The following is a 57,671-nucleotide window of genomic DNA, read 5'->3' as shown; positions in this document are numbered from 1 at the left end:
CCTGACGGTCGCTACTGGATTACTTTTAATGGAGAAATCTATAACTTTCGACAATTGCGACGTGAATTAGAGACAAAAGGAGAGCAATTTAATTCACAAACAGATACTGAAGTGATCCTGAAACTTTATCAGCATCAAGGAGCCGAATGTGTAAAACATTTGCGCGGCATGTTTGCTTTTGCTATTTGGGATAATCAAGAACAAACTTGTTTTATTGCTCGCGATCCTTTAGGAATTAAACCACTATACTATTGGCAATCTGGCTCAACTTTAGTATTTGCCTCAGAACTGCGAGCAATTCTGGCTTCTAAATTACCTAAAATTGCCTTAAATCCACAAGGTTTATATGGCTATTTATTGAGCGGATCAGTACCAGAACCTTACACATTAATTGAAGATATTCACTGTTTACCCGCTGGTCATTGGTTACATTGGCATTCTGATAAACTTATCCAACAGCAGTATTGGCAAATTGACTTTACTCCTGAAAAAATTTCTCTCACAGAAGCTCAAGAGAAAGTCCGTAAGGCTCTGATTGATTCTACTGAACATCATTTTATCAGCGATGTTCCAGTAGGAATATTTCTCAGTGGTGGTATTGATTCTACTTCAGTTGTCGCCTTAGCACGTCAAACTCAAAAAGGGAATTTACGCACTTACTCAATTGCTTTTGCAGAAAATGAGTGGAATGAAGGAGAACTGGCTCAAAAAATTGCTCAAGAATTTGGTACTGACCATACAGAATATAAAGTTTCGGCATCCTTAGGGCGAGAACTCTTACCTCAATTTTTAGCAAGTATTGACCAACCCAGTATTGATGGTTTCAATACTTTTTGTGTCTCTCAAGTTGCCCACAAAGATGGCACGAAAGTAGTATTATCTGGACTTGGGGGAGATGAGTTTTTTGGTGGTTATAAGACATTTCAACAAGTACCAAAGATGCTGCGCTGGGGACAGCAACTCAGCAAAATTCAACCCATCAGTACTAGTCTGGGTAGAGGATTAGCACTTTTGGGGAAATCACCAAGAATGCAGCGTTTAGGAGACTTTTTACAACAAAAACCAACAACAGCAGCAGCCTACGGCAGTTTCAGGGGTATTTTCTCCCACACTGAAGCCAGGAAAATTCTTCACTATTACTTCAAAGATTCCCCGACTCAACTGCCTTTTTCCATTTGGGAGAGGGGTATTTTTCAGGATATTAGCCTAGCCAAAAATCTCCCAACTTTAGAAGATGAAGTAAGCTTATTAGAACTCAGCTGTTATATGCGTAATCAATTATTACGAGACAGCGATGTTATGAGTATGGCGTGGGGGTTAGAATTGCGAGTCCCCTTAGTTGATAAGACTTTACTAGAAGCGATCGCTTCTATTCCTAGCACAATGCGGCTAGCACCAGGTAAACAATTATTAATTCAGGCAATTCCTGAGCTACCAAATTGGTTACTTAATCGTCCCAAACGAGGATTCTTTTTTCCTTTTCAGCAATGGATAGAGAACGAGTGGAGCGATTATTTCCCAGCCCATGAACTGGGCAAAGATATTAACCTCAAATTATGGTATCGTCGCTGGAGTCTCGCAATTCTTCAGTATTGGTGGCAGCAAGTTAATGCATGATCCATCTAATAACATTCAAAAAGAATCATCAAAAACTGAAATTTTGGAGCTAAGCCAACAATTTCTATGAAGTAGATTTGGGGGCTATTATGTGGTTATAACCAAGATTTGTTTTATTTATCTCTCCAGAATGATAAAACAAAGATAATGACCTTGGTAAGCTATTTTTTCAAAACGCCAAAGTTTTGGATACACATGAAAGTCCTACACATTATTCCTTCAGTTGCGTCAGTACGAGGTGGCCCTAGTCAAGCAGTTCTAGAAACAGTTAAAGCCTTACGAAAGACAGGTATTGCAAGTGAAATTGCCACTACTAATGATAATGGCAATGATTTACTCGATGTACCTCTTGGCAAATGTATAGAATATCAGCAAGTTCCAATTCGGTTTTTTTCGCGTTTTTCTCCCCAAGTTCACTCTATCAGAGAATTTGCTTTTTCTAGTCAGCTAACTGCTTGGTTGTGGCAACATGTTTCCAATTATGACTTACTACATATCCACGCTATTTTTTCCTATGCTTCAACAGCGGCAATGGCGATCGCTCGTCTTCAAAGTATTCCCTACATTATTCGACCATTGGGACAACTTTGCGAATGGTCACTTCAGCAAAGTGCTTACAAAAAACAAATTTATCTCAACTTGATCGAACGGGCTAACCTCAAGTCTAGTCGGGCGCTTCACCTGACTTCTTTTCAAGAACAGCAAGAAGTTTCTCGTTTAGCGCTGGATGTTCCTAGTTTTGTCCTACCCCACGGACTCTCTATTCCTTCTCCTATCCCTAATGCTCGCGATCAACTCCGGCAACATCTTAAGATTCCAGCAGATGAACCTGTAATTTTATTTTTATCCCGTCTGCATCCCAAAAAAGGACTAGACTATCTGATTCGCGCTTTAGGTAAACTTACAGATTACCGTTTCACCTTTGTAGTAGCAGGCAGTGGTACTAAGGAATACGAAGCGGAAATTGAGTCTCTTGCAGTTTCAAGTGGCATTCGCGATCGCACTCATTTTGTGGGATTTGTGGCTGGAGAAACCAAAAACCTGTTTATGCAAGGCTCAGATTTATTTGCTTTGACATCCTACGCTGAAAACTTTGGCATTGCAGTTCTAGAGGCTTTGGCTGTGGGGGTTCCCGTCGTTGTGACTCCTGGTGTGGCTTTAGCTGCCGTTGTTCGGGAAAACCAACTAGGTTACGTTCCCGAACTCGATGTGGTAGCGATCGCCCAAGCCATTGAACAGCATCTCACTCATCCTCAACAAGCTCAAGATATGGGCGATCGCGCTCGTCAAATAATTTTAGAACAATATACTTGGGACAAAATAGCAGCCAAAATGGTTGACATTTATCAAACTATTCTTTTGAAATCCTAATTATTTCCAATTTGAAAACCTATTTCATAGTGCAGCAAGCAGTACATCATAAAATGTATAAAATAGATACATAATAACTTGCTATTAAGCATATATTGCAGTGTTCATATCCAATAAATACTAGCTAGATATCAAGCACAAATTATGGTAATGTAGTGTATGTCTAGTAACTTGATTTCATGATTATGTAATCAAATTGCTAGATATATATTTCAGTATTTTTTAATTTTTGCCAAAAAATTTCTAGCAATGGAAACGAAAATAGCCAGATACGTCCGATTAATCAAACAAGCTTTGACTGATTACAAATGGACTTTATACTATTTTCAAATGCTAATTTTGAATCCCAAATATCGGAAATTGGTAGGAAGTTTCTTCTCCTACATACTTCCCAAAACTACAAATCGTAAAATAAATAATGAAATCCAAAAAGATCTTCAATCTTTGAAACAAAATGGGTTGCTAGTCTTGGAAAACTTTGTGACAAAAACTCAAATTCAAGATATCAAGTTATACTTGTCCACAAAGTTATGCACAGATCGTCAAAGACCAGGAAGAGAGACATTTATCGCCCCAGGATTCGCTCCTAAATCCTGTATTCATGCCTATTATAAACTTGAAGACACAATTAACATTCCCCATGTATTAGAACTGGCTAATAATCAAAGAATTTTAACCATAATTGAGGAGATATTTGGAGCAAAGCCCACAATTTCTATGATACACATCTGGTGGTTATTGTCTGGCTTTGATGCTCACGCAAATTCAAATGAACGATATTTTACACATCCCGGAGAATTTCATAGAGACGTGGATGATTGGTCAGAAATTAAGTTGTTTATCTATTTAACTGATGTCGATGAAGATTCTGGCCCCCATGCATATATTAAAAAATCCCACACATGGTTACTGCCACCTAAAACCAGAGATTTAGACATTAATAATCCTGATTTCCCTATCAAAGATAACTTAATAAAACTTACTGGTGAGGCAGGCTTTGCTTGGCTTGAGAATAGCTACGTACTCCACCGTTCTCTGGTTCCTAAAAATAAGCATCGGTTGATTGTAGCAGTGACTTACACCTTGTTTCCATTACCATTTGGGCCTAAAGTTCCCTTAAGATCATATTCAGATGGCAATCAATTCGATTCCTACGTCAATAGAATCTATTTAAAATTTCGGTAATTGAGTAGGGTTAGTTTGAGATCTATTTACCCTAACATCCTACACCAAAAACTTTGGTCTATTGCTGCCAGAGGCACTAGATGTAAGTATTCTCGTTCTTTTCACTCCTGGTGTGGCTGTAGCTGCTGTTGTCCAATAGCATCTAATACAGTTCGCTTAAGAAAGCTATTTCTTGAGGCAACCAGGGAAGAGTTATTGTATAAGTTATTTCCTCTGTGCTCATCTCTCAAAAACTTATCCGAACCGTATTGCAATAACATCAAGTTGCTTCCTTAAACTCACACCATTATCTTGATTTGTCAAGATTTATATAAAATAAATTTTAATATTATTTAACTATAAAACATCTTATGTTACCGTCAGACATAACTCCATTGATTCTTACTTACAACGAAGCTCCAAATATTCGTCGCACCCTGGAGAGTCTCACCTGGGCAAAGTCAATTGTAGTAATTGACAGCTTCAGCACCGATGAAACTTTAGAGATTTTACACTCCTATTCACAAATACAAGTTTTTCAAAGAAAATTTGATTCTTTTGCATCACAGTGTAATTATGGTTTAGGAAAAATTGCATCTGAATGGGTGCTTTCTCTAGATGCTGATTATGTCTTAACTGATGAGCTAATTAATGAAATAAAAACACTGCCAACAGAGTCTGATGTAGACAGTTACAGTGTCAGATTCAAGTATTGTATCTTTGGTAAACCTTTGCGTGGAACTCTACTTCCCCCCCGAAAGGTACTCTATAAAAAACAAAAAGCGATTTACAAAGATGATGGACATGCCCATAGGGTTTGCGTAGAGGGTAAATCGAGTACGCTATCTGCTTATATTCATCATGACGATCGCAAACCCCTAAGCCGGTGGTTGTGGGCACAGGATCGCTACATGGTGATTGAAGCTAAAAAGATAATAGAAACACCAGAAAGTGAACTTAGTTTTAGCGATCGCATTCGTAAACAAAAAATCCTCGCTCCCTTGATCATCTTAATTTATTGCCTGATTCTCAAAGGCGGTATTCTTGATGGTTGGCATGGTTGGTACTATGCACTTCAGCGGGTTTTAGCAGAAATTCTGTTGGCAATCAGGCTATTTGAGTATGAGAAAATTCAAAAGATAGATATGTGAAAATACAAAAATCAGATTGGTTCAAATAGTAAAAATGCATTAATTAAACGGTTAATAACCTATGAATTTGCAAGAACAACAAGAAATCGAATTGCAGCGACGCTACTACGCTGAAACAGCCGATGAATACAATCAAGTACACGTCAGCTCGAAGGATGAACATTTTTTGGCATTAGGTTTTATGGTGGCAGCCTTGGATTATCTGGAGATTCAGTCTATTCTGGATGTTGGCTCAGGAACAGGACGAGCATTAAGTTACATTAAGAACAAACGACCTAATATTCAGATAATTGGTATAGAACCAGTCAAAGAATTAAGAGAAATAGGATATTCTAATGGTTTATCTGATGACGAACTAACTAGTGGTGATGCTACCCAGATTGAGTTCGATGACGGGCAGTTTGATCTGGTGTGTGAATTTGGAGTATTACACCATATCAGAAGGTCAGAAACAGCAGTATCCGAAATGTTGCGGGTTGCTAAAAAAGCAATATTTATATCAGATTCTAATAACTTTGGACAAGGTTCACCATCGTCCAGGTTGATCAAACAGCTAATAAATGCTTTCGGTTTATGGGGCTTTGCCGACTTCATTAAAACTAAAGGTAAGGGGTACACTATCTTAGAAGGCGATGGACTAACCTACTCTTATTCAGTTTTCAATCATTACAAGCAAATTAAACGTTGTTGCAAGAGTGTCCATCTCTTAAATACCAGCAATGGAGGAATAAATCCCTACAGAACGGCAGGCCATGTCGCTTTACTTGGAGTCAAATAATTATATAGAGGGTGATGCTGAATCCAAATAAAACCATGCTATAACTGCTAGGTTGCGGGCGCTGCTCACCCTCACCAATATTCCCCACCCTTAATTATCAGAGCAATTTAAATATTTCAGGTTACTAAACTCAGTCTTAATCATATGAATATTCTCGGAATCAATGCTTACCACGGTGACGCCTCTGCTAGCTTGATCCAAAACGGTCAGCTGGTTGCCGCAGTTGAAGAAGAACGGTTTAATAGAGTCAAACATTGGGCTGGATTTCCCGCAGAATCTATCCGCTATTGCCTGAAAGTTGGTGGTATTAGTGCCGCAGACTTGGATCACGTAGCTGTATCCTTTAACCCCAAAGCTAACCTGAATCGTAAACTCCTGTTCACCCTGCAACAACGTCCCTCGCTATCGTCGCTTCTAGATAGATTTAACAAACAAAGTAAATCCGCCAGCCTCCAGCAGCAGTTAGCAGAAGCCTGCTACTGTCAAGTGCAAGATATCAAAGCCACCATCCATTCACTGGAACACCACACCACTCACCTAGCCAGTGCCTTCTTTGTTTCCCCTTTTGAAAAAGCGGCGATCTTATCCGTGGATGGCATGGGAGACTTTGTGAGTACCCTTGCTGCTGCTGGTGAAGGCAACCATCTAGAGTATTTCTCTCGCACTCACTATCCTCACTCCATCGGTTATCTTTACAATGCCATTACTCTTTATTTGGGTTTTCCTGCCTATGGAGATGAATATAAAGTCATGGGATTGGCACCTTATGGAGAACCAGAATATTTAGAAGCCTTCCGCAAAATTATTTATCCCAAGGGTGATAGTTTTGAGTTGAACCTTGATTACTTCACTCACCACGAACAAGGCATTGCCATGAAGTGGGATAATGGAGCGCCCATTGTTGAACCTTTCCACAGCCCAGAATTAGAAAAATTATTGGGGCCAGCACGACAACCCTACTCAGAAGTTACCCCCAAGCATCAGAACATTGCTAGTTCTGTGCAAGCGGTGACAGAAGAAATTATTTTTCATCTACTTAACCGGCTAAGCGATCGCGTTCAAAGTGAAAATCTCTGCTTGGCGGGTGGTGTGGCAATGAATTCCGTTGCTAATGGTAAGATTACTCAAAATACTCCCTTCAAAAATATCTATATCCCGGTGGGGGCAGCTGACAATGGTACATCAATTGGGGCAGCTTTCTTTGTTTGGAATCATGTCCTCAAGCAACCACGTCAGTTTGTTTTGAACCATGCATACTGGGGTTCAGAGTTTTCTGATGAAGAATGCTTGCTATCATTGCAATCCCACGATTTGCAACCGAAACATCTAGACCGAGAAGCACTATTACACCAAGTTGTTGATGCCCTTTGTGAAGGTAAAGTAGTTGGTTGGTTTCAAGGCAGAATGGAATTTGCTGCTAGAGCTTTAGGCAACAGATCCCTGATTGCCGATCCGCGCCGTGTTGATATGCGCGATATTATCAACCTCAAAATTAAATTTAGGGAAAAGTTCCGTCCCTTCGCTCCCAGCATTCTCGAAGAACACGTAGGTGAATACTTTGAGATTGATGCACCAACACCATTCATGGAAAAGGTGTTTAAAATTCGCCCAGAAAAAAGAGAACAAATTCCTGCTGTCACCCATGTTGATGGTACTGGCCGCTTACAAACTGTCAGTCGTCAAACTAATCCTCTCTATTGGGACTTGATTAATACTTTTGCCCAACGTACTGGTGTTCCCATTATCTTGAATACCTCCCTCAATGAAAATGAACCCATCGTCAGAACGCCAAAAGAAGCCATTCAGTGCTTTTTGAGAACACACATGGATGCTTTGGTGTTGGGTTCTTATTATGTAGAACGCAAGGATATTAAAACCTCATCTTCTACCAATTCGTAATTTTTGAATTTGTAGCTTGCTTTTTTCACTCTTAGTATTAGTCATCAGGAAAGAGCGATCGCGCACGGCAAAATAGAGTCAGAAATCAAGAACTAGCAAATCAGTGAGTCTGTTGATGAAAGTATTTCATCTTGTGAGACAGTATTGGATTTTTGCTCTAGCAGGTTTTATGCTGATCCTGCTGTTATTCATACCCATTCGATTAGCGATCGCTTCCTACCAAGCCCCACAACCCCAAGCTATTGTCACCCTCGGTGGTAGCCCATATCGAGAAAAATTCACTGCCCAATTTGCTCAAATACATCCCTCGTTGGATATTTGGATTTCCAGTGGTAACCCTCCAGAGGAAATCCAAGCCATTTTCAAAACTGCGGGTACTCCAAGCGATCGCCTTCACCTTGACTACCGTGCTACTGACACCGTTACTAACTTTACAACCCTCGTTTCAGATTTTAAACAACGTCAGATTCAGCACCTGTACCTGATTACCTCTGATTTCCACATGCCCAGAGCCAAAGCAATAGCCACTATCGTTCTAGGTAGTCATGGTATTACTTTTACTCCTGTTCCCATCTCCTCTTCCTACCCCAGAGAATCCATGATTCGTATCTTTCGTGATTTTGGACGCTCTGTAGTATGGATTTTTACAGGGCGTACCGGAGCCAGCTTGAGGGCTAGTCTGTCTCGTCCACTATTTTCTTAGTCTATACTCCTCCGCGCAATTATTTAGACCGCAATCATAATATGTATTTTAAAATACATATTATGAACTTTATAGATCCTAAAATTTATGGAACCTTGATTGTTAATTAGGACTTACGCGCATTGTCATATTTTTCTCGTGTGGGTTGTACTAGGTCAAAAGGAGCCAGTCGTGTGGTGAGGCAACGCGGTCTTGGGGGTTCCCCCCATGAGCGATTGCCGAAAGGGTTGACCGACTTGAACGAACTGGCGTTCAACAGTCCAAAAATCAAGGTTTTTTGACCCTTGACTCTTGACTATTGACTGCCATCGCAGAAAATATGTGTGCCAGTTGCGTAAGTCCTGTTAATTTTGATCTGCTTTCACCGGAAATTCCTTATACAAGTGCGTATAAATATCAAACTCAAGTTACAAAAGCAATAAAAACTGAGATGGTAAAAAACTGGGCGTTGGCGATTGGTATTAATCAGTACGACTTCCTACAACCGCTAAAGTATGCCAAGCGGGATGCAAAGTTAATCCAAGAGTTTTTTCGCAACGAAGCAGGTTTTGATCGGGTTTTCTGGTTTTCTGATGAATCACCGGATCTTGGTAGCGAACCCACTCGTCCTTACCGTGCTAACTTGCTGCGACTGTTACAGCAGTTATTTGCAAAACCCTTTATGGAGGCCGGAGATAACTTTTGGTTTTTCTTTAGCGGTTATGGGATGGTAGACGCTAACCAAGATTACCTCATGCCTTCTGATGGAGATCCAGAGGACATAGAAAACACAGCTATTTCCATTAGTGATCTCACCGAATGCCTCAACCGTTGTGGAGCTGATAATATCGTCCTGATTTTAGATGCTTGTCGCCGGCAGCACAAGAACAGTGGAGAAGGAATTGGGCGACACACACAAACAATAGCACGTCAAACTGGAGTTATCAGTATCCTATCCTGTAGTCCAGATGAATATTCCTATGAAATTGACGCATTACAAAAAGGTGTCTTTACCCATGCGCTACTAGAAGGCTTAGGTACTCAGGGACAATGTGCCACTGTTGAGCGGCTGAATCAGTATCTCGGTTTTCGAGTACCGCAACTTGCATACCACTATCAGAAGGCTCGACAAACACCTCATATCATAGCTGAGCCGATCAAGTCCCGCTTGATTCTCGCACCTAAACATGCAACTAAGCATGATATCAGCAAGCTACAAATAGATGCTGTGCAAGCTGAAGTTAGTCAGAATCTAGAATTAGCAGAGCAATTATGGATTCGGGTAAATGCTGCGGCTTCTAGTTCAGATATAGATGCAGTCAAAGAAATTGAAAGAATCGCTCAGTTGCGGGTGGAAGCTTGTGCAACTCAAAAACAGCTAACACCTCAAATACCTTCTTTGAATGGTTCACCTCTGCATGAAAACAGGAAGTATGCCCTACACTCGAATCTTGACGGGCGCAGCTGCAACCAGAGTTTGGGGCTAGGGCGTATACCAACTGCCAAACATCAACAAAAATCAACCTTAGCAAGACCAGACATTGCAATCAATGACCTCAATTCAGAACGGGGAATTGACTACAAGCCTTTGCACGATTTGCTAGCAGCTGGTGAGTGGAAACAAGCAGATCGAGAAACTCTCGCTGTGATGTTGAAGATTGCTGGTCGAGAAAAACAAGGCTGGCTGAATATTGAAGCTATTAACCAGTTTCCAGAAACCGACCTTTATACCATTGACCAACTTTGGCTAAAGTTCAGTAATGGACGCTTTGGTTTTAGTGTCCAAAAGCAAATTTGGGAAAGTGTCGGCGGTCAAACTGATGCTGATTATGAAACATGGTGCAAGTTTTGCGATCGCGTCGGCTGGCGTGTGAATCAAAATTGGCTATTCTACTCGGATCTCAGCTTCGACACTGATGCACCCAAAGGACATTTTCCCGCAGCAGCAACGGTGAATCTTTTGACAGTTTGGCGGGGTTGGGTAGTAGGTTTATTCTCTTGTCTTGTCGGATTCTCTGCTTTGGCGTTGAGGCTGGGAAAATCTCATTGATGAAGTGTGGGCGATCGCTGTTTTATACCTTGAGTGCTTTCCTTCTCCTTAACTTACTTGACTGCATATGTAAGTTATATTGTGTATGAGAAACCATTCTTAAACTTAAAACGCTACTTTAAGTATATTTAAAAAATATAGACCAAAAATATAGACCTTGTAAGGGTGAGGAAACCCCTACTGCCTATATGCCAACTGCGGCTTTCACCGATTTGTTAGACTGATGACACCAGGATTTTTCAGGCAAATCTCTGATAACGCCAGCAGACGAGGCTATTCATGCTTACAAGTACGCTACTTCTCTCAAACCAACTCCCCACCCTGCAATATTCATCTACAACGGAGCAATTCGATGAAACTTGGGAAGCCCCCCTGGCTACCCTCTTAGGACTAGGACGCGCAGCGGGTGCAGACTTCATCGAATTTTTCTTAGAACGTCGCAATTACATTAATTGTGGTGCAGAAGATGACGAAATCACCAGTATTACACCAAGTCTAGGCACAGGTGCGGGAGTTAGGGTATTTCGCGGCAAAGCCGATTGCTATGTCAGTACCAATGACCTTTCATTCTCAGGTTTGAAAGCTGCCTTAGAAAAAGGTCTTTCCATCCTGGGATTAAATCTACCAGCACCTAATGCTTTTATACCAGAAATTAATCTGGAATTATTCAGGGACTACGCTACAAAACGCGGCAAAGATGGATGGCTACCTTTGTGTAGCTCAATTCGGGAAATGGGAGAAGTCCTCCTAGATGGTACTGCCAAGCTCAAGCAAAAAGCTCGCCACATCCAATCGCGCCGCGCTACTTATTTCCGGGATTGGCAAGAAGTGTTAGTCGCCGCTAGCGATGGCACTTTTGCTCGTGACATTCGCCTCACCCAGTCAGTAGGATTTAACCTTTTGTGTGCTGATGGTGCAAATCGTGCCTCCATTGGTGAACGTGCTGGTAATACCAGTGATGCCAACTTCTTGAGAACCTGGGATTACCAACAAGCCGCCGAGCATATAGCAGAATCCGCTGGTAAAATGCTGTATGCAGATTACGTAGAATCAGGCACTTATCCCATCATCATGGCAAATCATTTTGGTGGCGTTATTTTCCACGAAGCCTGTGGGCATCTGCTGGAAACTACTCAAATTGAACGCAATACCACTCCCTTTGCTGATAAAAAAGGCGAAAAAATTGCCCATGAAAGTTTGACAGCTTGGGATGAAGGGCGGAGTGAAAATGCCTTCGGTACAATTGATATGGATGACGAAGGTATGCCTGCTCAAAGAACCCTATTAATTGAAAAAGGCGTTCTCAAAAACTTCTTAGCAGATAGAACAGGTTCTTCGCGCACCGGACACCCCAGAACTGGAAGCGGCCGGCGTCAGAATTATGTCTATGCTGCTGCTAGTAGGATGCGTAATACTTATATTGCTCCTGGCGAATATACAACTGAAGATTTATTTGCCTCTGTTGATAAAGGTATTTACTGTAAAAAGATGGGTGGTGGTAGCGTTGGTGCTACAGGCCAATTTAACTTTAGTGTCGATGAAGCTTATTTAATTGAAAATGGCAAAATTACCAAACCACTAAAGGGAGCCATCCTCATCGGTGAAGCCAAGGAAATTATGAATAAAATTTCCATGTGTTCCCAAGATTTGGAACTTGCCCCTGGTTTTTGTGGTTCTGTGAGTGGCAGTATCTACACCACAGTAGGACAACCCCACATCAAGGTTGATTCGATAACCGTAGGTGGACGATAAGTATTTTGGATTTGAAATTTTGGATTTTGGATTGTGAATGAGCAACAGTATTGGTTAGGCATGATTGTTCAAGATTATAGCTATGGCTTTTTCTCAACCATAACCATACAAGAAAATTACACGCAATAATATCCAAAATCCAAAATCTAATCCCAAAATGACTTGATTTAAATCCAAAATCTAAAATCCAAAATCCAAAATTGATTATGGCGAGTATTAATGAAATTGCAAATTATGCCAAGGATAATGCAGACAAGCTTGGCATTAATAAGTTCGATATTTATGGCTCAACAGTAGATGAAACTACCGTGCAAGTAGATCAAGGTGAGCCAAAACAAGTCAAAGCTTCAAATCGCTCTGTTGTTACTGTTCGCGTCTGGAATGAAGACAATACAATGGGTGTCACCAGTACGACAGATGTAGATCCCAAAGGACTAGAATTAGCTTTAAAAACAGCTTATGAAGCTAGTTTTTTTGGTGTTAAAGAAAATGTCCCTGATTTTAGTCCAGAGGCTACTATTCCTATTGCCAATACACTTCATGATAAAGCTACACAAGCACCTGTTTCTGTTCTCATAGAAAGATTACTTCTTGCCGAAAAGGAAATACTAGCGGCTCATCCGGCAATTCAAGGAGTGCCTTATAATGGCTTGGCACAAAGAGATATTGACAGGTTTTACCTCAATAGCGATGGTGCAGTGCGAACAGAATCTCACTCCTTAGCATCAGTTTATCTCTACAGCAAAACCGAGGAAGAAGGGAAAAAACCCCGCAGTGCAGGTGCTTTAAGAATCAACCGCAGTTTAGAGAATCTAGACATTGATGGTTGCATCAAAGAAACTGCCGATAAAACTATCAGCCACTTGAATTATGAGAAAATCAAGACTGGTAAATATCGAGTTGTTTTCTCACCAGAGGCTTTTTTAAGTTTGTTGGGTGCTTTTTCTAATTTGTTCAATGCTCAAAATATTTTGGACAAACAAAGCCTATCTAATCCTGATGATTTAGGTAAGCAAATTGCTTCTCCTTTACTTTCAGTTTATGATGATGCCCTGCACCCAGAAAATGTTGCGGCAGAAAGTTTTGATGGAGAAGGAACTCCTACTCGTCAGGTGTCGCTGATTGAAAATGGCGTTTTAACCGGCTTTCTCCATAGTGCTGGGACTGCTAAAAGAATGAATGCCAAGCCAACAGGTAATGCTAGTATTGGTGCAAAAGTCAGTGTCAGTCCTAATTTTTTCCACGTTTTTGCAGCAGCAAGCCCTGAGCAAGAATTGAGTTTAGAAACTGCTGAAAATGTGATTTTTATCGATAATTTACGCGCTCTTCATGCCGGGGTGAAATCTTTACAAGGCTCTTTTTCTCTGCCTTTCGATGGTTGGATAATCAACAAAGGTGTCAGGACGAGTATTGAGTCAGCAACAGTTGCTGGCGATTTCTTGGAACTGTTGAAGTCAATTATTTATGTAGAAAAAGAGGTCGAGTTAACACCAGGCGGAGTAGCTCCCAATGTCTGGGTTGATGAGCTATCAATCACTGGTGAATAAAGTTTAATAAGTAGGAGTTGGGAGTTGTAAGGGCGGGTTTTGTAAGAAACTCAATTAGTCAGAAGATAGGCTTGCTAAACCCGCCCCTACAGGAGTTTTTAGTTTTTAACTCATAACTCATAACTCTCATTCTCCGCCTCCGATACCGAGATTGATATCAAATCCATCAGCACCATTTAAATTAGTTCCAATCATCACGGCACCATCTACTTGAGCATCATGTAAATTGGCTTCGCTTAAATCCGCATTCGTCAGGTTAGCATTATTAAAGCTAGTCCCACTGGCAAAGGCTTCTGTTAAATTAGCACCTTCTAAATTAGCACCTGTTAAATCTGCACCTTCTAAATTAGCACCTTCTAAATTAGCACCTTTTAAATTTGCATTCCTCAAATCAACACCTATTAGGTGAGTGCCTTTGAGGTTTACGCCTGTTAAATTACATCCAATACATTCTCTAGTTTCTAGCAAGCGCCTGACAGGAGTTAAGTTTTCAGCTTTTACAGAATTAGGAACAGCTAGAGAGAGGCTACTGAGTAAAGCTGCTGTGGTCATAAATATTGGTTTCATAGTTTCTTTACCTCTGTTATTTTCAGAAGTTATGAACTACTAAATTTCTACAATACCATTGTCTCAAATTCCAGAATTCTGTCCTCATGCGAGCGGGAGAATTGATTTTTGATGAGAAGTTGAAGTATTCTTCCCTGAGCTATAGTAAGAACATTAAAACAATCTGCCTATCAGAATAAATCTGAGGCTGATTAAGTAAATTTCAATTTTAAACAGGACTTACGCAACTGGTACATATCTCCTTGATAAGAGTCAAGTGTCAAAAGTCAAAAGTCCAAAAACCTTGACTTTTGACTTTTAACTTTGGCCAGTTTTTGCAAACAAATCTGACAATTGCGTAATATAGCTGGGGACTGGGGACTGGTGACTGGGGACTGGGTGAAAAGTCTTTTTGTGTCTAGGTTTTATCATTTGTTGATGTCCTAACACTACTGGCGACAGCTATATTATGTCCGGCAAATTACTTATAATAAGTCATTACGAGCGCAACGAAGTAGACGAAGCAATCACAAGGTCTCTGCCATTGCTTCACTTCGTTTGCAATGACAAGTATTCAACCGCATATGATATAAGTCCTGTCAAATTTAATTCGTTATAACTTTCAGCAACACATAACTGTAGTAGGATATTTTTTGATTTGCTAATTCTTTAGAGGCTCCTGTTTGATTTTGAATTTTTAATTTTGAATTGCTGAAGTCTTGCCGCTACCCAATAAATACAACAATGCCATGCGAACGGCGACGCCACTGGTAACTTGTGATTGAATGAGACTAAATTCGGGATCATCCATCAACTCAGAGCTAATTTCAACACCACGGTTAACTGGGCCTGGATGCAAAACTTTGACGTTAGGCTTGCACAGTTGCAGCTTTGTGCGTGTAATACCAAACATGTGATGATATTCTCGCAAACTGGGCAGCAAATGAGCAGTCATACGTTCTTTTTGCAGACGCAAAGTCATGACGAAATCAGCATCTTGCAAGGCTGGTTCTAGATGCCAATGCAGAAATAGTTGGCGATTTTGCGAGTGGGAAGTGGGAGATGAGGGGGATGAGGGGGATGAGGGGGATGAGGAGATAATAAACTCTTGATTGGTGTTTTCTGACTTTTGTACCTTTGTAAGGTCTTGCGCCCCTTCTGACTCCTCAAAGATATACTGGGCAAATAACTTGGGTAAAAGGGTAGGTGGTGCGGCCAGATGCACTTGGGCACCGCTGGCTGTTAAACTCCAAATATTTGATCGCGCTACACGAGAATGCAAAATATCCCCAACAATGGCAATTTTTTTACCTTTTAACAGTTCCAGTCGGGGATGGGCTGGGTCGATGAGCGTACAGATGGTAAATAAATCCAGGAGTGCTTGGGAAGGATGTTCATGTTGACCATCGCCAGCATTGAGGACGCTAACTCTTACACCTAAACGATCCATTTCAGCTGCGATCGCATTTGGTACTCCGGCTTCTTTATGGCGAATGACCATGATATCAGTTCCCATGGCCAAATAAGTTTTCGCCGTGTCAAGAATTGTTTCTCCTTTAGTCATAGAAGAAGTGGCTGCGGCGAAATTCAATATATCTGCACTCAAGCGTTTCGCAGCAAGTTCAAAACTGCTGCGAGTGCGGGTAGATGGTTCAAAAAATAAATTCGCCACCACATGTCCCTGCAAGGTTGGTACTTTCTTTGTCCGCCGTGATAGCACTTCCTGAAAACTGGCAGCTGTTTGCAAAACAGTATCGTATTCAGCAGCAGTAAAGTCAGCTAGCGAGAGAACGTGATGACGATTCCAGGTGGTAGTAGGCATAAATAGCTATTAGTTGTCTAGGTAGAGGTATGAGTAAGTTTCCCAGGGCTAACACTTCTCTACAGCTTTTTAATGTAATTCGTAATTCGTAATTCGTAATTCGTAATTCGTAATTCGTAATTCGTAATTCGTAATTCGTAATTCGTAATTGTAGAGACGATTCGGCGAATCGTCTGTACTCAGATTTAATCTCACGTGAGTTCGATAGATTCTGATGAATTCGCTTTTATTGTTCTCCCCGTTTTGGGGAGAGGCTTAAAAACCCTATTCTTGCCTACCAAATTATAGATTTCTTGCCCCTTCCGCCTATTAACTGGGTAAATGCAAAATTTTCAAAGCTACAGAAATTAGGCTAAGGAACGTTAAGAACCCAATTGTATCTAGCATGGTTGTTACTAGGGGGCCGCTAACTAAAGCCGGATCTAGCTTCAGCCGCTTTAAACCCATTGGCAGCAAAGTACCAAGAGTTACAGCTACAATCGTGTTAGTTGCCATTACCATTCCTGCAACTAAAGCTACCCATCGCTCTTGAGGACGCGCCCAAATCAAGGAAAGTGCAATCATTGTCACTGCTAAAGCTAAGGCTGTACCCAAGCCTGCACACAGTTCTTTGCGGAGAATTTTCATTGTATCTTTGGGTGTCACTTCACCTACACCCAAGCCTCGGATTGTCACCGTCAAGGCTTGAATTCCCACTGTACCACCAGTGTTAGAAAAAATTGGCATAATGACTGCCAGAACGGGCACAGCGGCTATTACCGATTGGAAAGGGGCGATCGCACTGGCTGCACCAATATACAAACCCATGATTGCTAACAACCAGGGTAAGCGCTTGCGAATGGTAACTTGGGGAGGCGACAAAGCATCTTCATCACCACTGACACCGGCTAATTTTTGAATGTCTTCTGTGGCTTCTTCTTGCAAAATATCCATGACATCATCAATAGTGATAATGCCGACCAATCGGTCTTCGCGGTCAACCACAGGTATAGCGATTAAGTCATAGCGCTGCATGATTTGGGCGACTTCTTCTTGAGAAGTTTCGGTTCGCACTTTGATCACGCGATCGCTAGCAATATCTCTGATTAAGACATCGGGAAAGGTAAAAAGCAACTGACGCAGTGAAACAACTCTTACCAGTGTACGATTGTCATCTGTCACGTAGGCATAGTATATACTCTCCTTATCTTCGTCCTGACGGCGGATTTTACTGAGTGCTTCTCCTACAGTTAAGCCTTCGCGTAACCGTACATATTCTGTTGTCATTACCCGCCCAGCGGTACCTTCTGGATAGCCGAGAATAGTGGCTGTTGCTTGCCTTTGTTCTGAACTCAGTTGTTGTAAAAGTCGTTTGACGACTCCTGCGGGTAACTCATCAAATAATTCTGCCCGTTCGTCAGGACTCATTGCCTCTACAAGTTGTACTACTTGCACATCATGCAGAGAATTGATCAGTTCTTCCTGTACATCTGTTGGTAGATATTCAAAGACATCAATTGCCTGACCTTTGTTGAGTAGGCGAAATGCGATCGCCCGCTGTTGTTCAGGCAATTGTGTAATGTATTCTCCTACATCTACAGGTTGTAAATGGTTTAAATCCCATTTGAGCCGATTTAGATCGGTAGCTTCAATGAGCGAGTTGCGAATATCCTGTGTAAGCATGATACCTCCTAAAGTCTCCCCCGCGCTGGGAGACTGCCTCGCCAGCTTAGAGGAGGATAATACTGCCATCTTGTGGACTTTTGTCCATAAAATCTCAACGCAACAACTTAGTATTAGTAAGCAATCAAGCCATTTCCAAGTCAGAAAGCTGACTCGGAATGTCGTCATCTAATTATAGATGCTGACTAATAGTATGCATAATTTGTGGTGTCATTCACAAGCACACTATTGATAATCTTGATTGTATTTGAAGTTAGTGTAAATTTTACTACTGTTGCCAGCTATGTCAAGCTTATCTCAGGATTTCCTGGCAAACTTTACAGAGATAAAATATTTACAGGCTAATCGGTATACCTGGTTTGAAGAGGAAAGGGTAGTGCGATCGCTCAACGGTCTATCAAGTCAAAATCGCCCCACCCATTAACCGCTCATACCGATACTTCAATTCTGCTTTCATCAAAAACCAACGCTCTAGGGTTGCATCCATTTCTATCACTTTCTCTGCTGCTTGCCGCGCCAACAGCAAAACTTCTTCATCTTCCACCAAACTTGCCAAGGTAAAATCTGGCACTCCTGATTGACGAGTCCCTAGCACTTCTCCAGGGCCGCGAAACCGCATATCCATTTCCGAGATAAAAAAGCCATCTTGGGACTGTTCCAACACCTTTAGCCGTTGTTGAGCATCAGGACTTCTGGAACTGCTCATTAATAAACAATAAGACTGAGCCGCACCACGACCAACACGCCCCCGCAATTGATGCAGCTGCGATAAGCCGAATCTCTCTGCATTTTCAATGAGCATTACCGTTGCATTGGGCACATCAACTCCAACTTCCACAACAGTGGTAGAAACTAGAATTTTCGTTTCATTATCTCTAAATTTGGTAATTGCTTCGTCTTTCTCAGCCGAACTCATGCGACCATGCAACAGCCCCACTTGAAAGTCGGGAAAAACACTTTCCTGTAACTTTTGATGCTCCTCCACAGCCGATCGCAAATCCAGTTTCTCTGATTCTTCCACCAACGGCAACACCACATAAACTTGTCTTCCTTGGACAATTTCCCGGCGCATCAAATCGTAAGCATGGGTGCGTTGCTGTCCTGTCAACACAGTGGTTTGAATCTTTTGCCGTCCTGGTGGTAACTCATCTATTTGGCTGACATCCAAATCCCCATGTATCGTTAGTGCTAATGTCCGAGGAATCGGTGTAGCTGTCATAGTTAATACATGGGGTTGTTCACCTTTTTGTTGTAACAGCGCCCGCTGTTTCACCCCAAAACGATGCTGTTCATCAATCACCGCCAACCCCAATTTTCGGAAGTTTACAGGGTCTTGAATCAAGGCGTGAGTTCCCACCAACAAAGGTAATTCACCAGTTTCTAGCTGAGAATGGATTTGTCGCCTTTTAGCAACTTTTGTAGAACCCGTCAATAATTCCACTGGTAAATACAGCAGATTAAACCAGCCAACTAACTTGCGGTAATGCTGTTCTGCCAAGACTTCCGTGGGAGCCATCAGTGCAGCTTGGTAGCCAGATTGAATTGCTGCGAGGATAGCAATGACAGCAACCACAGTTTTACCAGAACCAACATCGCCCTGCACCAGACGATTCATCGGTGCAGGTTTTTGCAAGTCGTTGAGGATGTCGTTGAGGACTCGTTGCTGCGCCCCAGTGAGTTGAAAAGGCAGCAAGTCGTAGAATTTTTCAATTAACTGACCTTTGGGGGCAAGAATGGCACTGGTTTGGATAGCCCTTGCTTGCTGCTGACGTTGCAGTAAACCGAGTTGCAGGTAGAAAAATTCATCAAATACCAGGCGGCGACGGGCAACTTGTAAAGTGGCGCTGTCGGTGGGAAAGTGGATGTTAGCGATCGCATCCTTCAATTCCATCAAACCATACTTCTCTCGCAAACCAAGGGGCAAAGGGTCTTTCAGATGAGCCGCAGATGGCAAAGCGGCAATTACGGCTTGTCGTACCATACTTGCCATTACTCCCTCAGTCAGGGCATAAATTGGCACTACCCGCCCGATAGTTAGCGACTCAATGGTATCTCCTGGATTTGCCAAAACTTCCAATTCTGGGTTATCCAGCGTCAAGCCATATTTACTACCTTTCACCAATCCGCACGCAGCCACAACACTACCCACTGGGTAGCGACGTTTTAAACTTTCTTGCCAAGCACGACTGGTAAAACGTGTCCCAGCAGAAAAGCGATTAATTTTAATTTGACCTGTATTATCTTTTACTATTAGTTCTAAAATCGATAATTTCTTATTCTTGGGGCTAGTAAAGCAATTGCAACGCTTCACCGTCGCCACAATTGTCACAGTCTCACCCGCTTGTAACTCGCGGATATTCACCTGACGCGCATAGTCAATATGGTCACGAGGATAGTAAAAAAGCAGGTCACGCACAGTATACAGACCCAAAGCCGCCAATTTGTCAGCTTTTCTCATACCTATTTCAGGTAACTCGCTGAGTTTTTGGTCTGTTTTCGGAGCCAGTCTGCGACTAACTTCAGCCACAATTGAAGACTTAGGATTTTGGTAAACTTTGGATTGATAAGCTCTCCCCTGCACCTCTGCACCTCTGCTCCCCTGCACCCCTGCACCTCTGCTCCCCTGATCCTTTGGCTCCTCCTGCTCTTTTTGCAATTGGAACAGATACCTGCGAGTTTCTGCTACTAAATGTTGTCTGTCTTCCATCCCCAGATTGGGATAACTAGCAAATTTAACTGCTAATTCTTGCCAGTGGCGGCGTTCAATAGAGGGCAAAACTGTGGGGAACTTGCCAAAAGTCAGGCTCAGAAATTCACTGAAGCGGTATTGTTTACCAACCAAATCTGTAAAGCCATTTTCCGCCTCTATTGCCAAGGCTTTGTGCAATCGTATCCAATCTGGTGTGTCATTAGTCATTGGTCAGTAGAGTTAAAAGTTAGGAGTCAGGAGTTAGGAGTTATAAGTTTTGAATTAATAACTCATAATTCATAACTCATAACTTTATTCATACCAACTAGCACGCCATACAGCTTCCGCTTCCGCAACTGCGCGTTCCCGTTGCTTTTTTTGATACTCTCGTCCTAGCTTGTTTAGTTTAGCTAAGATACTACGAATTTGCTTGCGACCAGATGAAAGTGCCGCATCGGCAAATTCTATTTCTCCCAGTCGCAGATTAATAGTCATAATCTGTGTCAGTCCACTGTTTTCTGCATCCTGCTCGTTTTCAATTTCAATTACCAAGTTTAAAAGGTTAGGTGGCCCTGGCATCACCTCGGCAGATGCTTCTGATGCAGCCGCAGCAGCTTCTAAAATTGGTTCTGGTAATTTTTTCGGTAAAATACCAGCTTTTTGTAATACAACATTAGCCTCATGGGAGACTTTTTTTAGCGTCTGTTGTGTGAGATATTCCAGGCTTTGTTGCCATTTTGCCAATTCTATGGGGTTAGATGGGTCAGGAGAAGTCAGGTAGGGTAGAGGTATGGTGTAAATTCCTGGAGTGCGGCTTTCTGTAGGTTTGGGGAGATTGGGTAAATTTGATTCTAAACTCTCTTCTTCCAAGCTGCTTATTTGCTGCTCAGGAAGTTGCTCTTCTACTTGCTCTACTTTCTCTACCTCTTTTACTTCCTCTGCTTCCTTTACTTGCTCAGTTTTAATATAAGTGAGCAATTGCTCAGCTGCCTGTTGACCCAATTTGCGGATAGTTTGTTGCAATTGTTGCCGTTGATTCAATGACAAACTCAAAAAGTTTTCAGGATACCCTTGAGTACATAGGTGGTAAGTGGCCAGAATCAACTGCTTTTGTAAAGCTTGCCCGGCATGAGTTAGATAACTAGCATAAGCGCTATGGAGTTCTGTGGCGATCGCGCCTATCGCTTCTTGCAGTGCTGCAATATCCCGCTCAATTTGCTCAATTGCTCTTGCCATATCTTTTCTTGATTGACCACCTGAACCTAGTTATGGTACAAATGTACGTATTTATTCTAAAATAATCATCGTCAGAATTTGAGATTTTAAACTTTATATTAATAACTCAAGACCATTCATCACCAAGCATCTCCTGAAAATAAATAAAATACAGGTCAGTTTAAACTATACTGACCTGTTTTTAAAAGGGGCTTCAGTCTTTTGTCATCAGTCTTTTGTCAGTAGTTAGTAGTCAGTTGTTGTTTGCTATTGACCATTGACTAATGACTCATGACTAAATTTATTTGCTACCCATTTGTGCGGCAACTTCGTCAGCAAAGTTACTTTCTTGCTTTTCAATGCCTTCACCCAGCACATAGCGAATAAAGCGCCGCACTTGGATGTCTTCACCGACTTTACCCTTGACTTGTTTTACCAAGTCTTCTACGGAAATGCTTTGATCGCGAATGTAAGGCTGATCCAGCAAGGTCAATTCTTTCAAACGTTTTTCAATTCGCCCTTGAACTATCTTTTCTTTGATGTTCTGTGGCTTGTTCCCCAAATCATCCCGGCCCATTTCAATGTCTTTTTCTTTTTGGACAACTTCGTCAGGGATTTGGTCTACGCTGACATATTCGACATTGGGACAAGCTGCAACTTGCATGGCGGCATTTCGAGCCAAGTTTTGAAACTCTTCATTAGCAGCCGCAGACTCGGTTTGAGAGTTTGCCTCGACTAACACACCAACTCGACCGCCAGTGTGAATGTAGCTGTCTACTACACCTGGTGTGCCTTCTGCTAGGGCAAAATTCACAAAGCGACGTAGCTGGATATTTTCACCCAAATTGACGATGCTTTGTTTGATGAACTCTTCTACGGTCAAGCTTTCATCTTCAATGTAGGGTTGAGCTAACAAAGACTCAACACTATCAGCAGTCGCCGCTTGTTTAGCGAGATTCTTAACTAAAGCTTTAAATGCTTCGTTACGGGCAACAAAATCGGTTTGGCAGTTAACTTCTATGAGTACACCTACTCTACCATCGGGCTGAATGTAGGTGTCTACTAGACCTTCTGCCGCAATGCGATCGCTTTTTTTACCCGCTGAAACCAAGTTCTTTTTGCGTAGCCAGTCTATGGCTTGTTCGATGTCGCCATCAGTTTCTTTCAGCGCTTTTTTGCAGTCCAGTATGCCCGCACCAGTTTTTTGGCGTAGGTCTTGGACGAGTTTTGCAGATATTTCCGCCATGTTGCCTTAATTCCTAACTTGACCTCGAGTTGTAATTACTCACGGGTGTTGAGTATTTCTATCTTACTCAGAAGGATGATATGTGAAGTATGAAGTAAGAAGGATGAAATTTCAGCCTTCAGTCTTCAAAAGCTCAAGCACATCTCGGTTGCATAATTACTCCTAAAGGTCGATGACAGATGACTGATAACTGTCATCTGTCATCAGTTGTCAGCCATCAAAATTATGCAATCTTGACGTGTAACAGCTTACTTCATCAACCTTATTCTTCGTCTTCGTCGTCGGGAATCAGCGAGTCGCTATAATCGCTTTCATCGTAGTCGTAATCTTCCTCAGCACCCTCGTAATCTTCGTAATCTTCTTCCACATCCAGTTGACCGTGGCGACCTTCGTAAATAGCGTCCGCCAACTTGCCTACTATCAGCTTGATCGACCTAATGGCGTCGTCATTGGCTGGTATGGGAATATCTACTACATCTGGGTCACAGTTTGTATCCAGCATGGACACAATGGGAATTCCCAGTTTTTGACATTCTTGAACTGCGTTGTACTCCCGCCGTTGGTCTACAATCACTACGACATCGGGTACTTTCCGCATTGTTTTAATGCCACCAAGGTATTTCTGAAGCTTCGCCATTTCCCGACGCAGCATGGAAGCTTCTTTTTTCGGCAATAAATCGAGAGCGCCACTTTCTTCACGGCGTTCTAAATCTTTGAGGCGGTCTGCTCTGGTTTTGATAGTAGCCCAGTTGGTGAGCATTCCACCCAACCAACGCTGGTTGATGTAGTGAGAACCACAACGAGCTGCTTCTTGAGCGATAATCCCGGCTGCTTGGCGCTTTGTACCGACGAAGAGGAATTTCTTCCCTTGCTCCGCTTGGGTTCTCATGTAGGTATAAGCATCTTCCATCAATTGGGCAGTCTGCACCAAGTCGATGATATGTACACCATTGCGAGCAGTGTAAATGTAAGGAGACATTTTTGGGTTCCAACGGCGGGTTTGATGCCCAAAATGAACCCCTGACTCCATCATTTGAGCCAATGAAACGACTGGCATATATTTTTTAACTCCTATTCGGGTTAAACCTCCACCCAGGTGTATTTCCCAAAGCAGGAAACACCCGAATTCCTGGATGTGCGGAATTTAGTCAACTTTTCTAGGATAGCACATTCATCCTTGGTAATGGGGAGTAGTGACTAGGGAGTAGTGAGTGGTGAGAAAATTCCCCATTCCCCATTCCCCATTGCCCCTTATCCCCAGAGGGGGCCCCGAGTTCCCCATTCCCTATTCCCCATTCCCTATTCCCCTTGTAATTGAGCGTAGGCCTCATATACACCTTTGACGTTGTACCAATTGAGGAAAATTCTGGCAATTTCTAAAGCTAACTGTGGTCTACCTGAATTAATTAGCCATTGCAACAATGGCGCCATTGTCTTTTCGTTAAGTGTGCCATTGAGTGAGAGAATTCCCCAAAGTAAGCGATGTAGCCAAGTCATTTGAATCATCATCCGCACTTCCCATCTAGGATGCTTTTGATAAAACAAAACTCCCATGCGTCCGCGTTGAATTTCTTTTTCTATCAAGCTGGGGATTTGCTCTAATCTAAATGCTGGATGCCAGTGATATCCTACTGCGGCTGGGCATTTAATCAGTTTTAAACCTAGCTTTTTGAGCCTGACGCCTAATTCTAAATCTTCCCAGCCGTAGAGTTGAAAGCTAGTGTCAAACAGTCCAGCTTTTTCTAACCAATGTTTGGGTATTGCTACATTTCCTGTGGCGAAAAAAGCTGCGGAAAAATCTGTCAGCTTATAGGGTTCTTCTGTGGGATTATCGAAATTACAAGTATTAATAACTGCACCATAGGTAAAAAAGCGATCGCTACCCAATTGCTCTTTTCCTTGCAAGAGCGCATCTGCATGAGCTTGCAAGAAATTTTTCAGCACTACTAAATCGCTATCAATAAAAATAATGATGTCTCCTATTGCCTGGTTGACACCCAAATTACGCGCCGCAGATGGGCCAGCATGATCTTGCTGAAAAGCTAGCACATGCGGAAACTCATCTTTGTGTGCTGCTAACCACTCCAATGTGCCATCAGTAGAACCATCGTCTACCAAGACAATCTCATAACCAGTAATTACACTAGATGCACTTAATTCCTGCACTTCCAAGGCTCGGAGGCACTTCTCTAAAATTGGCTGGCGATTATAAGTCGGTATCACAACGCTGAAAAACACAGTCTCACCCACAACAGTATTACTTATCTCCAGGATAGGACAGGCGGGCGCTAGACACTGTTCCTCATAGAATCATTGCTGAATAAGTGTTTTCAATATGTTCAACTGTTTCAGCTATAGATACTACCTAATTACTTGTAGTCAAACTGACTCTATTTTTGGCTAATTTGAAGAGTAAGTTGTGCGATCGCGCTACTCATTTGCCATTCATACTTCAATGGAAAGTTAAACTGTTGCAAAAACAAGCAAATTATGCATTAGGTATAGTTGATTTTTTAAGTTAGAAATAGAGTTGATCTGTTCATGCTGATTACTAAGATTTATTTATTGCAATTATGCACACATTAAATATACATTTTATAGGTTGAGTAAGCAATATTTTTATGTAAAAACACTTAAAAAAATTAATTAATTATACCTTGAATAATTGATTTTTACTTTTCCTACTTTTCCTACTTTTCCTAACTTTTACAAATCATTATTAAAAAGGTAATCAATACTGTAGGATTTACGCGTTTAAAAAACATGACATAGATGTATAATTAACAGCACTGTTTTCAATAATGTTAGTAATCATGCTAAAAATAGCAGTCAATTGACAAAAATTATTTTGTCAATTGACTTTCGGAATTTTTGATACCAGACAGAAAACTCATCTCAGGCTTATTCCCTGATATTTGCTAAAGGCTGTTTGTAGTGGAATTTCCTCAGCCAGGAAATAGTACAGATAAATAGTACAATTGAATTTTTGGATTTAGAGTTCTTTGTTTGCTTCCAAATCAGCAAATTATTCTGGATTTGGTTGTTTTACTCAACTATTTTTTATAAACTTTTTGTTTCGTTTGCAAATTAGCATCGTAGAATTGTTAAATTTTGGGCAACTGTATTGATAATATGTAGTTACTTGACGTTATTTCAGTAATCCTACTCATGATACTTAAGTAACAGATGCGGTAAAAGAATTGTAATCTCATTTACTAAAAACTTCAAACCCAAAATAGTAGATTGAAAATCAACTTATTCAGACGAGATAGAGACGATGCGAATACGGCGAAGCGTCAATTGCTCCTGGCACTCCGTCGGCGTGATCGAGTTGCTATTAATACTCTAATTATACACTGGCAAAAAATTCTGGGGGGAGAAAAGTTAACAGATGTGATAGTTAAAGAGGTTATGTCTGAATGCGATTCTGATAGCTACCGTTGGTTTTTTGAAACTTTTTTTGGGGAATTAAAGTATCAAGAAATACAGGAGCAATCACAAAATAATGTCTTTCGCATTCTAGTAAATTCTGGTTTAGAACCAGGTAAAGATTTCAGCTTTGGCATAGATGGCAACATGATTATCAGTGATCGCGCCAAGGAAACTTTACTTAACCAACTGCCGCTGAAAAATCAGAAATTGTTGGAAGCACAGTTACAATCTCTTCCGGTAAAAGATCCAATTATCGCCATCGAAAAACAGTTAGGATGTGCATTTTTCACCAATTTAACCAAGATTGCATCCCAAAAAGTACAGTTACTGAGTAATTCTCAAGCAGCCGCTTATCTGGGAGTACTGCTGGCTGGTTTGGTAAAGCGTCATCCTGCACTTCAAGATGTAGACTTTCCTACACGATTTATTTTTAATGTTCTCCAAGGTTTGCCACAAGAACGAGCAATGGCAATTATGAATGATGAACAGACAGATCCTAAGTTCGATGAAAGTATCATCTACCAGGATTTAATAGCATCACTGGCAGAACACAAATCCCATAGCTTTGCTGAAGGAAAAAATCTAATCAATCCAGACCATCTCACAAAACTGGATTTAGTTTGGTGTGGTGAGCGTCGGATTTCAGAAATAGTAGCGATGATTGAAGACTGGCATCAAAATAACAGATAGGGAGATGGGGGGATTGGAGATGGGAAGATGAGGAGATGGGGAGATGGGGAGATGGGGAGAAAAATCAATTTCAAATTCGCTCATAGTACTTGCGTAAGAAATAAGCGAAACCCTGATTTTCATGTAGGGGCAATTTATGAATTGCCTAAAGTAGGGTGTAGGTTTGCGTAAGTCTTAACTAATAGGACTTACGCACTTTTGTTTTTTGAAAGTTATAGCAGTCGAAGCATAGTTGAGGACAGTGCTGATTGCTACTAGCCTTGAAATAACTTGCTTTCTACTCAGCAACGCGCTTGTGCTACCCTGCGGGTTCCGCTTTAGCGGTACAAGTCGGCAGAGCGCGATAGCGCACTGGCTCCACGATAGCGGGTTCGCCGTTAGGCGTTCTCGTACCTCTACGCTTAAGCAAGCTAGCAAGAGCGTCTTTGAAGGAGAAGAGTAGCCGCACCAAGCGTTTACAGCACTCAGCACTCAGCACTTTGCTAGAAACTACGCTGGAACTACAAATTTCTCGCTACCAGCAAGCCCAAAGGCAGTATGAATGACTTGCAAAGCCTTAACACCTTGCTCTTGTCCAACAACACAGCTGATTTTAATTTCTGAGGTAGCAATCATTTGGATATTGATTTGGTGTTGAGCTAGCGCTTCAAACATTTTTGCGGCAACACCTGGTTGTCCTACCATACCTGCACCAACAATACTTACTTTAGCGATCGCACAGTCTAATACAACTTCACCCCATCCTAACTCTGCTGCCACTTGGGTGAGGATTTTTTGTGTATTTTCCCCATCGATTCGGCTAACGGTAAAGGCAATATCCCGTCTGGGAACATTATCAATTACCCGACAGCGCTGAGATTGGATAATCATATCAACGCTGATGTTGTGTTGTGCCAATAGTCCAAACAGCTGCGCCGCCATCCCCGGCCGATCTGGTACTTGGCGGATAGCAAGACGTGCTTGGTTCATATCTAGGGCAACGCCGCGGACTAGGGGAGATGAGGGAGATGAGGGGGATGAGGGGGATGAGGGGGATAAAAGAATTAATTTTTCTCCCCCTGCTTCCCCTGCTCCCCTGCTCCTCTGCTCCCCTGTGCCCCTGCTCCCCTGCTCCCCTGCTTCAATCTCAAAGGCAGTGCGAAGTGCTGCCACAGCGCGATCGCAGTCTACTGCATCTACTACGCAACTGACTTTGACTTCGCTGGTGGAAATCATCTCGATGTTCACTTTTGCTTCTGCTAGGGTGGCAAACATCTTGGCTGCAACGCCAGGACGCCCAATCATGCCTGCACCAACAATGCTGACTTTGGCAATATTTCGTTCTACCATCACCTCCGCTTCTTCAGATTTGGGGTTGGATTGACTTCTCAGTGCTGGGGCGATCGCTGCTGCCACTGCTTCTGCTCGCTTTAATATTGGTGTTGTCACGGTAAAGGCAATGTCATTACTATTACCTTCATGAATTGACTGAATAATTAAATCTACGTCTACATTTTGCCGGGAAATTTCGCCAAATAACTTGGCTGCAACACCTGGTTTATCTGGTACACGTAATAAAGCGACCTTCGCTTGGTCTGTGTCAAATTCTACATGGTCTACTGGACGGGCAATTTCTAAATTAATCAGCGATCGCTCTTGGACTTTGGCTGATGTCACCCAGGTACCTGGGTCATCTGTCCAGCTAGACCTGACTACTAGGGGTACACCATAGTTACGAGCAATTTCCACAGCACGGGGATGCAGTACTTTCGCCCCCAAGCTTGCTAGTTCCAGCATTTCATCGCAGGTAATTGCATCCATTAACTGGGCTTCAGGAACTAGACGGGGGTCTGTAGTTAAAATCCCTGGCACATCTGTATAAATTTCACAAAAATTTGCTTTTAAAGCTGCTGCCAAAGCTACTGCTGAGGTATCGGAACCACCACGACCCAAAGTAGTAATTTCCATTTCTCCAACGCTGGAGATGCCTTGAAAACCCGCAACTACAACTACTTTACCATCCTTGATATGGCGACTGAGGCGATTGGTTTTAATATCTAAAATTCGAGCGCGGGTGTGTTCTGCTTCGGTAACAATTCCAACTTGAGCGCCAGTCATAGAAATTGCTGGTTGTCCGAGTTCTTGTAATGCCATGCTGAGTAAAGCAATGGTGACTTGTTCACCAGTGGAAAGCAGCATATCCATTTCTCGGCGGTTAGGATTTGGAGAAATTTCCGTAGCGAGTTTGACGAGTCCATCGGTGGTTTTGCCCATTGCTGAAACCACTACAACAAGTGAGTTTCCAGCTTGAACAGTTTTATAAACACGCTGTGCGACAGCTTGAATGCGTTCGACTGAACCGACAGATGTACCACCGAATTTCTGAACTATGAGCGCCATAACTTTTATTTAATCAATGTGCTTGCTTTTATCAACACCCGCGCCGGATTAGGAAACTGTAAAAGGGACTGGGGATTAAGGATTAGGGATTGGGTTAGTAAAAATTATAGGATTTGCTTTGAACCTTCCCAAATTTTAGAATGTTTTCCCAGTCCCCAGTACCTAGTGCCCAGTCCCAAAGCGGTGTACCTAGAGCCAGAGTCCCTTCGGTATAGTGGGGGAATCCTCGCCGCGACCAGTTAAAAGTATTAATAGATATTTAGTTTACTAATTTATCAGAATCAGTTGACACAAAAATTCTGAAATTTACCTTTCAACAGTGTTTTTTTGCGTACTGTATCTCAACGAAATAGCAAGATTGAGAGTTAGCCTACTATAGGCTGAGTCAGTTGAGGATATTTTGCTAATTATACTCACGCCATGAGAAAGCGATCGCTGCTCAGTCTACATTTTAAATCGAGCGATCGCCTTGACAACACCAGTATTCAAGGTGTGAGTTCAAATAACGTTGAACATCAGCGTTCTATGGGACTAGTTAAGGCAGTGCGTCAACGACATCGACGCAACACCCCAAGGTCGCTTGACATCTGAGCATCTGCTTTCACTTGACACCAATGGTGGGGACACCCATCCCACTATTGAGGAAAGTTTATTTTTTGGAAATCCCTCACTCATTTCATAAACATAGAAAAACTGGATGTAATTCTAATAAGAGCAGTAAACATAAAAAAGCTGTATCTGAGCAAAACCTTATTATCACTGGTTTTCTCAATTTTGAATTTTGAATTTTGAATTGCCCAGGTGTGCTGTATGAAAAAATTTGTGTACTGGTTAATGGGTGAAAGAGCAGGACGAACTATAGTTGGCACTTGGAATTGGCTATGGGGAATGCCTGTGGAATCTGGTGGCAAAGTGGCTGTGGCTGTAGCTGAAGAATCGTTGCAATCAATGCAGGAATCGGTGCAAAAACTGGCTCAAGCTGTAGCTATGCAAGAGGCTTCTTATCAAACAGCCAAAAGTAAATATCAAACAAAAGTCAAAGAATTACAAACTTTAGAACAGCAAGCCAGTATTGCCCAGCGCAGTGGTAATCAAGAAGCAGCACGGATGGCGATGACTAAAGTAATTCAGACAGAGCAGATTTTGCCGAAACTGGAGGAGATGGTCAAGCAAGCTGAAACAGCTGTTAATGCTTCCAAAGACAAGCTTAACCGGGAACGGATGAAACTAGAAACCTACAAAGCTGACATGCAGAATATGAAAGATATGTCAGAAGTGAATGAAGCATTAGTGATGATTGCTAAAGTCAATAATGAATTTGATATTGGTTCAGCTAAAAGTGACTTTGAAAAGGCTAAAAATGCAGTTGAACGGCGGAATTCACAAAGCAACGCTTTAGCAGAAATGTCTGAAAATCCAGTTGAGAAAATCCAAGCTGACATAGAACTCTTAACTATAGATGATGAAATTTCTCGCCGTTTGCAAATGTTGGATTAAACTAACAAATAATTAACAGAATAAATAAACAGATATGAAAACAAAAAACAGCCCACCTCCAATTGTTTTTATTATTTTATTTCTAATTGTGTTTGGTGGTGGTTATTGGTTCTTTTTTAAGCGCCAACCAGCATCTACAGTCACAACTACTTCTACTAATACAACCTCTGTAAATCCGGCTTTCCCACTTCCAAATTCAGTGCCTAGCGGTACTACCGTAAAGATAGACGGTTCTACTAGCATGGTGACAATTAACCAAAATCTCAAAAGAGGTTTTGAGAAGCAGTTTCCTGGTACTAATGTTGTGGCTACTGCTAACGGTTCTCAAAATGGGATTGCGGATCTGATTGCTGGTAGAGTGGATATTGCAGCAGTATCTCGACCTTTAACTGCACAAGAACAAAGTCAGGGATTAGTAGCAGTTGCTTTAACTACGGATGCGATCGCTATTGTGGTTGGTAAAGCAAATCCTTTCAATCAAGGATTAACTAGCGCTCAAGTAGCAGATATTTTTCAAGGTAAAATTAACAACTGGTCAGCAGTCGGTGGTAACAGTGGAACTATCCGAGTCATTAATCGACCAGCTGTCAGTGGTACCCATCAAGCATTCCAAGAAATCGTGCTGAAAGGGACTAATTTTGGCACAGCATCAAACTTTACAACACTATCACGGGATGCCACAACTCCCCTACTCCAAGCTTTAGGAACTGATGGTATAGGCTATGCTACCTTTGCACAGGTTGCCAATCAGCAAACAGTGCGAGTTGTTGCCATTGATGGGTTAAATCCAGACGCCAGTGGTTATCCCTACCAACGACAACTTTATTATGTCTATAAAAACCCTGCAAATCCTAGTGTTCAAGCGTTCTTAGGTTATGCAACTTCGCCTCAAGGGCAGCAAGCTATGATTTTGGAGAATTAATTGATTTAGAGATAGAAGATTGTAGGGGCGTACAGCTGTACACCCCTACTCGTGTATTTAATTCAATAAGATTATATTTATACTTTTCAAAATTCAACTTTGCTCTTTCACCCATTGTCTAAATTCTCTGAGTGTTGGACTTATACCTAAAGTTCGGCTGTTCAATAAAACGGGGAATTACTTCAACAATTGGTAAGTAGCTATATCTTCACGTTTAAAGGTGGTTGAACCAAAAGAAATCCGGAAAATCACAAATCCAAAATGTAGATTTGATTGTAATCTACAATGGTAATTGATTTATGCCATCAGAACCCGCTTTTATTGATTATATCTTAGGTATTGCTACTAAAAATCTTCGTTTATTTGATAATAAAGACCCTAGAATTGATGGAAGCATTGCAGGGGAAGATTTACCTTATGATGCTGGTTTCAAATTTAAAACTTCTGTTCAGGGTGTTATCAAGGCTATTAGAGCTTGGATTCCTGCTACTGATGATATAAACCAAAGCCACAAAGCACGATTATGGGATGTAGAAACTCAGCAATTATTAGCTGAAGCAGAATTTACAAACATTGTGGGAGACTCTTGGAATGAAGTAACTCTCAGTACACCTATCACAATTGAGCCAAACAAAATTTATCTTGTCTCTACAGAGATTTTAAAAAGACTCCCAAGAACAGGTTTTTTCTTCAACAATCCTTACACCAAAGATGCAATTACTGTATTAGGTGCAAGCGAGTCGGTGAACAGTGTTTTTGCATACTACGCCCCTGGTTACAATGATCGAGCCACACAATACCCGGCTTTTCCTAGTTTTAGTTTTCAAAACAGTTACTACTATCAAGATATAGTCTTTGATGCGAGTGCTGAAACTCAAACTATTCGCGTCAGAGAACACGTAACAACTCACCCAATCTTCTTAGAAAACTTAAAACAAGGTACACAGGGATGGGACAATATTAATTATGCTCAAAATTTAGAGATAGCTGCTTTTCTTTCTTCTGAATCAATCAATAAAGGAGAATTTATTGATGTCAAAGCAAGTTTAGCAGTTGCAGGAAATATCAAAATTGAGGTATTTAGATTAGGTTACTACAATGGGGTAGGAGCTAGACTACTTTATTTAGTTGATGATATTCCTGCAATTCCCCAAAGTACAGAAATAGTTAACCCTGCAACTAAATTAGTTAGATTTAACTGGTTGACAACCTACACATTACAAACAGATGCAACTTGGGTCACTGGTTGTTACTTGGTCAAACTCACAGACAAAAGTACTGGTAAGCAATGTTTATCCTTCTTTGTGCTGCGTGATGATAACTTAGAGTCTGATATTCTTTATAAATTTGCATTTAGCACCCATTATGCATATAATAGTTTTGGCTATAATTCTTATAATCGATATTCTGCCTACTCAGGTGGAGAGCGATCGCTTCAAATTTCTCTAGACCGCCCTTGGGAAGGAAACACATACAATTCTGGTACGCCTAATAGTAACCCACTCAGGTGGGAATACCAAACAATTAGATGGTTAGAGAAAAATGCCTATCGTGTTTCTTACTGCTCTGGACAGGATATAGATAAAAATGGCTCAGGATATGTGAAAAATTATTCTGCCTTTATGATTAGTGGCCATGATGAGTACTGGAGTTTTAAAGAGTATAAAGCCATTAAAGAAGCAATAGAATCAGGTGTGAGTGTTGTTTCACTATCTGCAAACACTTGCTATTGGAATATCAAATGGAGTAGTGATTATAGAACTGCTGTTATCCACAAACGCAATGAATATTTAGCTGGCGGCGTAGTCAGCAATTATCAACTAGATACATTAAATGTGCCACCTACCTATAGATTCCGTGATCCAGAAGTATTTGGTAAAACAATTGATGGATGTACAATCACAGCGGAGCTAGGATTATTAGGTGTTGGGTACATAGGTGATACTAATGCTCTTTACGGTGGCTATTCGCTACAAATTAAAAAAGATGATCCGGTATTGAGAGGAACAGGCTTAAAACCAGGGGATCAGATTCCTTTATTAGTTGGTTATGAATGGGATCATATTGATCCAGATCCCAGCGCACAGCCACAGACAAAAACAGGCACACCCAGCTTTGTAGATTCAATTATCTTTGAGTCAACAATAACAGATCCAATACCTGACTCGTCTAACGTTTCACAGTCTTTTATTGGAGATTTAGCTTTGAGTGCAGTACAGACAGCACAGGGGGTTTACTTTACTGCCCCTAGTGGAGCTAAAGTATTCTCTGCGGGTTCATTACAAACTTCTTGGGGCTTGGATTCTTGGAAGGTTTTTCCGAGTAGAGAATCAAAACCTTACCAACGAATTATTTACAATATGCTAGAAGATATAGGAGTTTGGTCAGGTTTTGAGCCACCACAATCTTCTTGAGTAATTAGCAGTCAAGGAAGAGATGCTGTTTTGAACAGGGGGTCAGGGAAAGAACAGACAAGGGAATAAGGCCGCATTTATCACAAGTCCCGCGATCGCAACGCAAATAGATTACACCTCGATTTTATAATTGAGTTGATGCTCATCTCCAGGCAGCCCTCGAAAACCCCAATTGTGCTTCGGAGTTTCAAAAATCGTCATTTCTAAATCTTGTGGTGAAATTCCCAGTGGCTGTAACCGCTCAAACAGTAAACGAATCAACTGCTTTTTCGCCTCAATACTGCGTCCCTCGATCATACTAAATTCAATAATGGTGTAACGCTCGGTGCGCCCTTCTGGATAGAAAAAATCATCTCTTTCGAGGAGAAAGAATCGGTGTGCGCGTTTCTCAGGTGGATACTGAAGTGCATCTACTACACAAGAATGAATGACATCGGAGAGTTTCGGCCTAATCGGGTTAAGATGCTCTCTCAATCCGTAAATTTTGGTCTGTACCATATCCGTATGTATTGCTTCAATCGCCTAGCAGTCAAAACTTAATCTAACGTGAATCAGCCGTTAACAGAGCGCACATATCCCCGCCAGGAGATAATTCTTGCCAATTTCCAATTTCCACAATATCCAATAGCCGAAACCCCTGGTTTCACGTAGCGGTAATACCCTGCGGGAAGCCGCTTTGCGTCTACATGAATTGCCGCTACTGTAATTTTGCCTCAGTCTGATTTTTAATAAGCAAAGCTAATAACAGCAATTACCATAACAAAACTTACAACACTTGATTAACTTTTGTAAAGCAGTGTAAATTACTATCACAGGCAAAAACAAAAGCGCCTGATACATACAACACAAACGCACTTATAAAACCATGACAGCAACCTTACAGCAGCGCTCTAGCGCCAACGTATGGGAGCAGTTCTGCAACTGGATCACCAGCACCAACAACCGCCTATACATCGGTTGGTTCGGCGTACTAATGATCCCCACCCTGCTAGCTGCAACCACCTGCTTCATCATCGCCTTCATCGCCGCACCCCCCGTAGACATCGACGGTATCCGCGAACCAGTAGCAGGTTCCCTACTGTATGGAAACAACATCATCTCCGGAGCAGTAGTACCAAGTTCTAACGCAATTGGTTTACACTTCTACCCGATTTGGGAAGCAGCTTCTTTGGATGAATGGCTGTACAACGGTGGCCCTTACCAACTGGTAATCTTCCACTTCTTGACCGGCGTATTCTGCTACCTGGGTCGTGAATGGGAATTGTCCTACCGCTTAGGAATGCGTCCTTGGATTTGCCTAGCATTCTCCGCACCCGTAGCAGCAGCAACCGCAGTATTCTTGATTTACCCAATTGGACAAGGCTCCTTCTCTGATGGTATGCCCTTGGGTATCTCTGGAACCTTCAACTTCATGATCGTCTTCCAAGCAGAACACAACATCCTCATGCACCCCTTCCACATGTTAGGTGTGGCTGGTGTATTCGGTGGAAGCTTATTCTCTGCAATGCACGGTTCTCTAGTAACTTCTTCCTTAGTTCGTGAAACCACCGAAAACGAATCCCAAAACTACGGATACAAATTCGGTCAAGAAGAAGAAACCTACAACATCGTAGCTGCTCACGGTTACTTCGGTCGTCTAATCTTCCAATACGCTTCCTTCAACAACAGCCGTAGCTTGCACTTCTTCCTAGCAGCTTGGCCTGTAATCGGAATCTGGTTCACCGCGTTGGGTGTCAGCACAATGGCGTTCAACTTGAACGGTTTCAACTTCAACCAGTCTGTGATTGATTCTCAAGGTCGCGTCATCAACACCTGGGCTGATATCATCAACCGCGCTAACTTGGGTATGGAAGTAATGCACGAGCGCAATGCTCACAACTTCCCTCTGGACTTGGCTGCTGGTGATGTTGCTCCTGTTGCTATCAGCGCTCCTGCTATCAACGGTTAATTCTTCTAGCCACGTCAAGTAAAGCAAAAAGCGCTCTCCCATTCGGGGGGGCGCTTTTTAGTGTTAGTGGTCAGCCAAAAGATTGCTGGCTATAAATAGTTGTTGCATTGTGCTTTAGATGACTTTCTAAACTATCGCTCAAGGTGTTAAAAGAGTTGTTGTTGGATAATTGTCCTAAACAAGAGTTCGGCAATAGCTAATTTTTTTACCCCTTAATAAATTTTCATGCTGAAATACATATCTGCGATCGCAGCTGTCTTTATGTTCACTTTGGGGTTTACATCTACAACTCAAGCTGCAACTTCCCGTTCAAGTTGGGTGGTGAATGAAATTTACCAATACAACCATCCATTTGCATCACAGTTACCTCAAGAACTGGCGACGAAAATGCGAAAAATGACAGTTAGTCCTTTTGCCTTTTATCGGGGGACGGCTCACATATTTTATCGTGATATGCAAACTTTACCAGGATCAGCATTTGTCAATTCTGCCACATCAGCCATCTGGTTAGAGGGGGATATGCACATGCAAAATCTTGGAGGTATGAGAGATAGCAATGACAACAACGTTTTTGATACCACTGACTTTGATGAAGGCTATCTTGGGCCCTACGTTTGGGACTTGCGACGTATGGCAGTTTCTATTCTGTTAGCGGCTAAAGAGAATGGTTTGAGTTCTAGTGATGCTCAAGATATTGTTCGCAATTTCTTGGATACTTACCTCAACAAGATGAGTGATTTTAAGGGAACTAACGATGAACTATCTTACCGTCTCGAATCTGGCAATACAAACGGTGTGGTCAAGGATTTGATTCAAAAAGCATCAAATAACAGCCGTTCTGACTTGCTAGATAAGAACACTATCTTAGATAACAATGGTAATCGAGTTTTCCAGACAACTTCTGTACTTGAGCCTGTATCTAGTAGCACATATTCAGACATTAGTAATGCTATGAGCAGCTACATCGCCTCAATTCCCAGTAGTAAACGCTATAGCAATAGTTACTATACCTTGAAAGATATCCGTCTCAAATTAGGTTCTGGTACTGGTAGTCTTGGTAAGTATCGCTATTACTTGCTGATTGAAGGCCCAAGTTCAGCAACCAGCGATGATAGAATTTTAGAGATGAAACAAGAAGGCAGTAGCGCAGTTGCGATCGCAGTTCCAGGTTTGCTACCAACTTCAGTCTATGGAAACCATGAAGGAGAGAGGGTAACAGTTGCCACTAAAGCAATGCTCTCTAATACTGATCCCTTGGTTGGCTACACTACGGTCAATGGCATCCCATTTATGGTGCATGAAAAATCCCCTTATCAGGTAGACTTTGACTATACCTTGCTCACCACCAAATCAAAGTTCATGGATGCGATGGGGTATGCAGGTAAGGTTGTTGCTAAGAACCATGCAATCTCCGATAAAGACTACGATGCTGCAATTATTCCTGACAGCGTTGACAAAGAAGTAACTGATATTGTCAGCGGTAATAAGAGTGAATTCAAAGATGAGATTGTTAACTTTGCGTTAGACTATGCAGCTCAAGTTGAGTACGACTACGCTAGTTTTGTAAATGCCTATAATCAAGGGGTGACGCTCTACTAGGGGTAATTCGTAATTCGTACTGTATGCAGGATAAGGGCGTAAAATAACAATAAGAATGCCAAGAGTAGGTCGAGTATAAACTAATATAATTTAGTTTACAAAATTTATCTGTTGGGGTAGACGCGATATCATAACTAGTGCCATTGATAAGAAGATTCGCAATTTTGAATAGCCAAACTACTTTAGTTCAACTAGTGAACTAAAGTAGTTTGAATATTACAGTAAATTACTGTAACTATCAACCAGAACTTTACTGCCATGGGACCGCTCTGTATTAAGACTTTCACCTTAACCTCTGCAGTAACTAATGTGGAGGAAGCGACAAAAACTCCACAACATTTCTGGTCAATATGTTTACTGTTCGTGTATCTGCCGTCGCTCTCCTTCGACACACGACAATGGGTCACAGCGGAATAACACCCAGCCAGTAATTTTTTGTTACGAGTTCATCATAGCAATTTCGTCACTTCAAGTTAGTCTTTCTCAGGTAATAACTGCATTCAAACTGAGGAAATAACGATGTTATTTGCTAGTATATATCAAAGGTCTAATTGCATTTTTAGATTGTGTGAATATTTGAAGATGCATACACTGTGAGAGGCTATTGACTGAATTTAAAAAATAATAGCGCTTGTACAACTAGAGACAAGCGCTATTATTAAAATTGAATTCAGGGATGGAAAAGTTTAAAATTAATACCCCGAAATTTAGCATTAATTGGTCAGTTTTAAATTTATTAGACAGCACTACGACGAGTTAACAAGTTCCACAAGAAAACTGCGACAAGCGCACCAATAACGGCTACTAAGATACCAGGAATACTTAGAGTAGGAGCTGCTAGTGTCAAATTTCCTGTACTGAAGAAAACTCCCAAACTACCACCAATGAAAGCACCGATAATTCCTAGAATGATTGTTCCTAGAACGCCACCACCTTGATGACCAGGGTAAATAGCCTTGGCAATAGCACCAGCAATTAGACCTAAAACAATCCAAGCAAGAATGTTCATTTTGAGTTAATTTTGGTAATAGATTCTTGTGAACATTTATACAGTAACAATTCAACTTTTGGATTTTAATCTATCAACAGAAATAATTATTGTATCCTGAAGGAATACTTTAATAACTGCTACATTACAACAGTTTGCAAGTAAATGAAGTACACAACGCAAAATTCATTCATCAGATGGAAAGCTTCTAACTCCTGCCTGCCCTTCGGCTTGGTGTAGTTCCCCATCTGGCAACAAGTCCTTACGGGTACTCTTCGAGAACCCCTACCATAAGAAAGTGGGAACCCTCTCCCAAGGGAGAGGGAACGACTTCGTTGAACGGGGAACGGCAGTGGCTCCCTATGAGCAACTGCCGTCCGGCTATGCCGACACCCAAAGCACGTGGCGTGAGGCCCCAAGACCGCACTGCCGACGCTCCTACGTCGCTACCGCTACGCTAACACCAAGACGGGGACTGCTAAACCTCCTGCCTCCTGCCTCAAAGCCTGTAATTTTTGTACCTCATGCCAATGAAAAATGCTGTATTTCATCTACATCTGCTGGATACGAATAAATTACGCCTGAAGTGAATTCAAAAAAATCTTGTTAAGTAAGGGTTTTGAAAATAATCCCAAATCATCCTTTAGGAACTATCAAAAAATTACAAGAGTTTCAATAGTTAATTCACATTAAACCTAATTGATAAAAAAAAGCTCCTAGCCGGTCTAAGACTAGGAGCCTATCAATTCATTGCTTGGTAATTGTAGTATAAGCATTTTTCATTATTTCCATCCTCTACTTGAAGAATTAAACTCATGTTTCAACTAAACTTGTGCTGAAACAAATAAGATGAGAAAAATAAAAACACGTATAAATCTTCAAGCACCCGCCAAGAGGCGTGGGGAAGGAAATTGTCAATTGCGAATGGGAAAAAGCGAATTGGTTTGACAATAAAATAGGAACACGCTAATTCTCGTGTTCCTGCTTAGTGTTATATTTTAGACGTTGCTGATTGATGAGATGAATTGAGATTTTTGATTAGGACTAAAACTCTTGCAAGAGGTTTGTCGTTGAGATGCCAAGCTCTTGTATCATGTCCGGTTAAACAGAAGTCAATTGCGTTGGCGGAACGCCTTCTTGCAGGGTACGAAGTGAAGCAATCCCAAAGTCTTTGTGATTGCTACCCTTCGGGAACGCTCTTCGAGCGAACGTTCCACTCGCTGCGGACATATCGCAAGTGATTAGGCGGACATGATATTAGTAGAGGTCTTCTTCCTTGTGAGTTGCGATTTTCACATTAGAGGTTGGGTAAGCAACACAGGTTAGTACATAACCTGCTTCAATCTGATCGTCGTCTAAAAATGACTGGTCAGACTGGTCAACAGTACCCGAAATTAATTTACCAGCACAAGTTGAGCAAGCACCAGCACGGCAAGAGTAAGGTAGATCAAGACCTTGGTCTTCGGCAATGTCTAAAATATATTCATCTTCAGGAACATCAATTGTAGTTTCGGTTCCTTCTTGATCGACTAGTGTGACTTTATAAATGGTAGCCATTCAGTGATCCTCTCTTTTGTCAACGGCAGTATAAGTTATGCTAAAGCAAAGCAAACGGCTGGTTTGATATCAACCGTCGGTTTAAATTCACTTCAATTCTGATACTACGAGAAAAACTTAAGGATGTAACTGCAAATCAGCCCCGATTAGTAATGAAATTTAGTTAGTTGTAAAAGATAAGATTTTTTAATATAAATCAATGCCAAATAATGCTGTGGTAAAAAAATGATACTTTGAGAAGGCTAAGTCCAGTTTTCCAGAAATCACATCAGTAGTACTGAGTTACCAAAGTGCAGATGCCTAGGGCAAGCCCTAATATCGTGTCAGGTTAAAGACTTATCATTAAGGCTGCTAGGGAGCAGGGAATCTTGGGCCCCCGCTTCCTTCGGTCGTGGGAATTAGGGGAAAGGATAATTAGGCAGACTTGATATTACCTGCGCGCCAAAAATGCTTGAGAGCGAAAACATTCATCCGATCTTTGCGTAGCAGGGAGTAGAGATGTTGCGACCACAGCGTCTGTACGGGAGTAGTGCAAAACGAAAAAATATAGTCTTTTAAGCTTTGTTCTCACCCTGATTGTAGTTAGATTATGTTAGCAAGTAAAAATGTTGATACTTGACAAACAACCTCTGAACAAAGATATCAAGTTATAGACATATACCAATAAAGCAGGAACACGCAAAACTTAGCGTTCCTGCTTGACGTTAGATTTTAGGCTTGTTACGAAATTAGTTTGAAAAAGCACATACACACAGGGAAGTTCAAAAAATCAATTTTCAAGCTTGATGTTGCTAATTGCTGACTGTCCACAGTCAGCAATAAACAATTAAAAGGAGTATTTTTTGATTTGTCAGTCCCGAAACCGAGGTTTTTCTATGATGTGCTATTTTCGTGTTAACGACATTAGCAACTCTTGCAAGAGGTTTATCGTTGAGATGCCTAACCCTTAGTAGAGGTCTTCTTCCTTGTGAGTTGCGATTTTCACATCAGAGGTTGGGTAAGCAACACAGGTTAGTACATAACCTGCTTCAATCTGATCGTCGTCTAAAAATGACTGGTCAGACTGGTCAACAGTACCCGAAATTAATTTACCAGCACAAGTTGAGCAAGCACCAGCACGGCAAGAGTAAGGTAGATCAAGACCTTGGTCTTCGGCAATGTCTAAAATATATTCATCTTCAGGAACATCAATTGTAGTTTCGGTTCCTTCTTGATCGACTAGTGTGACTTTATAAATGGTAGCCATTCAGTGATCCTCTCTTTTGTCAACGGCAGTATAAGTTATGCTAAAGCAAAGCAAACGGCTGGTTTGATATCAACCGTCGGTTTAAATTCACTTCAATTCTGATACTACGAGAAAAACTTAAGGATGTAACTGCAAATCAGCCCCGATTAGTAATGAAATTTAGTTAGTTGTAAAAGATAAGATTTTTTAATATAAATCAATGCCAAATAATGCTGTGGTAAAAAAATGATAATTTGAGAAGGCTAAGTCCAGTTTTCTAAAAATCATATCAGTAGTGCTGAGTGATTACTCCTAAGTCTTAACTGTGCGCCTCCTAACTTAATAATTAAGCACTGTTTTGGTGAGGATGATGTACAATTCAGAGGCAGTTTGGGGAAAAGTAACAGTGCGTGTCGGCTTGGTTGGTACTGGATATGCGGCAAAATTAAGAGCAGAGGCATTAGTGAATGATGAGCGATCGCATCTAGTGGCGATTGTAGGTCACGAACCGGAAAATACAGCAGCCTTTGCAAAAGAATACGATACTGTTGCCTTGAGTTCTTGGCAGGAGTTAGTCGAGCGCGAAGATATTGATTTGGTGGTGATTTCTACAGTGAATCGAGATCATGGTGCGATCGCGAAAGCAGCCCTATCGCAAGATAAACATGTAGTTGTAGAATATCCCTTGTCAGTGGATGCGATCGAAGCTGAAGAAGTTGTTGCCCTAGCCAAAGCAAAAAACAAACTGCTGCATGTAGAACATATTGAACTCTTAGGTGGTGTGCATCAAGCTTTGAAGCAACACTTAGAGAAAATTGGCAGCGTGTTTTATGTGCGCTACAGCACCATTAATCCCCAAAATCCCGCCCCCCGCAAATGGACTTATAACCATGAGCTTTTTGGCTTTCCCTTGATTGGGGCACTTTCTCGATTACATCGTCTGACTGATTTGTTTGGTAAAGTCTTTACGGTGAACAGTCATCAGCGATACTGGGCAATAGAACCAGAATACTATCAAACCTGTTTTAGCATTACTCAGCTATGCTTTACTAGCGGACTGTTAGCACAAGTGGTCTATGGCAAAGGCGAAACCATTTGGCAACCAGAACGCAAGTTTGAAGTTCACGGCGAAAAGGGTGGTTTAATTTTTGATGGCAACACAGGATTTTTTATCCAAGTAGGGGAAACAACACCAATAGAAGTTGGTACCCGTCGGGGGTTGTTTGTCAAAGACACTACTATGGTGTTAGACCATCTGTTTAATGGTACTCCTTTGTACGTCACCCCAGAAGAGAGCTTGTACACCCTTAAGGTTGCTGACGCTGCCAAAAGAGCTGCCGAGACAGGATTAACTATATTTATGGCAGATACCCTAGACAAGAGTTTATGAGAACCGAACCAATCGTAATTTTATCTTCACGAGAAATAGAGAAAATGCGTCAAGCAGGACGCTTGGCAGCTAAACTATTACAACATTTGGAACCACTTGTCAAGCCTGGGGTTAGTACTCTGCAACTGAATGATGAAGCCGAACGTTGGACACAGGCTCATGGTGCAAAAAGCGCACCTCTGGGCTACAAAGGCTACCCCAAGTCAATTTGCACGAGTGTGAATGAGGTAGTCTGTCATGGTATTCCCAATGCTAGACAGATTCTTAAGGAAGGTGACATCATCAATATTGATGTGACGCCGATTTTAGAGGGCTACCACGGCGATACATCTAAGACATTCATTGTAGGAAATTCTTCGCCCAAGACAAAAAAGCTGGTGGAAGTGACCGAAGAGTGTCTGCGGCTGGGTATTGCTGAGGTTAAACCGGGAGGACGCATTGGAGATATTGGCGCAGCCATTCAAGAGTATGCAGAGGCGCAAGGCTTTTCTGTGGTAAGAGACTTTGTAGGACACGGCATTAGTAATATTTTTCACACTGCGCCTGATATTCCCCATTACGGTACACGCGATAAGGGTAAGCGTCTTAGACCTGGGATGGTTTTTACCATCGAACCAATGATTAACGAAGGTACTTATGAAGTGGAAGTTCTCAGCGATGGCTGGACAGCAGTGACACGCGATCGCAAGTTATCAGCTCAGTTTGAACATACCATAGTAGTAACAGAAGATGGCGTAGAAATCCTCACCTTACCTGAAGGCGAGTAAGTAGACTATGGTGCAAACTCTAGCGGCGGAGAACGTTACCCTTGAGCAATTAATCACGCTCTATGGTTTAGAGTTAGTTGATGGGGAAGAATTTTTTCGAGAATGGCAAGATGATCTACCAGAACTGACAAACACTGAAAAGCAGTTACTAGATCAAATTAAGGCAGGCTACATCAACTTACGAAACTATCCGCCGTTACTAGAAAACACAGTCAACACCATTATTTTGTCACCACTGTTATTCATTGGTAAGTTTTATTTACCACCTTTTCACATCAAATTAGAAAAATCTATCGAAATTGAAAGCCAAGACCAGCAAACTACGATCAAAGGTAGGATTGATTTTTTACTTTTGCATCAAAAATTTTGGCTGACAGTTATTGAGTCAAAACAAGTAGCGTATTCTGTAGAGGCAGGACTTGACCAACTTTTAGCTTACATGCTGGCTGCGCCCCAGTCACAAAATGAAGTATTTGGCATGATTACTTCCGGTGGCAGCTTTATGTTTATTAAACTGCTAAAAGGTAATCCTCCTCGTTATGCTACTTCAGATATTTTTGATGTGCGTAACCGGGGGAATGAATTATATGATGTCCTGCGGATTTTAAAGCGGATTAGTCAAATTACAGTAATACATGAGTAGGGGCGTACAGATGTACGCCCCTATAGCTTTTCCTGTAGCTGGGTCTTTGACTTGTCTGGAAACTCGTTCAATGGATAATTTTAAACCTTGACGATATACGTCTGATAAGCCTTTGTTCAGGATAATACCTAGTCCCTAATCACCAGTCCCCCTTCGGGTGACGCTCCTTCGTCGCTAACGCTACGCTAACGCCAGTCGCTCATGGGGGGAACCCCCAAGACCGCGCTGGCTCACCAGTCCCCTTTACTGTTATCGTCCCAGCTTATTAGGAATATCTTGACAACCACCGGGAATAGTGCCTCTAGTTTTTTCGCCACCCCAAGCACAGCAGTAGTAGCGGATAGTATCGGACATCCGTTGCACATTGCTAAAATCGGCATTTTCCACTACAGCACCAGTCTGTTCTCCAGTTTCGTAGTTTGGTGGTTCGGTGCGACTGCGGGGTGATGCTTGATCTACTGAACCATAGAATAGACGAATGCCATTTAAGTCAGCACCGCTGAGATTAGCATCATACAAAATGGTGCGGGAGAGGTTGGCTTTTACCAAGTCACAACCGCTGAGGTTCGCGCGGACTAGGTTAGCTTCGCTAAGATCAGTCCAACGCAAATCTGTGTTAGAAAGGTCAGCAGCGGCTAACATCACTCCTAAATCGATGACACGCACACCTGCAATCCGGTCTTCAGCATAACCGCCAAAGCCATTGAGGATGGCTCTACCTAAATGGCGATCGCGTTTTAGGGGTGTCAACAACTTAGAACGGGAAAGAAACCGCAGAATTTTAGCTTTACCACTACCATCTACACTACTCAAAATTGCCGCTGTTCGTCCTTCGGCGATCGCTCTTTCTTGCGGCCAGTCTTCTAATAATCCTTCTTCATCTAATACTAAGTCGGAGACGCCTTGGAAATAGGAATCAATTGTCTGCTGCTGGGTGATAATGTTTTGCTGAAATGTCAACAAATTCTGCTGAATTGTCAAGTCTTTGGAAATGACATATTGTCGCCACGCTACATAAACGGCGATGATAGCGATGAGAATTTGCCCCAAAGCGCCAAACCAGTCCGCCAAACTCCCCGCAATATCCCAATTAATCTGACTTCCCCAAAGTAGCAGGCGTTCACCTATACCAGTAAACTTTAATGAGCCGATGATGGCTACTACTAGTCCCACAAAGGCAACAAACAAAGTTCTATCTTGGGGTGAAAACCACTCAACTACTACATATTGCAACCAAGGCAATAACATGGCTAAGGATAATACCAAAGTAATTAGGGTTCCTGTGATACCAATCAGCCAGTTGTTTAGGATAAATCCCACAAAAGTGATGGCGATCGCAACTATTGTAATCAGTAATGCCCTTGGCTTAATTGTTAACTGATTGGCAATACGTTGAGGAAAGCTGGAACGGGCTTGTTGCAGCGCAGTTGTATGTTGTGGAGATTGCAAAGACCCAATTGCAGCCAAGGCTTGTTGTGCAGCCAGCCCTTCTGAGCTTAAATGATTCTCATTTGCACCACTGTCAAAGTCATCTGGTTGCAAGTCGTTTTCAGGGCCGGATTCTGGGGTTGGTGGATTGGGGGAGTTAGATTTAGTGGTCATGCTTTATATTTTGCCCCAGTACATTCAATTCCGCACCTGTTATATATTAACTGGCACTGGGTAGGGTCTGGCAAGAATCCAATTTCACAATTAAATGCTATTCTGTAGGGCTGTTTTTTTCATTAGGAATAATTTATTTTACCAACAAATAACTTAGGGAACTTTCAATAAACACAGGGAGTGGGGAGTAGGGAGTAGGGAGTGGGGAAAGAAAGTGTTTGTTTGATTTTTAGCCAGTGGATTTAATCATTTTGAATTACTGACTTTTGACTACTCCCTCGTGGGACACTTTCAATAAAAAAGTAAATTATTTGCTTTTTTATACTCGATATTGTAGTATATTATGCATTTTTTGTTGCAGAACTCATACATTTTAGCAATCAAGAAATTTAGTTAAAGAAAAAGAGTAGTCTTTGGTAAGATGAGAAAATTAACAAAACCATGTTTTAACATTGTATTATAGATTTTGTAGGGACAGCATGGGATTTTGGCGTAGTTTGATTGTCTCTGGCTTGATCAGTTTCTTGACGTTTGGCTGTAGTTATGAGGCAAACTCATCGACAGAAAATACTAAGGAAGTCGTACAAGAAACCAATGTTTCTCAGCTATTCATCAAAGCAAAGGCTAGCCAAAAGGCGGAAGATTTCTTTAATCAAGGCAATCAATTGTTAGACGCGCAACGCTACGAAGATGCGATAGAAGCATACGACAAAGCAATCGCCATTAAATCTGATAGTGCTGAGGCTTGGATTAATCGTGGAAATGCCCTTGCATCATTGCAACGTTACAAAGAAGCACTAGCATCATATGACAAAGCGATCGCCATCAATGTCAACAAAGATGAAGCTTGGTATAACCGAGGCAATGCGTTAACTTCATTGCAAAGTTACAAAGATGCAATCGTGTCATATGACAAAGCGATCGCCATCAAAAAAGACAAATCCGCAGCCTGGGTGAATCGAGGTATAGCCTTAACAAAGTTACAACGTTACCAAGAAGCATTGGCATCATACGACAAGGCGATCGCGATTAAGCCAAATAAGCATGAAGCCTATTACAACAAAGCTTGTGCTTATGCATTACAAAACAATGTAGAATTAGCAATTGAAAACTTGCAAAAAGCTATGTGGCTGGTTCCTGATAAGTACCAAAAGTTAGCAAAAACTGACCCAGATTTTAGTAAAATACGCAGTAATCAGCGTTTTCAGGAATTAATTAAATAAGTAGTTGTGTCATTTGTTAGTTGTCAGTTGTTAGTTGTGAGGGTTGTAGGCATATTTACTTTATATGACTTGGTTAAAAAATGAAAAAATTGTTAGTTACTGGTGCTAGTGGTTTTTTAGGATGGCACCTTTGCCAACTAGCAAAGCAAGAATGGGAAGTTTACGGTACTTATTCCTCCCATAAACTAGAGATTCCTGATATTAAATTACTAAAAGTTAACTTGACAAACTTTCAGGAACTCAAGCAGTTATTTAGTGATATCAAGCCAGCAGCAGTTATTCATACAGCAGCCCAATCACAACCAAATTATTGTCAAACTCATCCTGAAGAATCATACAAAATTAATGTAACAGTATCTTGTAATATTGCTGGACTTTGTGCAGATACTTCTATTCCTTGCGTTTTTACATCCACTGACTTAGTTTTTGATGGCTTAAATCCTCCTTATAAAGAAACAGATATTGTGTGTCCTGTCAACATTTATGGTGAGCAAAAAGTCAAAGCTGAAGTCGGTATGTTAGAACGCTATCCCATAACAGCAGTGTGTCGAATGCCGTTAATGTTTGGCAGAGAGACACCCACAGCTAAAAGCTTTATACAGCCGTTTATTCAAAATTTAAAAGAGGGTAAAGAACTCAGTCTATTTATAGATGAATTTCGTACACCCGCAAGCGGGACAACAGCCGGCAAAGGATTATTATTAGCATTAGAAAAAGTTAACGGCTACATTCATTTAGGTGGGAAAGAAAGAATTTCTCGCTATGATTTTGTCAAGTTATTAGTAGAAGTATTTCAACTTCCTGACACTCAAATTAAATCTTGTCGCCAACAAGATGTAAAAATGGCAGCACCCAGACCAGCAGATGTATCTTTAGATAGTTCTAGAGCCTTTGCATTGGGGTATCAACCTTTACCCTTAAAAGAGGAATTAGAGAATTTGTTGTTTAGTTAGCCAGTGGCGGAAACTGGAGTGATAGAGACTGTAGTAGTTTTCTTCAGTAATTCGTTGTTGGTGTAAAAACTCAAACCAGTTTTCTAGCACTTGTTCTACATCATATTCATCTGCATCGATTATATGAGCGATCGCACTTGTTGAAATCGCTTTTTGCTGCTGTATTAAAACATTCAGCACAGCAATGCTGAAATCTTCCTTTGCTTCATCAAGCATCTTTTGTAAATGCTGTTGATAATATGCTTCTAAACCAGGCGGGAGTTGATGGAAATCAAAACCTTCTGAATAAAAACCTTCATTAATAGCGTTGATGATTTGGCTGAGATACATGAAATTATTTTCGCACTCAGCAATGAGGCGTTTGATATTAGACCCCTCCTCCAACCCCTCCCCTTTTAGGAGAGGGGAGAAATTTTTTTGTTCCCCTCTTCCCTCATAGGGAAGGGGGGGAAGGGGGGTTAGGTTCTTTTCAATATAAGCTTGGACATCTTGTCTATTTTCTTCTGAAAAATCAGCTAAATCAAGACTTTGTGACGGCGTTTCAATTAATAAACCAGACTTTTCTCTCAGGAAAGGACGGCGGGTGAGGAGAAAATACACACCATCTGGGAGATAGCGCGGAAGATAAAACAAATTTGTACCAAGAGGTTGGCTGTTGTGGTCAATGCAATTCAATGCATCAATGGCAATTATTATTTTTTGATTGAGTTCTAACTTTTCGCTGATTTGTTGAAGAAGACTAGACAAAAACCAGCTTCCCTCTGTGGCGTTATCAGGGAGAGAGTTGTAATTCAGAGAGTATTGATTAATCAGTTGTGTGCAGATATTTCTGAGAAATTCATCAGCAAGATTTTTACCCTCAAATTCAGTGTTGTAATAGACAACATGAGGATTTTCTGTCACATATTTAGCGAGGATAGCACTTTTACCGCTACCGGGTGCGCCGATGATAGTGAAGTAACCCCGGCTATAACATTGGAGAAATTCATTGATAGCCGTAAAGACAAAATTACGACCGACAAAGTTACGGCTTTTTTCTTGAATAATTTGGTCAAACTCCGTCGGATGTCCTCTAGGATTAGTTGTACTGGGTAGTTTTGGTGGTGAATTCATGATGTTTATGACGTAGCTGATAATTAGAAATTAAACAAATTCTGGCTGTGAATTTTGGTTTAATTGCAGATATTCAATCATCAATAAACGTAAGTAGTCTAACATTTGCAAATAAACTTTAATTTGTCTGTATGCTTGGTGACTGGCAAAATAAAACTGAGCGATTGCAGGAATATCAAAGAATCGCATATTTTGTAATTTCTCAATAGCTTGTTGTTGATTTTCAATCCAACCTCGCGTTTGAATTTGACTGGCGTAACCTCTAATATTTACTGTTAAAAGCTCTATTTCTTCTAAAAGTGTAAATTCTTCTTCAGAAGTAGAATATAACGATGCAATTTCTTTTCTTTCTTGTTTAGTATTGCAGTAATCCTGGGTTAACTGTTCTAACAATTGAATAATGTAGTTTCTTTCTATTTCATGATTTTGAGTCTTTAAAGTTGCTTCACTCATCATTAACTCCATAAGTAACGATTTTTTCTATGCCAGATTTATCAGACCGTACAATTAAATATTCATTACCCTTGCGATCAACTGCTGAACCATCCGATCGATACCCAGTTTTGGGAACTCTTACTCCTCTCTTTTTATAAAAGTTATCAGCTTTTCTTAAATATTTTAATGGATCGAACTCTTTTCTAGAGGCATGGTCTAGAATACTTTGAGAAACACTGATATATGTAGAAGCATCCCAGTCAGCTAAGTATTGCTTAATTACAGTAACTTCGTCTTTAGTATATCCTTGACATAATTTTTCTAAAAATGGGTCTTGTGTTGGTTCATCTTGCATCAATTTTGACTATAGTTGCTTTATTTAAAGTTTAAATCAGGTGTTTTAGACTATTAAAAGATAGTGGAGGTGGCTATGTCCATACAATTGCTAAGACGGAAATTCACAGTTGAGCAATATCATAAGATGGTTGAGTCGGGGATTCTTGCTGAAGATGACCGAGTGGAATTGATTCGGGGAGAAATTATTGATATGTCGCCTATTGGGACAAAACATGCTGCTTGTGTAAATCGACTTGTTAATTTGTTGGTGGAACTGTTGAGTAAACGCGTTATAGTTGCTGCACAAAATCCCATTGCGTTGAACAATAACTCAGAACCTCAGCCAGATGTGGTATTACTTAAACCCCGTGATGATTTCTACGCCACTGCACACCCCCAACCCCAGGATATTTTTTTATTAATTGAAGTGGCTGATTCGACTATTTTGTATGACCGGGAAGAGAAAATCCCTTTATATGCAGAAGGTAACATTATTGAGGTTTGGTTAGTAGATATTAACGAGGAAATTGTGGAAGTTTATCAACAACCAACAGCCGCAGGATATCAGCATATGCAAAAGTTCGCTAGCGGTCAAAGTTTATTAATTCCATGTTTCCCTGATGTCAGCATTACTGTTAATGAAATTTTTGGCAGATAAAATTATTTTTTCCCTCATTCTCCTTTCATATCATGTCCGTTTGATTAGTTATACTTTCCACAGTCATTGCACCCCACCCCCAACCCCTCCCCGCGTGCGGGGAGGGGAGTAAAAGCGTAGCTTTTGCGGGGTGGGGTTCTTCGGTTTTGATAAGTAATCAAGCGCAAAGATTATTTAAATCGGTATAATTTAGCGCTCATGATATCATTCCCTCAAGACGTAAAAAATGCACCCTACCTGATTGTTCACCTGCGACAATTGTCACGCCATCTGGTGCAACTGCACAGCAATAAATGGAATAATCCCCTGTGAAGGTGGCAATAACCTCCCCTGTTGCCAGATTCCAGACTTTGAGGGTGTTGTCACGGGATGCAGAAATCACCTGTTGTCCATTGGGGGTGACGGCGACGGCATTTACCGAGTAACTATGACCGTTGAGGGTGAATAATTCTTTGCCATCTGCCAGATTCCAGACTTTGAGGGTGTTGTCAAATGATGCAGAAATCACCTGTTGTCCATTGGGGGTGACGGCCACGGCATATACCGAGTCACTATGACCCTTGAGGGTGAATAGTTGTTTGCCATCTGCCAGATTCCAGACTTTGAGGGTGCCGTCAAATGATGCAGAAATCACCTGTTGTCCATTGGGGGTGACGGCGACGGCATTTACCGAGTCACTATGACCCTTGAGGGTGAATAGTTGTTTGCCATCTGCCAGATTCCAGACTTTGAGGGTGTTGTCATCTGATGCAGAAATCACCTGTTGTCCATTGGGGGTGACGGCGACGGCTTTTACCGAGTCACTATGACCCTTGAGGGTGAATAGTTTTCTTCTAGTTATCAAATTTCTAATAAAGGTAAAAAATCTTTGTTTGCCATCTGCCAGATTCCAGACTTTGAGGGTGTTGTCATCTGATGCAGAAATCACCTGTTGTCCATTGGGGGTGACGGCGACAGCATTTACCGAGTTACTATGACCCTTGAGGGTGAATAGTTGTTTGCCATCTGCCAGATTCCAGACTTTGAGGGTGTTGTCATCTGATGCAGAAATCACCTGTTGTCCATTGGGGGTGACGGCGATGGCATTTACCCAGTCACTATGACCCTTGAGGGTGAATAATTCTTTGCCATCTGCCAGATTCCAGACTTTGAGGGTGTTGTCAAATGATGCAGAAATCACCTGTTGTCCATTGGGGGTGACGGCGACGGCATATACCAAGGAAATATGACCGTTGAGGGTGAATAGTTTGCTTTTAGTTATCAGATTTCTAATAAAGGTAAAAAATCCTTCTTTGCCATCTGCTAGATTCCAGACTTTGAGGGTGTTGTCATCTGATGCAGAAATCACCTGTTGTCCATTGGGGGTGACGGCGACGGCTTTTACCGAGTTACTATGACCGTTGAGGGTGAATAGTTGTTTGCCATCTGCTAGATTCCAGACTTTGAGGGTGTTGTCATCTGATGCAGAAATCACCTGTTGTCCATTGGGGGTGACGGCGACGGCATTTACCGAGTTACTATGACCGTTGAGGGTGAATAATTCTTTGCCATCTGCCAGATTCCAGACTTTGAGGGTGTCGTCACTGGATGCAGAAATCACCTGTTGTCCATTAGGGGTGACGGCGACGGCATTTACCGAGTTACTATGACCGTTGAGGGTGAATAATTCTTTGCCATCTGCTAGATTCCAGACTTTGAGGGTGTTGTCATCTGATGCAGAAATCACCTGTTGTCCATTAGGGGTGACGGCGACGGCTTTTACCGAGTCAGTATGACCAGTGAGGGTGCGGATTAAGCGTCCCCCTGGTGGCGTTAAGCTATTAGTCAAGGGACACAGCCAAGGGGTAGTCGTCTTTTGCTTGATTTGTGCCAATAATCCCTGAATCTCCTGTGGCATTTCCTGATTTAGTAACCGTCCGTGCAATTGACTCGCTAATTGTCGCTTGTCTGTTACTAAAATATGTGCTGATAGCCTCAATGCATCTTGAAGCAATTTGAGACTTTTGACTTTCTGTGAGTTGTATTCTGGGTTATTTAAAGTTTCTGCATGATCAATCAAATCATAATCTTCAATGAGCGGCTGCACCCCAAACTCAGGATGGTTAATCTTTGCCGTTAAAAATTCAAAATTAGTCAGAGTTTGGTAATACTTTTCTAAATTTCCCGAACTTACCAAATTATAAGGATATCTGCCCAGATAAGCCTTGCGGGAGTAGGATTTTTTTGCTCTTGATTTCTTTTCAGTTTTCGTCATCTTCCTGGTTCTCCCGTTCCCAGTAATCAACAATGCGTTGATTCACTTCTTTATATAGCTGACGCTTTGTATCCAAAATCGGTTTAGATTTGAGGAAGTCTAGAAAACTAGCATGGTAGATGCTGTAACAAGTGTCTTCATCTATTGGCTGTTGCTTTAAATATTCAACCCACTTGTTTAAAATCTGTTGCACCTCATATTCATCTTCCTGGGCAATATCAGCAATCATTTCACAAGGGATAGGTGTACCAATTTCCACTAAAATAAACAGGATAATCACCATCAATTTATTCGGTGCAGAATCCATCTTCATCCGCAGCCAATGAGTTTGATAATATTGCTGAAGACCATCTGGTAATTGCTTTAAATTCAAATCATCATAGTCACCGCGAGCAATTCCCGGTAAGACATAGCGCAGGTACATAAAATTATTTTCACTTTTTGCCGCTACTTGCTCTACAAAAGTCTTGCGATTGATATTGCGGTCTTGAATCCACTTGAGTAATCCGGCTCGATAATCTACATCATCATCGAGAAAAAAGCGAATATATTCTTCAATATCATGACGATTGACTTCGTTATACTGACTTGCCGTTAAATCTAACTCAACTTCCCTTACTCCTTCAGTGTACAACCGTTTTTTACTAGGTTCATAGCGCCTTCTAGTCAAGAAAAAATAAACTTTTTCAGGAAGAGTTTTAGGCAAATGTAAAATATTTTCTGCCCCTGGTTCTTGGTCAACTTCATCCAGTGCATCAACCACAATTACCAGACGTTCACCACTTTTAAGTTGTTGACTAACTTTCACTAACAAAGCAGATAAATCATCATCTTCAGCATTTGACAACTGATAGCGGTTAATTAGCTGCTGCCGAATACTTTTGAGAAACAATTCCGGACGATTGTTCTTTTGTTGTAAAACATTAAAGTAACAAATAGCTTGATTTTGCTGAACATACTTGGCAGCGATCGCACTTTTCCCCATCCCCGCATCTCCAATCACAGTAAAATACCCATTGGGACGACTCAAAAACTCGTCAAAAGCCTCAAATACAAACTTCCTTCCACAAAAGTTACGAATTTTTTCTTTGATTAATGACTCAAATTCCGGCGGAATAGGTGATAAATTAGAAATATTTTTACCAACTTGACTAACTTCTTTAAATTGCAGCACCTCCGCCGGTGTCATAGTGCGGCGAGTGACATTAATAAATTCTTGATAAAAAGCCTCAATATAGGGACGAATAAATAGTTTAATATCTGATATTGCAGCTAAATTTAACTCTTTGATAATTTCATCCCCGACATCGCGGGAATCAACAAAGTGTAACACTGCATCAATAAAACTTGCTTGATTATCTGAAGTAAAAGCCTTCCAAAATTTATCTTTAATTTCGTTATCTCTAAAAAGTTTCAGAATAGATACAGGTCTAGTCTTGCCATCTTCTAACACCGCATATTCAACCAAAGCGTAATTATAAACACTTTCAAAATCCTTCGGTGGCTGTCTCAGATCAAAGTTTAAAGATTTGAAAATCTTGATCACAACTTCCTGGCGCGTAACTTGGGGAGTAGCAGCAACAGCAATCTTAGTAATTGCACCAATTACAGGGTCAAGCTTCATCTTTGCTAAAATCTCGTATAATTTTGACACCTTTAGCCTATCCTAACGACAGATGACAAAATTAAGCAAATACACACACATAATAGCGATCGCTTGAGTAAGCTGCACTAACTCTTCTCTCTTCCTTAGTGTCTTTGTGCCTTGGTGGTTCCTTCTAATACCATTTTAGATTTTGGATTGAGAATAGCTTTGTGTGTCTGGGTTGGAGTGAATCTCTCTGTCCCATTCTTTTTTATTGGTATAAAATTTATCTTAAATTACTTGATAAGTATAAAATTATACTTTAAATTAATAAATGAGAAAGGCGATCGCCTCCTGCAAGAGCCTGCAATCGCCTTTCTCAAAACCCCTTAATAGGGAAAGGCGATCGCCCTCGGCCAAGAGTTCGCGATCGCCTTTCAAAAACCCCCCACAATAGGAGTTAAATATAATCATGACACAAGTATAAAAGTTCGCTCAAGCACAGTTGTCAGTTGTCAGTTGTCAGTTGTCAGTTGTTAGTTGTCAGTTGTCAGTTGTCAGTTGTTAGTTGTAAGGGTTTCAACTATATTTACGTTTTGTAACATAGTTATGTTTATTTTTACTCACTGAGCGCAGCAATTGCATTTGCCTGGGTGGAATCGCGTTTAATAATGTGCGATCGCTTTATACCAATTTGGTATTCACAATGCGGTAACGGTTCCACAACTCAGTGTAATGGTTCCACAAGTTAGTGTAACGGTTCCACAACTTAGTGTAACGGTTCCACAAGTTAGTGTAATGGTTCCACAAGTTAGTGTAATGGTTCCACAAGTTAGTGTAATGGTTACACAAGTTAGTGTAATGGTTCCACGACTTAGTGTAACGGTTCCACGACTTAGTGTAACGGTTCCACGACTTATTGATATTATGTTCGCTTGATTATTTATTAAATTGTAAGAACTCCACCCCACCAAAGCTACGCTTTGTTTCCCCTCCCCGTTCACGGGGAGGGGTTAGGGGTGGGGTGCAATGACTGTGGTAATCATGGGTAAATAGGTAATGGGTGAGATGTCAATACGGTTCGGATAAGCATTTTAAACTCACAATAGGGTTTGGGGAAAAGGTTACTGGGCTTGGGTTAAAGGTTTTTCTTCCCCTTTTCCCTTTCCCCTTTCCCCTTTAACCGAACCGTATTGGGTGAGATGTGATGACTATAGTAGAATCCAATTCCCAATTCCCAATTCCCAATTCCCAATTCCCAATAAAAATCCCCCCAACCTTCTCAAAAACAGATTGGGGGGAGTAAATTTTAACTAAATTATATTGTTCTATGCAGAATAAGCATCCATTGGCAGACAAGAACAAACAAAATTCCTGTCCCCAAAAGCAGCATCAATGCGTCCGACAGCAGGCCAGAACTTATGTTCACGAGTCCAAGGCGCAGGATAAGCAGCTTGTTCACGCGAATAGGGATGAGTCCATTCTCCAGTAATCAGACTTTCTGTCGTGTGCGGTGCATTCTTCAAGACATTATCTTCAGCATCCGCCTTGCCAGATTCAATTTCGGCAATTTCTTGACGAATAGCAATCAAAGCATCACAGAAACGATCCAATTCTTCTTTTGATTCGCTTTCTGTTGGTTCCACCATGATTGTACCCGCCACAGGCCAAGAGACAGTAGGCGCATGGAAGCCGTAATCTATCAGCCGCTTCGCCACATCATCGATTTCGATGTTTGCGGATTTTTTGAGCGATCGCAAATCTAAAATACATTCATGGGCAACTAAACCATTTTTCCCTTTGTACAAAACAGGATAGTAAGCCTCTAGTCTCTTAGCGATGTAATTAGCATTGAGGATTGCCACTTTTGTTGCTTCAGTCAAACCAGCCGCACCCATCATGGCAATGTACATCCAAGAAATCACTAAGATACTAGCACTACCCCAAGGCGCAGCCGCAACAGCACCAAGATGTTGGGAATCAGGAATTTTCTTCTCCCCACTCCCTACTCCCCACTCCCTACTCCCTATCAACGGGTGTCCAGGAAGGAAAGGTATCAAATGTGCTGCAACGCCAATTGGCCCCATACCAGGGCCGCCGCCGCCGTGAGGAATACAGAAGGTTTTGTGCAAGTTCAAATGACAGACATCTGCACCAATATCGCCGGGACGACAAATACCCACTTGGGCATTCATATTTGCCCCATCCATATATACTTGTCCACCGTGGCTGTGGACAACAGCGCAGATTTCCTCAATTCCCTCTTCAAACACACCATGAGTTGAAGGATATGTCACCATCAAAGCGGCGAGTTCATGACTATGTTTTTCCGCCTTCGCCTTCAAATCATCAATGTCAATATTACCTTCAGTATCGCAAGCAACTGCTACCACCTTCATTCCGCACATCACCGCACTGGCCGGGTTTGTCCCATGTGCTGAGGTAGGAATCAAACAAACATTGCGGTGTGATTCTCCTCGACTTTCATGATACTGCCGAATCACTAACAGTCCGGCGTATTCACCTTGAGAACCAGCATTTGGTTGTAGAGAAACTCCTGCAAACCCGGTAATTTCAGCTAACCATGCCTCAAGTTGCTGGAACAAAATTTGATAACCCCGTGTTTGGGATGGGGGTGCAAAGGGATGTATCTTACCAAATTCCTCCCAAGTCACTGGTATCATCTCAGATGTTGCATTTAACTTCATCGTGCATGAACCCAAAGGAATCATTGATGTCGTTAGCGACAAATCCTTAGATTCTAACTTGTGCAGATAACGCAACAACTCAGTTTCGGAATGATAGCGGTTGAAGACTGGGTGAGTTAGGTAAGTGCTTTGGCGGAGGTGGGGGGATGAGGGGGATGAGGG

Annotated in this window: 45 protein-coding genes and 1 pseudogene (1 of these 46 running past the window's edge); 24 read left to right on the top strand and 22 right to left on the bottom strand. The window is 41.5% G+C overall.

Annotated features, from left to right (window positions below; translation table 11 throughout):
* The 10 genes from asnB to I8748_RS02315 all read left to right on the top strand — a co-directional run.
* On the top strand, nucleotides 1-1,617 hold the 3' portion of the coding sequence (gene asnB, locus I8748_RS02360; RefSeq protein ID WP_198123062.1) for an asparagine synthase (glutamine-hydrolyzing). The gene continues 204 nt to the left of window position 1, outside the view; only the last 1,617 of its 1,821 coding nucleotides appear in the window; its start codon lies off the left edge, out of view; the stop codon is at nucleotides 1,615-1,617.
* A 195-nt stretch (nucleotides 1,618-1,812) separates the two neighbouring features.
* A complete protein-coding gene (locus tag I8748_RS02355) occupies nucleotides 1,813-2,988 on the top strand; it encodes a glycosyltransferase (protein WP_198123061.1) in 1,176 nt (391 codons plus the stop codon).
* 249 nt (nucleotides 2,989-3,237) lie between these two features.
* Nucleotides 3,238-4,173: a phytanoyl-CoA dioxygenase family protein gene (locus I8748_RS02350; RefSeq protein ID WP_214662387.1), complete on the top strand. Its 936-nt coding sequence runs from the start codon at nucleotides 3,238-3,240 to the stop codon at nucleotides 4,171-4,173.
* Nucleotides 4,174-4,523: 350 nt separating this feature from the next.
* Nucleotides 4,524-5,303, top strand: a complete 780-nt coding sequence (locus I8748_RS02345; protein ID WP_198123059.1) for a glycosyltransferase family 2 protein — start codon at nucleotides 4,524-4,526, stop codon at nucleotides 5,301-5,303.
* Between the two features lie 61 nt (nucleotides 5,304-5,364).
* Entirely contained in the window at nucleotides 5,365-6,081 is a 717-nt protein-coding gene (locus I8748_RS02340) for a class I SAM-dependent methyltransferase (protein WP_198123058.1), read from the top strand.
* Between the two features lie 144 nt (nucleotides 6,082-6,225).
* Nucleotides 6,226-7,980 carry a carbamoyltransferase family protein gene (locus I8748_RS02335; protein WP_198123057.1) on the top strand — a complete coding sequence of 585 codons (1,755 nt, stop codon included), beginning with the start codon at nucleotides 6,226-6,228 and terminating at the stop codon, nucleotides 7,978-7,980.
* Nucleotides 7,981-8,095: 115 nt separating this feature from the next.
* A complete protein-coding gene (locus I8748_RS02330; protein ID WP_198123056.1) occupies nucleotides 8,096-8,683 on the top strand; it encodes a YdcF family protein in 588 nt (195 codons plus the stop codon).
* 430 nt (nucleotides 8,684-9,113) lie between these two features.
* Entirely contained in the window at nucleotides 9,114-10,712 is a 1,599-nt protein-coding gene (locus I8748_RS02325; protein ID WP_198123055.1) for a GUN4 domain-containing protein, read from the top strand.
* Between the two features lie 279 nt (nucleotides 10,713-10,991).
* Complete coding sequence (locus I8748_RS02320; RefSeq protein WP_198123054.1) at nucleotides 10,992-12,464, top strand: TldD/PmbA family protein; 1,473 nt, start codon at nucleotides 10,992-10,994, stop codon at nucleotides 12,462-12,464.
* Nucleotides 12,465-12,670: 206 nt separating this feature from the next.
* Nucleotides 12,671-14,011 carry a TldD/PmbA family protein gene (locus I8748_RS02315; RefSeq protein ID WP_198123053.1) on the top strand — a complete coding sequence of 447 codons (1,341 nt, stop codon included), beginning with the start codon at nucleotides 12,671-12,673 and terminating at the stop codon, nucleotides 14,009-14,011.
* A 126-nt stretch (nucleotides 14,012-14,137) separates the two neighbouring features.
* On the opposite strand, the gene I8748_RS02310 is transcribed toward I8748_RS02315, so the two are convergent.
* From I8748_RS02310 to mgtE, 3 genes are all read right to left on the bottom strand, one after another.
* Complete coding sequence (locus I8748_RS02310) at nucleotides 14,138-14,578, bottom strand: pentapeptide repeat-containing protein (protein WP_198123052.1); 441 nt, start codon at nucleotides 14,576-14,578, stop codon at nucleotides 14,138-14,140.
* A gap of 676 nt (nucleotides 14,579-15,254) precedes the next feature.
* Nucleotides 15,255-16,379 (bottom strand): aspartate carbamoyltransferase catalytic subunit, encoded by a 1,125-nt coding sequence (locus tag I8748_RS02305; RefSeq protein WP_198123051.1) that lies wholly within the window; start codon nucleotides 16,377-16,379, stop codon nucleotides 15,255-15,257.
* A 309-nt stretch (nucleotides 16,380-16,688) separates the two neighbouring features.
* Nucleotides 16,689-18,041: a magnesium transporter gene (mgtE, locus tag I8748_RS02300; RefSeq protein ID WP_198123050.1), complete on the bottom strand. Its 1,353-nt coding sequence runs from the start codon at nucleotides 18,039-18,041 to the stop codon at nucleotides 16,689-16,691.
* 283 nt (nucleotides 18,042-18,324) lie between these two features.
* On the opposite strand from mgtE, the gene I8748_RS02295 reads away from it, so the two are divergent.
* On the top strand, nucleotides 18,325-18,465 hold the full coding sequence (locus I8748_RS02295) for a hypothetical protein (RefSeq protein ID WP_198123049.1): 141 nt from the start codon (nucleotides 18,325-18,327) through the stop codon (nucleotides 18,463-18,465).
* Here I8748_RS02295 and recG read toward each other — a convergent pair.
* The 5 genes from recG to I8748_RS02270 form a co-directional block, all read right to left on the bottom strand.
* On the bottom strand, nucleotides 18,439-20,958 hold the full coding sequence (gene recG, locus I8748_RS02290; protein ID WP_198123048.1) for an ATP-dependent DNA helicase RecG: 2,520 nt from the start codon (nucleotides 20,956-20,958) through the stop codon (nucleotides 18,439-18,441). The two genes, I8748_RS02295 and recG, sit on opposite strands and share 27 nt — an antisense overlap.
* 84 nt (nucleotides 20,959-21,042) lie before the next feature.
* Nucleotides 21,043-21,966: a hypothetical protein gene (locus I8748_RS02285; protein WP_198123047.1), complete on the bottom strand. Its 924-nt coding sequence runs from the start codon at nucleotides 21,964-21,966 to the stop codon at nucleotides 21,043-21,045.
* Between the two features lie 280 nt (nucleotides 21,967-22,246).
* Entirely contained in the window at nucleotides 22,247-23,191 is a 945-nt protein-coding gene (gene tsf, locus I8748_RS02280) for a translation elongation factor Ts (RefSeq protein WP_198123046.1), read from the bottom strand.
* A 262-nt stretch (nucleotides 23,192-23,453) separates the two neighbouring features.
* The gene (gene rpsB / locus I8748_RS02275; RefSeq protein WP_198123045.1) at nucleotides 23,454-24,248 is read right to left on the bottom strand and encodes a 30S ribosomal protein S2; all 795 of its coding nucleotides are present in this window, start codon (nucleotides 24,246-24,248) and stop codon (nucleotides 23,454-23,456) included.
* Nucleotides 24,249-24,490: 242 nt separating this feature from the next.
* Nucleotides 24,491-25,456: a glycosyltransferase family 2 protein gene (locus I8748_RS02270; protein ID WP_198123197.1), complete on the bottom strand. Its 966-nt coding sequence runs from the start codon at nucleotides 25,454-25,456 to the stop codon at nucleotides 24,491-24,493.
* Between the two features lie 978 nt (nucleotides 25,457-26,434).
* Here I8748_RS02270 and I8748_RS02265 point away from each other — a divergent pair.
* A complete protein-coding gene (locus I8748_RS02265) occupies nucleotides 26,435-27,313 on the top strand; it encodes a hypothetical protein (RefSeq protein WP_198123044.1) in 879 nt (292 codons plus the stop codon).
* 489 nt (nucleotides 27,314-27,802) lie between these two features.
* Here the strand turns inward: I8748_RS02265 and I8748_RS02260 are convergent, their stop codons facing one another.
* The gene (locus I8748_RS02260) at nucleotides 27,803-29,692 is read right to left on the bottom strand and encodes an aspartate kinase (protein ID WP_198123043.1); all 1,890 of its coding nucleotides are present in this window, start codon (nucleotides 29,690-29,692) and stop codon (nucleotides 27,803-27,805) included.
* Between the two features lie 420 nt (nucleotides 29,693-30,112).
* Between I8748_RS02260 and I8748_RS02255 the strand changes: the two genes are divergently transcribed.
* The 4 genes from I8748_RS02255 to I8748_RS02240 all read left to right on the top strand — a co-directional run bounded on the left by I8748_RS02255 (nucleotide 30,113) and on the right by I8748_RS02240 (nucleotide 34,525).
* Entirely contained in the window at nucleotides 30,113-30,283 is a 171-nt protein-coding gene (locus I8748_RS02255) for a hypothetical protein (RefSeq protein ID WP_198123201.1), read from the top strand.
* 219 nt (nucleotides 30,284-30,502) lie between these two features.
* Entirely contained in the window at nucleotides 30,503-31,189 is a 687-nt protein-coding gene (locus I8748_RS02250; protein ID WP_198123042.1) for a PspA/IM30 family protein, read from the top strand.
* A 34-nt stretch (nucleotides 31,190-31,223) separates the two neighbouring features.
* The gene (locus I8748_RS02245; protein WP_198123041.1) at nucleotides 31,224-32,111 is read left to right on the top strand and encodes a phosphate ABC transporter substrate-binding protein; all 888 of its coding nucleotides are present in this window, start codon (nucleotides 31,224-31,226) and stop codon (nucleotides 32,109-32,111) included.
* A 299-nt stretch (nucleotides 32,112-32,410) separates the two neighbouring features.
* Nucleotides 32,411-34,525 (top strand): DUF4082 domain-containing protein, encoded by a 2,115-nt coding sequence (locus I8748_RS02240; protein WP_198123040.1) that lies wholly within the window; start codon nucleotides 32,411-32,413, stop codon nucleotides 34,523-34,525.
* 111 nt (nucleotides 34,526-34,636) lie between these two features.
* On the opposite strand, the gene I8748_RS02235 is transcribed toward I8748_RS02240, so the two are convergent.
* Nucleotides 34,637-35,023, bottom strand: coding sequence for a tautomerase family protein (locus tag I8748_RS02235; protein ID WP_198123039.1), 387 nt, complete (start codon nucleotides 35,021-35,023; stop codon nucleotides 34,637-34,639).
* 367 nt (nucleotides 35,024-35,390) lie between these two features.
* On the opposite strand from I8748_RS02235, the gene psbA reads away from it, so the two are divergent.
* Both psbA and I8748_RS02225 read left to right on the top strand, forming a co-directional pair.
* The gene (gene psbA, locus I8748_RS02230; RefSeq protein WP_198123038.1) at nucleotides 35,391-36,473 is read left to right on the top strand and encodes a photosystem II q(b) protein; all 1,083 of its coding nucleotides are present in this window, start codon (nucleotides 35,391-35,393) and stop codon (nucleotides 36,471-36,473) included.
* Between the two features lie 225 nt (nucleotides 36,474-36,698).
* Complete coding sequence (locus I8748_RS02225) at nucleotides 36,699-38,072, top strand: DUF2252 domain-containing protein (protein ID WP_198123037.1); 1,374 nt, start codon at nucleotides 36,699-36,701, stop codon at nucleotides 38,070-38,072.
* A 736-nt stretch (nucleotides 38,073-38,808) separates the two neighbouring features.
* Here I8748_RS02225 and I8748_RS02220 read toward each other — a convergent pair.
* The 3 genes from I8748_RS02220 to I8748_RS02210 all read right to left on the bottom strand — a co-directional run bounded on the left by I8748_RS02220 (nucleotide 38,809) and on the right by I8748_RS02210 (nucleotide 41,863).
* The gene (locus I8748_RS02220; protein ID WP_198123036.1) at nucleotides 38,809-39,081 is read right to left on the bottom strand and encodes a GlsB/YeaQ/YmgE family stress response membrane protein; all 273 of its coding nucleotides are present in this window, start codon (nucleotides 39,079-39,081) and stop codon (nucleotides 38,809-38,811) included.
* A gap of 1,236 nt (nucleotides 39,082-40,317) precedes the next feature.
* Nucleotides 40,318-40,617, bottom strand: a complete 300-nt coding sequence (locus I8748_RS02215; protein ID WP_198123035.1) for a ferredoxin — start codon at nucleotides 40,615-40,617, stop codon at nucleotides 40,318-40,320.
* A gap of 946 nt (nucleotides 40,618-41,563) precedes the next feature.
* A complete protein-coding gene (locus I8748_RS02210; protein WP_198123034.1) occupies nucleotides 41,564-41,863 on the bottom strand; it encodes a ferredoxin in 300 nt (99 codons plus the stop codon).
* A 349-nt stretch (nucleotides 41,864-42,212) separates the two neighbouring features.
* On the opposite strand from I8748_RS02210, the gene I8748_RS02205 reads away from it, so the two are divergent.
* The 3 genes from I8748_RS02205 to I8748_RS02195 are packed head-to-tail and all read left to right on the top strand — an operon-like array spanning nucleotide 42,213 to nucleotide 44,642.
* The gene (locus I8748_RS02205) at nucleotides 42,213-43,232 is read left to right on the top strand and encodes a Gfo/Idh/MocA family protein (RefSeq protein WP_198123196.1); all 1,020 of its coding nucleotides are present in this window, start codon (nucleotides 42,213-42,215) and stop codon (nucleotides 43,230-43,232) included.
* A complete protein-coding gene (gene map, locus I8748_RS02200) occupies nucleotides 43,229-43,999 on the top strand; it encodes a type I methionyl aminopeptidase (protein WP_198123033.1) in 771 nt (256 codons plus the stop codon). The genes I8748_RS02205 and map overlap by 4 nt, the downstream gene beginning before the upstream one ends.
* Before the next feature lie 7 nt (nucleotides 44,000-44,006).
* Nucleotides 44,007-44,642 carry a PD-(D/E)XK nuclease family protein gene (locus I8748_RS02195; RefSeq protein WP_198123032.1) on the top strand — a complete coding sequence of 212 codons (636 nt, stop codon included), beginning with the start codon at nucleotides 44,007-44,009 and terminating at the stop codon, nucleotides 44,640-44,642.
* 21 nt (nucleotides 44,643-44,663) lie between these two features.
* On the opposite strand, the pseudogene I8748_RS36200 reads toward I8748_RS02195, so the two are convergent.
* Both I8748_RS36200 and I8748_RS02190 read right to left on the bottom strand, forming a co-directional pair.
* Nucleotides 44,664-44,777: pseudogene (locus tag I8748_RS36200) on the bottom strand (CsgG/HfaB family protein); the annotation flags it as partial.
* A 114-nt stretch (nucleotides 44,778-44,891) separates the two neighbouring features.
* Nucleotides 44,892-46,244: a pentapeptide repeat-containing protein gene (locus tag I8748_RS02190; RefSeq protein WP_198123031.1), complete on the bottom strand. Its 1,353-nt coding sequence runs from the start codon at nucleotides 46,242-46,244 to the stop codon at nucleotides 44,892-44,894.
* A 479-nt stretch (nucleotides 46,245-46,723) separates the two neighbouring features.
* Here I8748_RS02190 and I8748_RS02185 point away from each other — a divergent pair, with 479 nt between their 5' ends.
* Together I8748_RS02185 and I8748_RS02180 are read left to right on the top strand one after the other, a co-directional pair.
* Nucleotides 46,724-47,467, top strand: a complete 744-nt coding sequence (locus I8748_RS02185) for a tetratricopeptide repeat protein (protein ID WP_198123030.1) — start codon at nucleotides 46,724-46,726, stop codon at nucleotides 47,465-47,467.
* A gap of 80 nt (nucleotides 47,468-47,547) precedes the next feature.
* The gene (locus I8748_RS02180) at nucleotides 47,548-48,420 is read left to right on the top strand and encodes an SDR family oxidoreductase (RefSeq protein ID WP_198123029.1); all 873 of its coding nucleotides are present in this window, start codon (nucleotides 47,548-47,550) and stop codon (nucleotides 48,418-48,420) included.
* Here the strand turns inward: I8748_RS02180 and I8748_RS02175 are convergent.
* From I8748_RS02175 to I8748_RS02165, 3 genes are read right to left on the bottom strand one after another with little or no spacing between them, the layout of a single operon-like run.
* Nucleotides 48,397-49,533 (bottom strand): ATP-binding protein, encoded by a 1,137-nt coding sequence (locus tag I8748_RS02175; RefSeq protein ID WP_198123028.1) that lies wholly within the window; start codon nucleotides 49,531-49,533, stop codon nucleotides 48,397-48,399. The genes I8748_RS02180 and I8748_RS02175 overlap by 24 nt on opposite strands.
* A gap of 30 nt (nucleotides 49,534-49,563) precedes the next feature.
* The gene (locus I8748_RS02170) at nucleotides 49,564-49,986 is read right to left on the bottom strand and encodes a hypothetical protein (RefSeq protein ID WP_198123195.1); all 423 of its coding nucleotides are present in this window, start codon (nucleotides 49,984-49,986) and stop codon (nucleotides 49,564-49,566) included.
* On the bottom strand, nucleotides 49,979-50,323 hold the full coding sequence (locus tag I8748_RS02165; protein WP_198123027.1) for a hypothetical protein: 345 nt from the start codon (nucleotides 50,321-50,323) through the stop codon (nucleotides 49,979-49,981). The genes I8748_RS02170 and I8748_RS02165 overlap by 8 nt, the downstream gene beginning before the upstream one ends.
* Before the next feature lie 75 nt (nucleotides 50,324-50,398).
* Between I8748_RS02165 and I8748_RS02160 the strand changes: the two genes are divergently transcribed.
* A complete protein-coding gene (locus I8748_RS02160; RefSeq protein ID WP_198123026.1) occupies nucleotides 50,399-50,962 on the top strand; it encodes a Uma2 family endonuclease in 564 nt (187 codons plus the stop codon).
* Between the two features lie 196 nt (nucleotides 50,963-51,158).
* On the opposite strand, the gene I8748_RS02155 is transcribed toward I8748_RS02160, so the two are convergent.
* From I8748_RS02155 to gcvP, 4 genes are all read right to left on the bottom strand, one after another.
* Nucleotides 51,159-53,216 (bottom strand): WD40 repeat domain-containing protein, encoded by a 2,058-nt coding sequence (locus I8748_RS02155; RefSeq protein WP_198123025.1) that lies wholly within the window; start codon nucleotides 53,214-53,216, stop codon nucleotides 51,159-51,161.
* Nucleotides 53,203-54,870 (bottom strand): AAA family ATPase, encoded by a 1,668-nt coding sequence (locus I8748_RS02150; protein WP_318781182.1) that lies wholly within the window; start codon nucleotides 54,868-54,870, stop codon nucleotides 53,203-53,205. Before I8748_RS02150 ends, I8748_RS02155 begins: the two co-directional genes overlap by 14 nt.
* A 258-nt stretch (nucleotides 54,871-55,128) precedes the next feature.
* A complete protein-coding gene (locus I8748_RS34460; protein ID WP_214662386.1) occupies nucleotides 55,129-55,275 on the bottom strand; it encodes a hypothetical protein in 147 nt (48 codons plus the stop codon).
* Nucleotides 55,276-56,129: 854 nt separating this feature from the next.
* Nucleotides 56,130-57,671 (bottom strand): aminomethyl-transferring glycine dehydrogenase (gene gcvP / locus I8748_RS02145; RefSeq protein WP_198123024.1); only part of this gene is annotated, 1,542 nt, incomplete at its 5' end.

The sequence above is a fragment of the Amazonocrinis nigriterrae CENA67 genome (genome assembly GCF_016056305.1).
GTDB classification, from domain to species: domain Bacteria; phylum Cyanobacteriota; class Cyanobacteriia; order Cyanobacteriales; family Nostocaceae; genus Amazonocrinis; species Amazonocrinis nigriterrae.
Note: the sequence above shows the minus strand (reverse complement) of the source record. Positions and strands in the feature narration are given on the sequence as shown.

Bases quoted from the DNA above. Each gene is read 5' to 3' on its own strand.
- I8748_RS02355 (WP_198123061.1), top strand. From the start codon at position 1,813: ATGAAAGTCCTACACATTATTCCTTCAGTTGCGTCAGTACGAGGTGGC.
- I8748_RS02350 (WP_214662387.1), top strand. From the start codon at position 3,238: ATGGAAACGAAAATAGCCAGATACGTCCGATTAATCAAACAAGCTTTG.
- I8748_RS02345 (WP_198123059.1), top strand. From the start codon at position 4,524: ATGTTACCGTCAGACATAACTCCATTGATTCTTACTTACAACGAAGCT.
- I8748_RS02340 (WP_198123058.1), top strand. From the start codon at position 5,365: ATGAATTTGCAAGAACAACAAGAAATCGAATTGCAGCGACGCTACTAC.
- I8748_RS02335 (WP_198123057.1), top strand. From the start codon at position 6,226: ATGAATATTCTCGGAATCAATGCTTACCACGGTGACGCCTCTGCTAGC.
- I8748_RS02330 (WP_198123056.1), top strand. From the start codon at position 8,096: ATGAAAGTATTTCATCTTGTGAGACAGTATTGGATTTTTGCTCTAGCA.
- I8748_RS02325 (WP_198123055.1), top strand. From the start codon at position 9,114: ATGGTAAAAAACTGGGCGTTGGCGATTGGTATTAATCAGTACGACTTC.
- I8748_RS02320 (WP_198123054.1), top strand. From the start codon at position 10,992: ATGCTTACAAGTACGCTACTTCTCTCAAACCAACTCCCCACCCTGCAA.
- I8748_RS02315 (WP_198123053.1), top strand. From the start codon at position 12,671: ATGGCGAGTATTAATGAAATTGCAAATTATGCCAAGGATAATGCAGAC.
- I8748_RS02310 (WP_198123052.1), bottom strand. From the start codon at position 14,578: ATGAAACCAATATTTATGACCACAGCAGCTTTACTCAGTAGCCTCTCT.
- I8748_RS02305 (WP_198123051.1), bottom strand. From the start codon at position 16,379: ATGCCTACTACCACCTGGAATCGTCATCACGTTCTCTCGCTAGCTGAC.
- mgtE (WP_198123050.1), bottom strand. From the start codon at position 18,041: ATGCTTACACAGGATATTCGCAACTCGCTCATTGAAGCTACCGATCTA.
- I8748_RS02295 (WP_198123049.1), top strand. From the start codon at position 18,325: ATGTCAAGCTTATCTCAGGATTTCCTGGCAAACTTTACAGAGATAAAA.
- recG (WP_198123048.1), bottom strand. From the start codon at position 20,958: ATGACTAATGACACACCAGATTGGATACGATTGCACAAAGCCTTGGCA.
- I8748_RS02285 (WP_198123047.1), bottom strand. From the start codon at position 21,966: ATGGCAAGAGCAATTGAGCAAATTGAGCGGGATATTGCAGCACTGCAA.
- tsf (WP_198123046.1), bottom strand. From the start codon at position 23,191: ATGGCGGAAATATCTGCAAAACTCGTCCAAGACCTACGCCAAAAAACT.
- rpsB (WP_198123045.1), bottom strand. From the start codon at position 24,248: ATGCCAGTCGTTTCATTGGCTCAAATGATGGAGTCAGGGGTTCATTTT.
- I8748_RS02260 (WP_198123043.1), bottom strand. From the start codon at position 29,692: ATGGCGCTCATAGTTCAGAAATTCGGTGGTACATCTGTCGGTTCAGTC.
- I8748_RS02255 (WP_198123201.1), top strand. From the start codon at position 30,113: ATGAGAAAGCGATCGCTGCTCAGTCTACATTTTAAATCGAGCGATCGC.
- I8748_RS02250 (WP_198123042.1), top strand. From the start codon at position 30,503: ATGAAAAAATTTGTGTACTGGTTAATGGGTGAAAGAGCAGGACGAACT.
- I8748_RS02245 (WP_198123041.1), top strand. From the start codon at position 31,224: ATGAAAACAAAAAACAGCCCACCTCCAATTGTTTTTATTATTTTATTT.
- I8748_RS02240 (WP_198123040.1), top strand. From the start codon at position 32,411: ATGCCATCAGAACCCGCTTTTATTGATTATATCTTAGGTATTGCTACT.
- I8748_RS02235 (WP_198123039.1), bottom strand. From the start codon at position 35,023: ATGGTACAGACCAAAATTTACGGATTGAGAGAGCATCTTAACCCGATT.
- psbA (WP_198123038.1), top strand. From the start codon at position 35,391: ATGACAGCAACCTTACAGCAGCGCTCTAGCGCCAACGTATGGGAGCAG.
- I8748_RS02225 (WP_198123037.1), top strand. From the start codon at position 36,699: ATGCTGAAATACATATCTGCGATCGCAGCTGTCTTTATGTTCACTTTG.
- I8748_RS02220 (WP_198123036.1), bottom strand. From the start codon at position 39,081: ATGAACATTCTTGCTTGGATTGTTTTAGGTCTAATTGCTGGTGCTATT.
- I8748_RS02215 (WP_198123035.1), bottom strand. From the start codon at position 40,617: ATGGCTACCATTTATAAAGTCACACTAGTCGATCAAGAAGGAACCGAA.
- I8748_RS02210 (WP_198123034.1), bottom strand. From the start codon at position 41,863: ATGGCTACCATTTATAAAGTCACACTAGTCGATCAAGAAGGAACCGAA.
- I8748_RS02205 (WP_198123196.1), top strand. From the start codon at position 42,213: ATGTACAATTCAGAGGCAGTTTGGGGAAAAGTAACAGTGCGTGTCGGC.
- map (WP_198123033.1), top strand. From the start codon at position 43,229: ATGAGAACCGAACCAATCGTAATTTTATCTTCACGAGAAATAGAGAAA.
- I8748_RS02195 (WP_198123032.1), top strand. From the start codon at position 44,007: ATGGTGCAAACTCTAGCGGCGGAGAACGTTACCCTTGAGCAATTAATC.
- I8748_RS02190 (WP_198123031.1), bottom strand. From the start codon at position 46,244: ATGACCACTAAATCTAACTCCCCCAATCCACCAACCCCAGAATCCGGC.
- I8748_RS02185 (WP_198123030.1), top strand. From the start codon at position 46,724: ATGGGATTTTGGCGTAGTTTGATTGTCTCTGGCTTGATCAGTTTCTTG.
- I8748_RS02180 (WP_198123029.1), top strand. From the start codon at position 47,548: ATGAAAAAATTGTTAGTTACTGGTGCTAGTGGTTTTTTAGGATGGCAC.
- I8748_RS02175 (WP_198123028.1), bottom strand. From the start codon at position 49,533: ATGAATTCACCACCAAAACTACCCAGTACAACTAATCCTAGAGGACAT.
- I8748_RS02170 (WP_198123195.1), bottom strand. From the start codon at position 49,986: ATGAGTGAAGCAACTTTAAAGACTCAAAATCATGAAATAGAAAGAAAC.
- I8748_RS02165 (WP_198123027.1), bottom strand. From the start codon at position 50,323: ATGCAAGATGAACCAACACAAGACCCATTTTTAGAAAAATTATGTCAA.
- I8748_RS02160 (WP_198123026.1), top strand. From the start codon at position 50,399: ATGTCCATACAATTGCTAAGACGGAAATTCACAGTTGAGCAATATCAT.
- I8748_RS02155 (WP_198123025.1), bottom strand. From the start codon at position 53,216: ATGACGAAAACTGAAAAGAAATCAAGAGCAAAAAAATCCTACTCCCGC.
- I8748_RS34460 (WP_214662386.1), bottom strand. From the start codon at position 55,275: ATGATTATATTTAACTCCTATTGTGGGGGGTTTTTGAAAGGCGATCGC.